The organism is Streptomyces sp. NPDC005266 (assembly GCF_040607655.1).
In the GTDB taxonomy this organism is placed as follows: domain Bacteria; phylum Actinomycetota; class Actinomycetes; order Streptomycetales; family Streptomycetaceae; genus Streptomyces.
The window spans coordinates 256889-307991 of sequence record NZ_JBEXHC010000007.1; the positions used below are offsets into that span (position 1 = coordinate 256889).

General features: G+C 72.3%; 41 protein-coding genes and 3 pseudogenes (1 of these 44 only partly in view). 19 read left to right on the top strand and 25 right to left on the bottom strand.

The window, feature by feature from the left end; all coding sequences use genetic code 11:
* A protein-coding gene (locus ABZU99_RS16780) for a citrate synthase 2 (protein WP_356045756.1) crosses the window boundary here: on the top strand, positions 1 to 257 show its 3' portion. The gene continues 844 nt to the left of window position 1, outside the view; only the last 257 of its 1101 coding nucleotides appear in the window; the start codon falls outside the window, past its left edge; the stop codon is at positions 255 to 257.
* On the opposite strand, the gene ABZU99_RS16785 is transcribed toward ABZU99_RS16780, so the two are convergent.
* From ABZU99_RS16785 to ABZU99_RS16810, 6 genes are all read right to left on the bottom strand, one after another.
* A complete protein-coding gene (locus ABZU99_RS16785) occupies positions 247 to 807 on the bottom strand; it encodes a TetR/AcrR family transcriptional regulator (RefSeq protein WP_355948963.1) in 561 nt (186 codons plus the stop codon). The genes ABZU99_RS16780 and ABZU99_RS16785 overlap by 11 nt on opposite strands.
* Positions 808 to 1034: 227 nt before the next feature.
* The gene (locus ABZU99_RS16790) at positions 1035 to 1880 is read right to left on the bottom strand and encodes an enoyl-CoA hydratase family protein (RefSeq protein WP_356045754.1); all 846 of its coding nucleotides are present in this window, start codon (positions 1878 to 1880) and stop codon (positions 1035 to 1037) included.
* On the bottom strand, positions 1877 to 3457 hold the full coding sequence (locus tag ABZU99_RS16795) for a 4-coumarate--CoA ligase family protein (RefSeq protein WP_356045752.1): 1581 nt from the start codon (positions 3455 to 3457) through the stop codon (positions 1877 to 1879). The genes ABZU99_RS16790 and ABZU99_RS16795 overlap by 4 nt, the downstream gene beginning before the upstream one ends.
* 95 nt (positions 3458 to 3552) lie before the next feature.
* Positions 3553 to 4698, bottom strand: coding sequence for an acyl-CoA dehydrogenase family protein (locus ABZU99_RS16800; protein WP_356045750.1), 1146 nt, complete (start codon positions 4696 to 4698; stop codon positions 3553 to 3555).
* Positions 4699 to 5318: 620 nt separating this feature from the next.
* Positions 5319 to 7427 carry a biotin carboxylase N-terminal domain-containing protein gene (locus ABZU99_RS16805; RefSeq protein ID WP_356045748.1) on the bottom strand — a complete coding sequence of 703 codons (2109 nt, stop codon included), beginning with the start codon at positions 7425 to 7427 and terminating at the stop codon, positions 5319 to 5321.
* Positions 7428 to 7434: 7 nt separating this feature from the next.
* Entirely contained in the window at positions 7435 to 9033 is a 1599-nt protein-coding gene (locus tag ABZU99_RS16810; RefSeq protein ID WP_356045746.1) for a carboxyl transferase domain-containing protein, read from the bottom strand.
* A gap of 207 nt (positions 9034 to 9240) precedes the next feature.
* Between ABZU99_RS16810 and ABZU99_RS16815 the strand changes: the two are divergent.
* A pseudogene (locus ABZU99_RS16815) lies at positions 9241 to 9336 on the top strand (RNA-guided endonuclease TnpB family protein); the annotation flags it as partial.
* A 33-nt stretch (positions 9337 to 9369) separates the two neighbouring features.
* Here the strand turns inward: ABZU99_RS16815 and ABZU99_RS16820 are convergent.
* The 3 genes from ABZU99_RS16820 to ABZU99_RS16830 form a co-directional block, all read right to left on the bottom strand.
* Positions 9370 to 11106, bottom strand: a complete 1737-nt coding sequence (locus ABZU99_RS16820) for an acyclic terpene utilization AtuA family protein (RefSeq protein WP_356045744.1) — start codon at positions 11104 to 11106, stop codon at positions 9370 to 9372.
* Positions 11103 to 11897, bottom strand: coding sequence for a TIGR03084 family metal-binding protein (locus ABZU99_RS16825; RefSeq protein ID WP_355948765.1), 795 nt, complete (start codon positions 11895 to 11897; stop codon positions 11103 to 11105). The genes ABZU99_RS16820 and ABZU99_RS16825 overlap by 4 nt, the downstream gene beginning before the upstream one ends.
* Positions 11898 to 12034: 137 nt before the next feature.
* Complete coding sequence (locus ABZU99_RS16830; RefSeq protein WP_356045742.1) at positions 12035 to 14914, bottom strand: FAD-binding and (Fe-S)-binding domain-containing protein; 2880 nt, start codon at positions 14912 to 14914, stop codon at positions 12035 to 12037.
* Positions 14915 to 15094: 180 nt separating this feature from the next.
* Here ABZU99_RS16830 and serC point away from each other — a divergent pair, with 180 nt between their 5' ends.
* Positions 15095 to 16213 carry a phosphoserine transaminase gene (gene serC / locus ABZU99_RS16835; RefSeq protein ID WP_355948769.1) on the top strand — a complete coding sequence of 373 codons (1119 nt, stop codon included), beginning with the start codon at positions 15095 to 15097 and terminating at the stop codon, positions 16211 to 16213.
* A 73-nt stretch (positions 16214 to 16286) separates the two neighbouring features.
* On the opposite strand, the gene ABZU99_RS16840 is transcribed toward serC, so the two are convergent.
* On the bottom strand, positions 16287 to 17294 hold the full coding sequence (locus tag ABZU99_RS16840; protein ID WP_356045740.1) for a hypothetical protein: 1008 nt from the start codon (positions 17292 to 17294) through the stop codon (positions 16287 to 16289).
* A gap of 584 nt (positions 17295 to 17878) precedes the next feature.
* Here ABZU99_RS16840 and ABZU99_RS16845 point away from each other — a divergent pair.
* Positions 17879 to 18106, top strand: a complete 228-nt coding sequence (locus ABZU99_RS16845; RefSeq protein WP_355948775.1) for a hypothetical protein — start codon at positions 17879 to 17881, stop codon at positions 18104 to 18106.
* A 164-nt stretch (positions 18107 to 18270) separates the two neighbouring features.
* On the top strand, positions 18271 to 19266 hold the full coding sequence (locus tag ABZU99_RS16850) for an aldo/keto reductase (RefSeq protein ID WP_356045738.1): 996 nt from the start codon (positions 18271 to 18273) through the stop codon (positions 19264 to 19266).
* Between the two features lie 139 nt (positions 19267 to 19405).
* Here the strand turns inward: ABZU99_RS16850 and thpR are convergent, their stop codons facing one another.
* The 4 genes from thpR to ABZU99_RS16870 all read right to left on the bottom strand — a co-directional run bounded on the left by thpR (position 19406) and on the right by ABZU99_RS16870 (position 23593).
* Positions 19406 to 19969, bottom strand: a complete 564-nt coding sequence (gene thpR, locus ABZU99_RS16855; RefSeq protein ID WP_355948780.1) for an RNA 2',3'-cyclic phosphodiesterase — start codon at positions 19967 to 19969, stop codon at positions 19406 to 19408.
* 41 nt (positions 19970 to 20010) lie between these two features.
* The gene (locus tag ABZU99_RS16860; RefSeq protein WP_355948783.1) at positions 20011 to 21378 is read right to left on the bottom strand and encodes an MFS transporter; all 1368 of its coding nucleotides are present in this window, start codon (positions 21376 to 21378) and stop codon (positions 20011 to 20013) included.
* Between the two features lie 30 nt (positions 21379 to 21408).
* On the bottom strand, positions 21409 to 21870 hold the full coding sequence (locus ABZU99_RS16865) for a MarR family transcriptional regulator (RefSeq protein ID WP_355948785.1): 462 nt from the start codon (positions 21868 to 21870) through the stop codon (positions 21409 to 21411).
* 256 nt (positions 21871 to 22126) lie between these two features.
* On the bottom strand, positions 22127 to 23593 hold the full coding sequence (locus ABZU99_RS16870; RefSeq protein WP_355948787.1) for an NCS2 family permease: 1467 nt from the start codon (positions 23591 to 23593) through the stop codon (positions 22127 to 22129).
* A 173-nt stretch (positions 23594 to 23766) separates the two neighbouring features.
* Between ABZU99_RS16870 and ABZU99_RS16875 the strand changes: the two genes are divergently transcribed.
* A complete protein-coding gene (locus ABZU99_RS16875; RefSeq protein ID WP_356045735.1) occupies positions 23767 to 24030 on the top strand; it encodes a DUF2530 domain-containing protein in 264 nt (87 codons plus the stop codon).
* Between the two features lie 234 nt (positions 24031 to 24264).
* On the opposite strand, the gene ABZU99_RS16880 is transcribed toward ABZU99_RS16875, so the two are convergent.
* On the bottom strand, positions 24265 to 25017 hold the full coding sequence (locus ABZU99_RS16880; protein ID WP_356045733.1) for a calcium-binding protein: 753 nt from the start codon (positions 25015 to 25017) through the stop codon (positions 24265 to 24267).
* A 183-nt stretch (positions 25018 to 25200) separates the two neighbouring features.
* Between ABZU99_RS16880 and ABZU99_RS16885 the strand changes: the two genes are divergently transcribed.
* The gene (locus ABZU99_RS16885; protein WP_356045731.1) at positions 25201 to 26019 is read left to right on the top strand and encodes an SAM-dependent methyltransferase; all 819 of its coding nucleotides are present in this window, start codon (positions 25201 to 25203) and stop codon (positions 26017 to 26019) included.
* Positions 26020 to 26030: 11 nt separating this feature from the next.
* Here the strand turns inward: ABZU99_RS16885 and ABZU99_RS16890 are convergent, their stop codons facing one another.
* The 5 genes from ABZU99_RS16890 to ABZU99_RS16910 form a co-directional block, all read right to left on the bottom strand.
* Positions 26031 to 26666 carry a hypothetical protein gene (locus ABZU99_RS16890; RefSeq protein WP_356045729.1) on the bottom strand — a complete coding sequence of 212 codons (636 nt, stop codon included), beginning with the start codon at positions 26664 to 26666 and terminating at the stop codon, positions 26031 to 26033.
* Positions 26656 to 28047, bottom strand: coding sequence for a hypothetical protein (locus tag ABZU99_RS16895; RefSeq protein ID WP_356045728.1), 1392 nt, complete (start codon positions 28045 to 28047; stop codon positions 26656 to 26658). Before ABZU99_RS16895 ends, ABZU99_RS16890 begins: the two co-directional genes overlap by 11 nt.
* 30 nt (positions 28048 to 28077) lie before the next feature.
* Positions 28078 to 28443, bottom strand: a complete 366-nt coding sequence (locus tag ABZU99_RS16900; protein WP_355948803.1) for a hypothetical protein — start codon at positions 28441 to 28443, stop codon at positions 28078 to 28080.
* Between the two features lie 15 nt (positions 28444 to 28458).
* Positions 28459 to 29124 (bottom strand): HD domain-containing protein, encoded by a 666-nt coding sequence (locus tag ABZU99_RS16905; RefSeq protein WP_355948806.1) that lies wholly within the window; start codon positions 29122 to 29124, stop codon positions 28459 to 28461.
* A gap of 103 nt (positions 29125 to 29227) precedes the next feature.
* The gene (locus ABZU99_RS16910) at positions 29228 to 32674 is read right to left on the bottom strand and encodes a molecular chaperone Hsp90 (RefSeq protein ID WP_356045853.1); all 3447 of its coding nucleotides are present in this window, start codon (positions 32672 to 32674) and stop codon (positions 29228 to 29230) included.
* Between the two features lie 89 nt (positions 32675 to 32763).
* Between ABZU99_RS16910 and ABZU99_RS16915 the strand changes: the two genes are divergently transcribed.
* Entirely contained in the window at positions 32764 to 33147 is a 384-nt protein-coding gene (locus tag ABZU99_RS16915) for a hypothetical protein (protein ID WP_356227864.1), read from the top strand.
* A 123-nt stretch (positions 33148 to 33270) separates the two neighbouring features.
* Positions 33271 to 33393 (top strand): annotated as a pseudogene (locus ABZU99_RS16920) (pyridoxal phosphate-dependent aminotransferase); the annotation flags it as partial.
* A 525-nt stretch (positions 33394 to 33918) separates the two neighbouring features.
* On the opposite strand, the gene ABZU99_RS16925 reads toward ABZU99_RS16920, so the two are convergent.
* Complete coding sequence (locus ABZU99_RS16925) at positions 33919 to 34836, bottom strand: DUF3027 domain-containing protein (RefSeq protein ID WP_355948809.1); 918 nt, start codon at positions 34834 to 34836, stop codon at positions 33919 to 33921.
* Positions 34837 to 35224: 388 nt separating this feature from the next.
* On the opposite strand from ABZU99_RS16925, the gene ABZU99_RS16930 reads away from it, so the two are divergent.
* The 4 genes and pseudogenes from ABZU99_RS16930 (at position 35225) to ABZU99_RS16945 (ending at position 39280) form a co-directional block, all read left to right on the top strand.
* Positions 35225 to 36676, top strand: a complete 1452-nt coding sequence (locus tag ABZU99_RS16930) for an MFS transporter (protein WP_355948812.1) — start codon at positions 35225 to 35227, stop codon at positions 36674 to 36676.
* Between the two features lie 252 nt (positions 36677 to 36928).
* Entirely contained in the window at positions 36929 to 37435 is a 507-nt protein-coding gene (locus ABZU99_RS16935; RefSeq protein WP_356045723.1) for a hypothetical protein, read from the top strand.
* Between the two features lie 28 nt (positions 37436 to 37463).
* Positions 37464 to 38174: pseudogene (locus ABZU99_RS16940) on the top strand (futalosine hydrolase); the annotation flags it as partial.
* 254 nt (positions 38175 to 38428) lie between these two features.
* Positions 38429 to 39280, top strand: a complete 852-nt coding sequence (locus ABZU99_RS16945) for a 1,4-dihydroxy-6-naphthoate synthase (RefSeq protein WP_356045721.1) — start codon at positions 38429 to 38431, stop codon at positions 39278 to 39280.
* A gap of 185 nt (positions 39281 to 39465) precedes the next feature.
* On the opposite strand, the gene ABZU99_RS16950 is transcribed toward ABZU99_RS16945, so the two are convergent.
* Entirely contained in the window at positions 39466 to 39849 is a 384-nt protein-coding gene (locus ABZU99_RS16950) for a cold-shock protein (RefSeq protein ID WP_355948819.1), read from the bottom strand.
* A gap of 179 nt (positions 39850 to 40028) precedes the next feature.
* On the opposite strand from ABZU99_RS16950, the gene ABZU99_RS16955 reads away from it, so the two are divergent.
* Positions 40029 to 40286: a hypothetical protein gene (locus tag ABZU99_RS16955; RefSeq protein WP_355948822.1), complete on the top strand. Its 258-nt coding sequence runs from the start codon at positions 40029 to 40031 to the stop codon at positions 40284 to 40286.
* Between the two features lie 96 nt (positions 40287 to 40382).
* Here the strand turns inward: ABZU99_RS16955 and ABZU99_RS16960 are convergent, their stop codons facing one another.
* Positions 40383 to 41006: an HAD family hydrolase gene (locus ABZU99_RS16960; protein ID WP_356045719.1), complete on the bottom strand. Its 624-nt coding sequence runs from the start codon at positions 41004 to 41006 to the stop codon at positions 40383 to 40385.
* Positions 41007 to 41244: 238 nt separating this feature from the next.
* Entirely contained in the window at positions 41245 to 42420 is a 1176-nt protein-coding gene (locus ABZU99_RS16965; RefSeq protein ID WP_356045717.1) for a hypothetical protein, read from the bottom strand.
* A 223-nt stretch (positions 42421 to 42643) separates the two neighbouring features.
* On the opposite strand from ABZU99_RS16965, the gene ABZU99_RS16970 reads away from it, so the two are divergent.
* Positions 42644 to 45460: a helicase-associated domain-containing protein gene (locus ABZU99_RS16970; RefSeq protein ID WP_356045715.1), complete on the top strand. Its 2817-nt coding sequence runs from the start codon at positions 42644 to 42646 to the stop codon at positions 45458 to 45460.
* A 126-nt stretch (positions 45461 to 45586) separates the two neighbouring features.
* Here the strand turns inward: ABZU99_RS16970 and ABZU99_RS16975 are convergent, their stop codons facing one another.
* The gene (locus ABZU99_RS16975) at positions 45587 to 46186 is read right to left on the bottom strand and encodes a VanZ family protein (protein ID WP_356045713.1); all 600 of its coding nucleotides are present in this window, start codon (positions 46184 to 46186) and stop codon (positions 45587 to 45589) included.
* On the opposite strand from ABZU99_RS16975, the gene ABZU99_RS16980 reads away from it, so the two are divergent.
* The 4 genes from ABZU99_RS16980 (at position 46185) to ABZU99_RS16995 (ending at position 50948) form a co-directional block, all read left to right on the top strand.
* On the top strand, positions 46185 to 46430 hold the full coding sequence (locus tag ABZU99_RS16980; protein ID WP_356045711.1) for a hypothetical protein: 246 nt from the start codon (positions 46185 to 46187) through the stop codon (positions 46428 to 46430). The two genes, ABZU99_RS16975 and ABZU99_RS16980, sit on opposite strands and share 2 nt — an antisense overlap.
* A 217-nt stretch (positions 46431 to 46647) precedes the next feature.
* Positions 46648 to 48297, top strand: a complete 1650-nt coding sequence (locus tag ABZU99_RS16985) for a DNA repair helicase XPB (RefSeq protein ID WP_355948837.1) — start codon at positions 46648 to 46650, stop codon at positions 48295 to 48297.
* 122 nt (positions 48298 to 48419) lie between these two features.
* The gene (locus ABZU99_RS16990) at positions 48420 to 48617 is read left to right on the top strand and encodes a hypothetical protein (protein ID WP_356045709.1); all 198 of its coding nucleotides are present in this window, start codon (positions 48420 to 48422) and stop codon (positions 48615 to 48617) included.
* A 345-nt stretch (positions 48618 to 48962) separates the two neighbouring features.
* Positions 48963 to 50948, top strand: a complete 1986-nt coding sequence (locus ABZU99_RS16995; protein ID WP_356045851.1) for an AAA family ATPase — start codon at positions 48963 to 48965, stop codon at positions 50946 to 50948.
* Positions 50949 to 51103: the final 155 nt, after the last annotated feature.

Here is a 51103-nt window from a genome sequence, read left to right on the forward strand (position 1 = left end):
AAGAGCTGCACAACCGGCGGCCGGACCGGGTGCTCGCCACGAACGTCGAGTTCTGGGCGGCCATCGTGCTGGACTTCGCGGAGGTGCCGGCGCACATGTTCACGTCGATGTTCACCTGTGCCCGTACGGCCGGGTGGAGCGCGCACATCCTGGAGCAGAGGCGGACGGGGCGCCTCGTACGCCCCTCGGCCCGCTACATCGGCCCGGGTCCGCGCAGCACCCACGACATCGAGGGCTACGGGGACATCACCCCGTAGCCGGGCGGCCGGCGGCGGGCCCCAGGACGTCGTCCAGGATGCGCGCCCACTGGGCCACCACCCGGTCCCGGCGGGGCGCGTCGTCCGTCAGCAGGTTGGCCAGGCCCAGGCCGCGGGCCATGTCGAGAAGGCCCTGGACGGCCTCCCGGACGCCCGGGACCGTCTCGTCGGCTCCCAGCAGCTCCACCGCCATGCGGTGCGTCTCGCGGCCGATCCGGCCCTCCAGCGCGGTCACCCGCGCGTACAGCTGCTCCTCGTACGAGGCGGCCACCCACAGCTGGAGGGCGGCCCGGAAGAGCGGGCCCGTGTAGAGGGCGACGAGCTCCCCGACCACCGCATGGGTACGGCCCTCCCCCCGCGGGGCGGGGAGGGCCCGCAGCTCGGCCGAACGCTCCTCGGCGACATGTTCGACCGCCGCCGTGAACAGGTCCTCGCGGGTCGGGAAATGGTGCTGGGCCGCCCCGCGCGAGACCCCGGCCCGCTCGGCGACGACCGACACCGTGGAGCCGGCCCAGCCGTGTTCGGCGAGGCACGCGACGGCGGCCTCCAGTAGCCGCTGCCGGGTCGCGCGGCTGCGGTCCTGCTTGGGACTGCGGTCCTGCTTGGGACTGCGGTCCTGCTGGGGACTGCGGTCCTGCTGGGGACTGCGGTCCTGCTGGGGACTGCGGTCCTGGCCGCAGTCCTGGCGCGGGCCGCCCTCCTGCCGCGAGCCGCCCTCCTGCCGCGAGCCGCCCTCCTGCCGCGGGCCGAGCGGGTCGGGCAGGGCCGTACGGGGGCTCACGTGCCCGCCCCCGCGTCCGGCACCCCCGCGTCCGGCGCCCCCGCGTCCGGCACCCACGCGTCCGGCACCCACGCCGGCTCCCGCCGCTCCAGGAACGCCGTCATGCCCTCCCGCGCCTCCGCCGAGGCGAACAGCCGCGCCGACAGCGCCGCCAGCGGCTCGCCGTCCCGGTCGAAGGCGCGCAGCACCTCGGCCGTCGCCAGCCGCTTGGACTCGGCGAGCCCCTGTGGGGAGCCGCGCCGCAGCCCGTCGAGGACGGGGGCGAGCACCCCGTCCGCGTCCCCCTCCGGGTCCGCCAGGGTCACCAGGCCGATCCGGGCCGCCTCGGCGGCGTCGAACCGCTCCCCGGTGAGGTAGTAGCGGGCCGCGGCCCGCCGGTCCAGCCGGGGCAGCAGCGGTATCGATATGACGGCCGGGGCGAGCCCGAGCCGCGCCTCGGTGAAGGCGAAGCTCGCCCCCCGGCCCGCCGCCGAGATGTCGCACGCGCCGAGCAGCCCCAGCCCGCCGGCGCGCACATGCCCGGTGACCCGGGCCACCACCGGCTTGGGCAGCTCCACGATCGACCGCAGCAGTGCCACCAGGTCGAGCGCCCCGGACTGCGACGGCGGCTCGCTGAGGTCCGCGCCCGCGCAGAAGGTGGTGCCGGTGTGGGTGAGCAGCACCGCCCGGGTGGTCTCGTCCCGCCCTGCCGCCGCCAGCGCGGCGCGCAACTCGGTGACCAGGCGCGCCGAGAGCGCGTTGCGGTTGTGCGGCGAGTCCAGGGTGAGGGTGGTGATGCCGTGCGCGGACGTACGCCGCACCAGCGGCTCTCGCGGCTCGGGCCGCGTGGGCGAGTCGGTCATGGGGCCGTCGAACTCCTTTCCCTGGCGCGCAGTTCGCGCCGCAGGATCTTGCCGGCGGCCGAGCGCGGCACGGACTCCGTGAACTCCACGCGGCGCACCTTCTTGTACGGGGCCACCTGCCCCGCAACGTACGCGATCAGCTCTTCCTCCGAGATCCGGGCCCCCGGACCGCGCACCACATACGCCTTGGGGATCTCATTGCCCGCCTCGTCCCTCACTCCGATGACGGCGGCGTCGGCCACGCCCTCATGGGTGAGCAGCACCGCCTCCAGATCGGCCGGGGCGACCTGATAGCCCTTGTACTTGATCAGCTCCTTCACCCGGTCCACCACGAACAGCCAGCCGTCCGCGTCCACATGCCCGACGTCCCCGGTGTGCAGCCAGCCTTCCGCGTCGATCAGCGCGTCCGTGTCCTCGGGGCGGCCCAGGTAGCCCTTCATCACCTGGGGCCCGTGGATGAGGATCTCTCCGTCCTCCCCCCGCACGGCATCCCGGCCCGTATCCGCCACAATGCGCATCCGCGTGCTGGGAAGCAGCTTTCCGACCGTCCCCGGCGGTACGTTCTCGGCGTACCGCGGCACCAGATGGCAGCCCGGCGACAGCTCCGTCATCCCGTACGCCTGCAGCAGCGGCGGTATGCCCAGCCGCCGGGCGCACGCCTCCGCGAGGTGCGCGTCCAGCGGCGCCGCCGAGCTCAGCACGAACCGCACCGACGACAGATCGCGCTCGCCCACCGCCGGGTGCTTGGCGAGCGCCAGCACGATCGGCGGGGCCACGTACAGCGCCTGCGCCCGGTGCTGCTCGATCGTCTTCAGGAACTGTTCGAGCTCGAAGCGCGGCAGCACGATCACCGTGCTGCCGCTGCGCAGCGGCGCGTTCATCAGCGCGGTGAGGCCATAGCTGTGGAAAAACGGCAGCACCGCCAGCACCCGCTCCCCCGGCAGCGTCGGCACCAGCGCCTCCACCTGCGCCAGGTTCGTCGCCACACTGCGGTGCGTCAGCATCACGCCCTTGGGGGTGCCCGTCGTCCCCGACGAGTACGGCAGCACCGCGATGTCCCGCGCCGGATCGATCTCCACCACAGGTTCCGGCGCCGTGCACATCAGCATGGAGCGCAGCGAACGATGGCCGCTCGCCTCGTCGCACACGAAAATCTCGCGCACCCCGCCCGCGCGCTCCGCCGCCTGCCGTGCCACGCCCAGCAGCGCCGAGACGGTGACGATCCAGGACGCCTCCGCGTCCCGCAACTGCTTGCCGAACTCCTCCGCCGTAGCCAGCGGATGCACCGTCGTGACCGCCGCCCCGGTGCGCGTCACCCCATAGAACGCCGCCGGATACATCACCGAGTTCGGGCTGTGCAACGCCACCACCTGCCCCTTGTGCACCCCCGCCTCGGCCAGCGCCGCGCCGATCCGACGCGTGGCGCGGTCCAGCTCCCCGTAGCTGAGCCCCGCCCCCGTCACCCCGTCCACCAGAGCGGTCCGGTCGCCGAACCGCTCGGTCGCGCGGGCCAGCACGGCCTCGTGAATGGGCAGATCGACGGGCGGGACATCGGGATACTCGCTGTGCAGCGTCATGGCTTCCCCTCAAGGTCCGATTGCCTACCGCTACCTGTCGAATCTGCCCATCCCGTACGGCTTTCCCCTCCCCCACCGCCTTTCTCCCACCGCCTTCAGTACGACTTGGGCAGGCCCAGCGTCTGATGCGAGACGAAGTTGAGGATCATCTCGCGGCTCACCGGGGCGATCCGGGCCACCCTCGCCGCCGTGATCAGCCTCGCCAGACCGTATTCGGCGGTCAGGCCGTTGCCGCCGAGCGTGTGGACCGCCTGGTCCACCGCCCTCACCGCCGCCTCCCCCGCCGCGTACTTCGCCATGTTCGCCGCCTCCCCCGCGCCCGCGTCGTCCCCCGCGTCGTACAGGTACGCCGCCTTCGCCATCATCAGCCGGGCCAGCTCCAGCTCGATATGCGCCTGGGCGAGGGGGTGCGCGATCGCCTGGTGCGCGCCGATCGGCTCCTTCCACACCTGACGGGTCCGCGCGTAGTCCACCGCCTTCGCCAGCGCGTACCGTCCCATCCCCAGCGCGAACGCCGCCGTCATGATCCGCTCCGGGTTGAGCCCCGCGAACAGCTGCAGCAGCCCCGCGTCCTCATCGCCGACGAGCGCGTCGGCCGACAGCCGAACGTCGTCGAGGACCAGCTCGAACTGCCGCTCCTGCGCTGCGATTTCCATCGGGATGTGGTGGTACGAGAAGCCGGGGGCTTCACGCGGGACGATGAACAGGCAGGGCTTCAGCTTCCCCGTGCGGGCGTCCTCGGTGCGGCCGACGATGAGCGTCGCGTCGGCGATGTCCACACCCGAGATGAACACCTTGCGGCCGCTCAGCACCCAGCCGTTGTTCTTGCCGTCCCGGCGGGCGGTGGTGGTGATCCGATGCGAGTTGGAACCGGCATCGGGCTCGGTGATCCCGAACGCCATGGTCAGGCTGCCGTCCGCCAGACCGGGCAGCCAGCGGGTCTTCTGCTCCTCGGTGCCGAAGCGGGCGATGACGGTGCCGCAGATGGCCGGCGACACCACGAGCATGAGCAGCGGGCAGCCGGCGGCGCCGAGCTCTTCGAGCACGATGGACAGCTCGGCTATGCCGCCGCCTCCGCCGCCGTACTCCTCGGGGAGGTTGATTCCCAGGTAACCGAGCTTCCCGGCCTCGGCCCAGAGGCTCTGTGTGTCGGCGCGACCGTGGCCTTTGCCCAAGGATGCCACGGCGGCGCGGAGCGCGACCCGCTCGGGGGTGTCGGTGGGGGTGTGCGTGGTGGTCATGTGCGGCTCCGTCCGGTGTGCGGGTGCGGGTGCGATGCGGTTGCCGGGGCACGGGTGCGATGCGGGTGCGGGTGCCATGCGGTCGCGGGGCACGGGTGCGATCCGGCCGCCGGGACGCGGGTGCCATCCGGCCGCCAGGACGCGGGTGCCATCCGGCCGCCAGGACGCGGGTGCCATGCGGTTCCCGGGGCACGCGTGCCATGCGGCCGCCGGGGCACGGGTGCCATGCGGTTCCCGGGGCACGCGTGCCATGCGGTCGCCGGGACGCGGGTGCGATCCGGCCGCCGGGACGCGGGTGCCATGCGGTTCCCGGGGCGCGGGTGCCATGCGGCCGCCGGGCCGGGGCCGGGGCCTCCGGGGCGGGGGCCCTGGACCGATATATGCAGGCGCCGGAAGCCCGAAGCGTGGGGTGGGCCGGAGAATGGCGCCACACATACACGTAAGCGTCCAGGGCCCCGCCCCTGCACGCGTAAGCGTCCAGGCCCCCACCCCTGCACGCGTATGCGTCCAGGGCCCGGCCCCTGCACCCCCGGCCCCTGCACCCCGGCCCCTCACGTCTCGTCGGCGACCGTCCCCCGGTGGCACCATCTCCTCCCTCCTCACCGAGGCCGGGCGGGCCCTCACGCGCGTTCGTCTTCCGTTGCCACGACGGCGAGTAGGGCCCCGACCTCGACCTGGTGGCCGGGGGTGGCGTGCAGGGCGGTGAGGGTTCCGGCGGTGGGGGCGGTGATGCGGTGCTCCATCTTCATCGCCTCCAGCCAGAGGAGGGGTTGGCCCGCCTTCACCTGGTCCCCCACCGCGACATCCGCGACCCGGGCGACCGTGCCCGGCATGGGGGCCAGTAGGGAGCCCGGTTCGGTGCGGGTTGTGGGGTCCGGGAAGCGGGGCAGGGCGGTAAAGGTGTAGCTGCCGTGCGGCGAGTCGACGTATATGCGGTCGCCGTAAGTCGAAACGCCGAACTTCCGCCGTATGCCGTCCACCTCGAGGATGACCTCGTTCGGTCCGGCCGCCAGCAGGCGGACGTTCGGGTGGTCCTCCGCGGTGAGGCCGTCGCGGGTGAGGCGGTAGCGGACCTCATGCTCGGTGCCGCTCGGCTCGGAGCGGTAGGTCTTGAGCTGCGACTGGGAGGGGACGTTACGCCAGCCGCCCAGCCGTCCCGTCACCGTCCGGGGCCGCCGCGCCGCGTCGGCCAGGGCGGCGGCGAGGGCGGCGAGCGGGGCAGTGCCGTCGGCGGGGGCCGTGAGGAGGGGGAGGTGGCGTTCGAGGAAGCCGGTGTCCATCCGGCCCGCCTCGAACTCCGGGTGGCGCAGTGCCCGTACGAGCAGCTCCCGGTTGGTCACCGGCCCGTGGATCCGCGCCCGTTCCAGGCCGTGGGCCAGCCGTCGCAGGGCCTCCGCCCGGGTTGGAGCCCAGGCGATGACCTTGGCGAGCATGGGGTCGTAGTGGACGCCGATCTCGTCCCCGTCGACGAGGCCGGAGTCGATCCGGAGTCCGGGCGGAGAGCCGCCGGCGCTACGGGAGAGGCCGGGGTCCGAGGGGTGGGGTTCTGGACGCTGACGGGTATGTGTGGCGCCAATCTCCGGCCCACCCCGCGCTTCGGGCCAGTGGCGCCGAGAATATGCGGTCCAGGGCCCCGCCCCGGAGGCTGCGGACCCGCACCCGGAAACGTCCCCCTGCGCACCGGCCACGTCGAACCGGTGCATCACCCCCGTCTGCGGTTGCCAGTCGTGTGCCGGGTCCTCCGCGTACAGGCGCGCCTCGATGGCGTGCCCCCGCGCCGCCGGGGCCTCGGCGTCCAGCGGTTCGCCCTCCGCGATGCGCAACTGCAGTGCCACCAGGTCCAGCCCGTAGATCCCCTCGGTCACCGGGTGCTCGACCTGGAGGCGGGTGTTCATCTCCAGGAAGTACGCCCGCTCGCCCGAGACCAGGAACTCGACCGTGCCCGCGCCCGTATAGCCGATCGCACGGGCCGCGCCGGACGCCGCGTCGGCCAGGGTGCGTCGCAGGGCGTCGCCCAGCCCCGGGGCGGGGGCCTCCTCGATGACCTTCTGGTGGCGGCGTTGGAGGGAACAGTCGCGGGTGCCGAGGGTCCAGACGGTGCCGTGGGTGTCGGCGAGCACCTGGACCTCGACATGGCGGGCACCCTCCAGATAGGGCTCGAGGAAGACCTCGCCGTCGCCGAAGGCGGACGCCGACTCGGCGCGGGCGGAGGCGAGTTCGGCGGGGAGCGTGTCGAGGTCGCGGACGACGCGCATGCCGCGTCCGCCGCCGCCCGCCGCCGCCTTGATGAGGAGGGGGAGGTCATCGGCGGTGGCGTGGGCGGGGTCGAGCGAGATGAGGAGGGGGACACCGGCCGCGCCCAGCACCCGTTTGGCGCGGGTCTTGGAGGCCATGGCCGCCATGGCCTCGGGCGGCGGCCCGACCCAGACCAGCCCGGCGTCCTGGACGGCTCGGGCGAAGTCGGCGTGTTCGGAGAGGAAGCCGTAGCCGGGGTGGATGGCGTCCGCGCCGGTGGCGAGGGCGGCTTTGACGAGGAGGTCGCCGCGCAGATACGTGTCGGCGGGGGTGTTGCCCGGCAGCCGTACGGCGGTGTCGGCCTCGTGGACATGGGGTGCGTCGGCGTCCGCGTCGGAGTGGACGGCGACGGTGGCGATGCCGAGTTCGCGGCAGGTGCGGAGGATACGGCGGGCTATTTCGGCGCGGTTGGCGACGAGGAGGGAGCGGATCATGGGTTCCTCACATCCGGAAGACGCCGAAGCCACCGCGCGCGCCCTCGACCGGCGCGGTGTGGAGGGCGGACAGACACAGGCCGAGCACGGTGCGGGTGTCGCGCGGGTCGATGACGCCGTCGTCGTACAGCCGCCCGGAGAGGAAGAGGGGCAGCGACTCGGACTCGATCTGCTGCTCGACCATCGCGCGCAGCGCGGCGTCGCCGTCCTCGTCGTACGGCTGTCCTTTGGCGGCGGCGGACTGGCGGGCGACGATCGACAGGACGCCGGCGAGCTGCTGCGGGCCCATGACGGCGGACTTGGCGCTGGGCCAGGCGAAGAGGAAGCGGGGATCGTACGCCCGGCCGCACATCCCGTAGTGGCCGGCGCCGTAGGAGGCGCCGATGAGGACGGACAGGTGCGGGACGCGGGAGTTGGAGACAGCGTTGATCATCATTGCGCCGTGTTTGATGATCCCGCCCTGCTCGTATGCGCGGCCGACCATGTAGCCGGTGGTGTTGTGCAGGAACAGCAGCGGGATGTCGCGCTGGTTGGCGAGCTGGATGAACTGCGCGGCCTTCTGTGACTCCTCGCTGAAGAGGACGCCTTGGGCGTTGGCGAGGATGCCGAGGGGATAGCCGTGGAGGGTGGCCCAGCCGGTGGCCAGGCTGGGCCCATAGAGGGGCTTGAACTCGTCGAAGTCGGAGCCGTCCACGATCCGGGCGATGACCTCGCGCGGGTCGAAGGGGACCTTGAGGTCGCCGGGGACGATGCCGAGCAGCTCGTCGGGGGTGTATTTCGGAGGCTCGGCCGGGCCCGGGTCGGCGTGGGCCTTGCGCCAGTTGAGGCGGGCGACGACGCGGCGGGCCTGGCGCAGGGCGTCGGGCTCATCGGTGGCGAAGTAGTCGGCGAGCCCGGAGGTGCGGGCGTGCATCTCGGCGCCGCCGAGGGATTCGTCGTCGCTCTCCTCGCCGGTGGCCATCTTGACCAGCGGCGGACCGCCGAGAAAGACCTTGGAACGCTCCTTGACCATGATCACGTGGTCGGACATCCCCGGGATGTACGCGCCTCCGGCCGTTGAGTTGCCGAACACGACGGCGATGGTGGGGATCCCGGCGGCGGACAGGCGGGTGAGGTCGCGGAAGACGGCGCCCCCGGGGATGAAGATCTCCTTCTGGGAGGGGAGATCGGCGCCGCCCGACTCGACGAGGCTGACGAGGGGGAGGTGGTTGGCGCGGGCGATCTCATGGGCCCGCAGCGACTTCTTGAGCGTCCAGGGGTTGCTGGCCCCGCCCCGTACGGTGGGGTCGTTGGCGCTGATCACGCACTCGACGCCGGAGATCACGCCGATGCCGGTGACGAGCGAGGCGCCGACCGGGTAGTCGCTGCCCCAGCCGGCGAGCGGGGAGAGTTCGAGGAACGGGGTGTCGGGGTCCAGGAGAAGCTCGATCCGCTCGCGGGCCAGGAGCTTGCCGCGTTTGCGGTGGCGCTGGACGTATTTCTCCCCGCCCCCGCCGAGCGCCTTGGCATGCTCGGCCTCAACCTCGGAGAGCTTGGCGAGCATCGCCTCACGACGGGCCGTGTAGTCGGCGCCTGCGGGGTCGAGTGCGGACGCGAGCACGGTCACCTGGTTCCTTTCAGGATGCCCCGGCCTTCAGGCCGGGCAGAGATCGGACTCCTGCGGAGCAGGGCAGGAACTGGCAACTGTCGTACCTCCCGGTGCGGTTGGCGATTGTGACGGAGGAAGCGAAGACCGGCGGGGACACCGGGCATGCCCGGTGGACCTACCGTCTTCGCGTGTCCGCCGGCGCCCGCGCGGCGCTTGAGGCCGAGTAGGAACTCCGCCCACGTGATGCTCGTCCGGGCTGGTCTGAACCCGGCTGGTGTCGAGGGCGTACCTCCCGGGCCGCCGGTCCGGGAGGCGGCCTGAGCCAGGAATCTCCCGCCTTCAGGGGGCAAGCAGTCAAAGCAGTACCTCCGGTATGTCCAGATGGCGCGAGCGCAGCCATTCACCGACAGCCTTGGCCTGCGGATCGAAACGGGCCTGTGCGGCGACCCCCTCGCCGAGCAGCCCCTCCACGACGAAGTTCAGGGCGCGCAGGTTGGGGAGTGGGTGGCGGGTGACGGGGAGCCCGGCCGTCTCCGGGAGCAATTCCCGCAGCCGGTCGGTGGTGAGGGTGTGGGCCAGCCAGCGCCAGGCGTCCTCGGTACGGGCCCAGACGCCGATGTTGGCGCTGCCGCCCTTGTCGCCGCTGCGCGCCCCCGCGATCGCGCCGAGCGGTGCGCGCCGGGTCGGGCCCGGTGGCAGCGGTGGCGGCAGCGGCGGGTCGGCGACCGTCGCCAGGGGCTGGGTGTCGGGGGCCGGGGGGATGGCCACGCGTGAGCCGTCCGGCAGGACAGCGGTGTGCGGCACGGCGTCCGCCGGGGTGCCCACCGCCTCGAAGACGCCGTACGGCGCGCCCTTCCCGGGTGGGGCCGTCACATGAAAGCCGGGGTAGCTCGCGAGGGCCAGCTCGACCGCCGCGCCGCTGATCGCCCGCCCCACCGTGTCGGGGTCCCGGTCCCGCACGACGAGGCGCAGCAGAGCGCTGGCCTCCTCCTGCGCGGGCGCGTCCGTACGGTCGGTACGGGACAGGGTCCAGCGCACCTCGGCTGGGCGGCGGCGCCCCGCGAACGCCCCCTCCATCTGCTCCCGTACGAGCGCCGCCTTGGCCTCGATGTCCAGCCCCGTGAGCACGAACACGACCTCGTTGCGGTGGCCCCCGAGCCGGGTCAGCCCCGTCTTGAGCGTCGGCGGCGGCGCCTCGCCCCGTACGCCGGTGATCCGCACCCGGTCCCGGCCGTCCGGCGTCAACCGCGCCGAATCCAGCCGGGTGGTCACATCCGGGCCCGGGTAGCGGGCGCCCGCCGTCTCGTAGAGGAGCTGGGCGGTGACGGTCCCGACGGTGACGGCACCGCCCGTGTGCGGATGTTTGGTGATCACGCACGAGCCGTCGCCCTCGATCTCGGCCAGCGGGAAGCCGGGGCGGCGGGTGTCGTGCTCCGTGAAGAACGCGTAGTTGCCGCCCGTCGCCTGGGTACCGCACTCCAGGACGTGCCCGGCGACGACGGCTCCGGCGAGCGCGTCCCAGTCGTCCGCGGCCCATCCGAAGTGCGCGGCGGCGGGGCCGGTGACGAGCGCGGCGTCCGTCACCCGGCCCGTCACCACCACGTCCGCACCGACGCGCAGGCACTCCGCGATGCCGGCTCCGCCGAGGTAGGCGTTGGCGGTGAGCACGCCCGGCCCCCAGTCGCGGGCCGTGAGGAGGTCGTCGCCCTCGACATGGGCGACCCGAATGTCCAACCCCAGCTTGTCCGCCAGGGTGCGGATCGCGTCGGCCAGTCCCGCCGGGTTGAGCCCGCCCGCGTTGGTCACCAGCCGTACGCCGCGCTCGAGGGCCAGCCCCAGGGTCTGCTCCAACTGCCGCAGGAAGGTGGTCGCATAGCCGCGGGTGGGGTCCTTGGCGCGGTCCCGGCCGAGGATGAGCATGGTCAGTTCGGCGAGATAGTCGCCGGTCAGTACGTCCAGGGGACCGCCGGTGAGCATGTCGTGCGGAGCCTCGAGGCGGTCGCCGTAGAAGCCGGAGGCGTTACCGATGCGCAGGGGGCGGGACGTGGTTGACGGCCTGGCGGATGTCGGGTGGAGTGGCGAGTGGGTCACGCCGCACCCCCGGCAGGCGGGCGGCCCTTGCCCGGCGGGCCCGCGAACGCCTGCGCGATGTCCAGCCAGCGGTCCGCGTCCGGGCCTTCGGTCCGTACGGCGACATCGTCGCGGTGCGCCCGCTGCGTCACCAGCAGACAGAAGTCGAGCGCGGGTCCGGTCACGCGCTGGGCCGCGTCCTCGGGGCCGTACGTCCAGATCTCTCCGTCCGGCGCCGTGAGTTCGACCCGGAACTCGGCCGTCGGCGGCTCCAGCCCGCGCGCCACGTACGCGTAGCCGCGTGCCCGTACGCCGATCCGGGCCACGTGCCGCAGCCGGGCCGTGGGGGTACGGCGTACGCCCAGCGCGTCGGCCACGTCCTGGCCGTGCGCCCACGTCTCCATCAGCCGCCCCGTCGCCATCGACATCACACTCATCGGCGGCCCGTACCAGGGCAGTCGGGCACCGGGCGGCAGCGCGGCGAGGGTGCGCCGGAGCCGTTCCCGGCCCGCCCGCCAGCGGTCCAGCAGTACGTCGGGCGGGTCGGCCGCCCCGTCCTCCGCCCCCTCGTCCACGAACGCGTCCGGCGCGGCCCGCGCCTTGCGCACCTCCGCGGCGAACCCTCCGGGGTCCTCGGCCGCCTGGGCGGCTCGTGCGTCCGTCCAGGCCAGATGGGCGATCTGATGCGCGATGGTCCACCCGGGCGCGGGTGTCGCGGTGCCCCACTCCTGGGTGGTGAGCCCGGCCACCAGGCCGTCCAACTCGTCGCCCTCCGCCCGTAGATCGTCGAGCAGGGCTTCCGTATCGGACACGCGTCGCTCCCGTCCCGTCGTCGGGTCTTGGATGCGAGCGTGGCAGGGCGTCGAGAAACAATCAAGCGTGCTTGCATGATTCAGCGATGTGGCTCGCTTCGGGGGTGCGTGCGGGGCTGTTTGGTGCCCCGGTACCCCTACGGCAGATGGTCCGCCAGGACCTCCGCCAGGTGACGCGATCGGCGGTCTGCCAGTTGGGAGAGTTGGGTGCGGCAGGAGAAGCCGTCCGCGAGGACCTCGGCCGTGGCGTCCGCGTCGCGCACGGACGGCAGGAGCTGCTCCTCCGCGCAGGCCACCGAGACGCTGTAGTGCCCCGCCTCGAAGCCGAAGTTGCCCGCGAGGCCGCAGCAGCCGCCGGAGAGTTCGCCGGTGAGGCCCGCCCGTTCGCGCAGGCGGCGTTCGGCGGCGTCGCCGAGGACGGCGTGCTGGTGGCAGTGGGTCTGGCCGACGACCGGGCGGTCGATCCTGGGGGGCTCCCAGTCGGGGGCGTGGTCTTCGAGGGCCTGAGCGAAGGTGGTGACGGAGTCGGCGAGGCGGGCGGCTCGGGGGTCGGGGCCCAGGAGTTCGGGGAGGTCGGTACGGAGGGCGGCGGTGCAGCTGGGTTCGAGCCCGACCACGGGGAGGCCCGCGTCCAGGGCGGGGGCCATGACGTCCAGCGTGCGCCGCATGACCGCGCGGGCGCGGTCGAGCTGGCCGGTGGAGACCCAGGTCAGGCCGCAGCACACGGGCCCCGGCGGGACGACGACGCGGAGCCCGGCGGCCTCCAGCACCGCGACGGCGGACCGGCCGACGGAGGGAGAGAAGTGGTTGGTGAAGGTGTCGGGCCACAGGACGACGGTTCGGGCCGAACCCGCGGGCCGCGGCGCGCCCGGGCGAAGCGTGCGCGGGCGAAGCGTGCGCGCGTGCCGGCGCCACCAGCGGGTGAAGGGTTCCTTCGCCAGGTCGGGGATGTCGCGCTCGGGGGCGATGCCCCCGGCCCGCTTGGCGAGGGCGGCCAAGGGCCCCACGCCCGCCAGGGCGTTGAGCACGGGGGCCGCCCGCAGGGCGGCGCCGGCGCGGAGCCAGGCCGGCAGCCGGCCCATGGAGTAGTGGGCGGCGGGCCGTACCCGTCCCGCGTAGTGGTGGTGGAGGAACTCGGCCTTGTAGGTGGCCATGTCGACCCCGACCGGGCAGTCGCTGCGGCAGCCCTTGCAGGACAGGCAGAGGTCGAGCGCGTCATGGACCTCGGGGGAGCGCCAGCCGTCGTGGACGACCTCGCCCGCGAGCATCTCGTGCAGCAGCCGGGCGCGGCCGCGGGTGGAGTGCCGTTCCTCCCCCGTGACGCGGTAGGAGGGGCACATGACGCTCGCCCCGGAGACCGTTTCGTTCCGGCATTTGGCGACGCCCACGCACCGCCGCACGGCGGCCGAGAAGTCCCCGTTGTCGTGCGGATAGCCGAACTCGACGTCGACCGGGCGCCGGGGCAGTACGTCGAAGCGCAGGTCCTGGTCGAGCCGGCGGGGGCGGGCGAGGACGCCGGGGTTGAGGCCGCCCGCGGGGTCCCAGAGGTCCTTGAAGCGGGAGAAGAGGCCGACCATCTCGTCCCCGTACATGCGCGGCAGCAGCTCGGCGCGGGCCAGCCCGTCGCCGTGCTCGCCGGAGAGTGAGCCGCCATGGGTGACGACGAGATCGGCGAGGTCGGTGGAGAAGTCCCGGAAGACCCGGATCCCGGCCTCGGTGATCAGGTCGAAGTCGATACGGACGTGGATGCAGCCGTCGCCGAAGTGCCCGTAGGGCGTACCGCGCAGCCCGTGCTGGGCCATCAGGGCGCGGAAGTCCCGCAGATAGGCGCCGAGCCGGGCGGGCGGCACCGCGCAGTCCTCCCAGCCGGGCCATGCCTCGCTGCCGCCGCCCCTCCCCGGCTGCGTCTTCCGGGGAGGGCGCAGCCGGGTGGCGGTGCCGGAGGCGTCCTCGCGGACCCGCCACAGGAGGCGCTGCCCGGCCGGGTCGGCGACCACGGCGTCGTCGGTGGTGGCGTCGGCGGCGGCGCGGGCGATCTCCTCGGCGCGGGCGCGCGCCTCCTGGCGGGTGTCGCCGCCCATCTCGACGAAGAGCCAGGCCCCGCCCCGGGGCAGTCCGGACGCCCCGGTGACCAGGTCGGCGGCCATGCCCTCGACAGTGAGCGGACCGTAGGGGAGCAGGGTGTGGGCGGCCTCGGCCGCCGCGCTCTCGTCGGGGTAGCCGAGGACGGCGAGGGCGCGGGCGCGGGGTGCCTCGACCAGCCGTACGGTCGCCTCGGTCAGCACGCCGAGGGTGCCCTCGCTGCCGGTGAGGGCGCGGGCTACGTCGGCGTTCTTCTCGGGCAGCAGCTCGTCGAGGGCGTACCCGGAGATCCGCCGGGGCAGTTGGGGGAAGCCGGTGCGCAGCAGGGCCAGATGGCCGCCGGCCAGGGACCGTATGCCGGTGCGCAGCCGGGCGGGGAGGCCGTCGAGTCCCTGGGCGGCGCGGATGCGCTCGCCGCCGTAGGTGAGGACGTCCAGTTCGTGGACGTTGTCGGCGGTGGTCCCCCAGGCGACGGAGTGGGAGCCGCAGGAGTTGTTGCCGATCATGCCGCCGAGGGTGCAGCGGCTGTGGGTGGACGGGTCGGGGCCGAAGGTCAGCCCATGGGCGCCCGCCGCCGTACGGAGGTCGTCGAGGATCACGCCGGGCTGGACGACGGCGGTCCGGCGCTCGGGGTCCAGGGAGACGATGCGCCGCATATGGCGGGTGAAGTCGAGGACGACCCCGAGCCCGGTGGCCTGTCCGGCGATCGAGGTGCCGGCGCCGCGCGCCACCACCGGCACCCCGCGCTCGCGGCAGACGGCGAGCGCCGCCGCCACATCGGCCGTGTCGCGGGGGGCGACGACCCCGGCGGGGACCCGCCGGTAATTGGACGCGTCCATGGTCATCAGTGCCCGGCTCGTCGTATCGAAGGAGACGTCCCCGCGGACGGCACGGCGGAGCGCCTCTTCCAGTTCGCCTGCCTCGTGATCAGCCATGCCCTCCATGGTCCATCGCGAGGGCGCCGATGAGAATGTCCAATTCCGATTCATGGCCGCCGTGTTCCCCGATGGCGCCTGGAACGGGCCGACCGGCGGCGTCAACAGGATGTGGAGGACGCGTCTCAGCGGCTGGACGCCGGGCCGGGCCGTGGGTGCCGACGGATTAGGCTGTGCTGCGTGGCTGAGATCCGGATTCCCGATGACATCAAGCCCGCCGACGGTCGCTTCGGCTCGGGCCCTTCCAAGGTGCGCACCGAGGCGCTCAGCGCCCTGGCCGCCACCGGCAGCTCCCTGCTGGGCACGTCCCACCGCCAGGCCCCGGTGAAGAACCTGGTCGGCAAGGTCCGCGACGGCGTGCGTGAGCTCTTCCAGCTCCCCGAGGGCTACGAGGTCATCCTCGGCAACGGCGGCTCCACCGCCTTCTGGGACGTGGCGACGCACGGCCTGATCGACTCCAAGTCGCAGCACCTGTCCTTCGGCGAGTTCTCCTCGAAGTTCGCGAAGGCGGCGAAGCTCGCGCCGTGGCTGGAGGAGCCTTCGGTGATCTCCTCCGACCCGGGTACGCATCCGGAGCCGGCGGCCGAGAGCGGCGTGGACGTCTACGCCTTCACGCACAACGAGACCTCGACCGGTGTCGCCATGCCGATCCGGCGGGTGGCCGGCGCCGACGAGGGGTCGCTGGTGCTCGTCGACGCGACCTCCGGTGCGGGCGGTCTGCCCGTCGACATCGCCGAGACGGACGTCTACTACTTCGCGCCGCAGAAGTCCTTCGCGGCGGACGGCGGTCTGTGGATCGGCATCTTCTCGCCCGCCGCGCTGGAGCGCGCCGCCCGGATCCACGCGTCCGGCCGCCATGTGCCGGAGTTCTTCTCGCTGCCGACCGCGATCGACAACTCGCTGAAGAACCAGACGTACAACACCCCGGCGCTCGCGACGCTGTTCCTGCTCAACGACCAGCTGGAGTGGATCAACGGCCAGGGCGGTCTGGACTGGGCCGCGCGACGCACCGCGACCTCCTCGCGCACTCTGTACGGCTGGGCCGAGGAGTCCAAGTTCGCCACTCCGTTCGTGACCGACCCCGCCAAGCGGTCGCAGGTCGTCGGGACGATCGACTTCAACGAGGAGGTCGACGCCGCCGCCGTCGCCAAGGCGCTGCGCGCCAACGGCATCGTGGACACCGAGCCGTACCGCAAGCTGGGCCGCAATCAGCTGCGCGTGGCGATGTTCCCGGCCGTCGACCCGGCCGACGTCCAGGCGCTGACCGCCTGCGTGGACTACGTCATCGAGCAGCTCTGACGGCTCCCGCCCGTTAACGACGTGAGGGGTCCGTGGCCGATCCGGCCGCGGGCCCCTCACGCGTGTCGGCGGCTCATGCGTCGCGGCGGCGGACCAGCCTGCGCAGGCCGAGGAAGAGGACGGTGGCGGCTCCGAAGGTCAGGACGCCCTTGAGCAGCGTGCCGTTCTTCTCCTGCGCGGAGCGCTCGTCGTCGCGGTCCCCCGGGCCCCCGCCGTGTTTCGCCTGCTCCTTCGCGGTCGCGTCCGGCAGCAGCTCGCCGCCGAGGTCGACCGCGCTCACCTTGGACAGCGCGCCCTCCGTGCCGTACATGAGGGTTCCGCCGTCGGGGGTGAAGGTGACCGCCTCACCCTGGCGCTGGAGCGGCACCCCCGGCTCCTCCTTGAGGAGCTCCGGCTTTCCGCCCCGCCAGCGGTATTCGGCGGCCGTGAAATAGCCGCGCAGCACCAGTCTGCTGCCGTCCGGGGAGAACGCCCCGTCCGTGACCTCCATGTCGATGCCGGAGACCCGGCGGAAGACATTCACCCCGGTGGGGGACAGCGTGGCCGGTCCGGCGTACAGCCCGCCGTTCTCGTCGCTCTTGCTGGCGATATAGACGCGGCCGGTCTTCGGGTGGACCATCAGCGCCTCGGCGTTGCGCGGCCCGCCCTGGTACTGGACGGTGAACTGGGTGGCGGTGACCGTGGTGTCCCGCAGCCGCTTCGGCTCGGGAAAGCGGTAGATCCACACATGGGGCCACTGGCCGCCCAGGTTGTCGCCGATGTCGCCGACGTAGACATTGCCGTCCGGCCCCACCGAGATCGCCTCCACGTCGCGCGGGCTGCCGATGCCGCGCAGGGCGATCCGGGCGACCGTCTTCCCGGTCCTGCCGTCGACGGCGTAGACATACGGGCCGTCCGAGCTGTCGTTGTGCGTCCAGTAGACGCCGGGGTGGACGCGGCTCGCGGCGAGGCCGCTGGACTCGGTGATCCGGGGATCCTCGATGGTGAAGGAGGACGGCGACGAGTCGTCGGCGGCGGCGGGAGCCGCTGCGGGCAGGGCCAGCAGCACGGCGGCACCGAGGACGAACGGAAGCGGACGCATGGGCCAAGCCTGCCATCCCGCCGGAGCCGCCACGGACCGGAGCCGCGCCCGAGGCCGCGCCGGCGTCCCGGCCGCATGACACCACCAATTACCAGCAGATAACGTCTGTCAATTATTTGCGAGGGCGGCGGCGCCGAAATAACCCCGGGATTACCTGAGCTCATCCCGGGATTATTTCGGCGGGAAATTTATCGGCCATTAGCGGCATAGCGGGCGGCGGCATTGCAGTCCAGAAAGGCCCCGCTTACGGTCCTGCCCATGAGCCAATTCAGTCAATCCTCTTATGCGCAAACCGCGCCGCCCGGGCATTCCGCCGGCGCACCGGGCGGCGACGCGGCGCCGGCCGCGCCGTCCAAGCGGATCGCGATCCTCGCCATCGCCGGCTCGGTCTATCGCGCTGGTCGGCTCCCTGGTGAACTGGGTGGTCTCCGACGCCGAGGGCGCCACTGGGGGGCATCAAGGGCACCGACGGGGACGGCGTCATCACGCTGATCATCGCCCTGGTCGCGGCGGCCCTGTTCATCACGGCCACGGTCACCAGGAAGGCGGCGCTCCACCTGGTCGGCGCGGCCCTGGGGCTGGCCATGGCGATTGTCGCCGCCCTCAACATGGCGGACCCCAAGCGGCTGCTCGTCCAGAAGCTGACGGATGACGAAGGAGTGCCCGAAAAGGTCGCGGAGAAGGCGGCGGATCAGGCCGCCAAGCTGTACGACATGACCGCGGGCCCGGGGCTCTACATGGTCCTGGCCGGCGCGCTGCCGGCCCTGGCTCTCGGAGTTCTCGGCTTTATGAAGAACCGCGCCGCCCGGTAATTCCGCGGCCGCACAAAATTCGGGGGTATTCACCGGCCCGCATTTCGACCGCACGGGGGGTCGAAACGGGGTCCCGTGGGTTTTCGGCGAGCATTTTGGTACTTCTGTGCGCATCGGGGCCCAGCCGCTTGATTAGAGCGCACTCCAAGGGCTTGGCTGATCCCATGGAGTACACGCAGCTCGGACGCACAGGTCTCAAGGTCAGCCGACTGGTCCTCGGCACCATGAACTTCGGCCCGCAGACCGATGAGGCCGACAGCCACTCGATCATGGACGCCGCGCTCGGCGCGGGCATCAACCTCTTCGACACCGCCAATGTGTACGGCTGGGGCGAGAACAAGGGCCGTACCGAGGAGATCATCGGGACCTGGTTCGCCCAGGGCGGCGGACGGCGCGAGAAGACCGTCCTGGCGACCAAGGTGTACGGGAACATGGGCACCGACGGTGAGCCCTGGCCCAACGCCGACAAGCTCTCGGCCCTCAACATCCGCCGGGCCGTGGACGCCAGCCTCAAGCGGCTCGGCACCGACTACATCGATCTGTACCAGTTCCACCACGTGGACCGCTCGACCCCATGGGACGAGATCTGGCAGGCCATGGACGTCCTCGTCCAGCAGGGCAAGATCCTCTACGTCGGCTCCTCCAACCACGCGGGCTGGCATATCGCCAAGGCCAATGAGACCGCCCACCGCCGCGGCTCCTACGGGCTGGTCAGCGAGCAGTGCCTGTACAACCTGGCCGAGCGCCGCGCCGAGATGGAGGTCATCCCCGCGGCCCAGGCCTACGGCCTCGGCGTCATCCCCTGGTCGCCGCTGCACGGCGGGCTGCTCGGCGGCGCGATCCGCAAGGAGCAGGAGGGCGGCGCGGGCCGCACCGCCTCCGGGCGCAGCGCCGACGCGCTGAAGAACACCGCCGTGCGCGAGCAGATCCAGGCCTATGAGGACCTGCTGGACAAGCACGGCCTGGAGCCCGGCGAGGTGGCCCTGGCGTGGCTGCTGACCAGGCCCGGGGTGACCGGCCCGATCGTCGGCCCGCGCACGGCCGGGCAGCTGGAGTCGGCGGTGCGCGCGTCCGAGCTCACGCTGAGCGAGGAGCTGCTGGCCTCGCTGGACGAGATCTTCCCGGGCCCGGGCCCGTCCCCCGAGGCGTTCGCCTGGTAGGCACGGCCCGGCCGCGGCCGGCGGGGCTCACCCGCGGACCGCGGCCGCCACGGCGACGACGACGAGGATCAGCACCAGCGCGCCGCTCATGATCATGTTTCTGGTCTTCGGGTCCACACCCCGAGATTAGCCGGGCGGCTCAGCGGCCCAGCGGCCAGTCCGCCATCACCTCGTACCGCGGCTGCCGCCCGGCGACGCCCGGCGTCGGGGGATGGCTGCGGACCAGGCTGAGCTCGCGCACCGTCCATGTCCGCCCCTCGAAGCCGGTGAGCCCCTCCACATAGGGCGCGAGGCTGACGCTGGACCGGTTGCGCGCGATGGTCAGATGCGGGTGATACGGGCGGTGCTGGTCCATCGGGACCCCGGCCCGGCGGGCCCCGGCCTCGGCGGAGTCGGCCAGCCGGCCCAGCGCCGCGCTGTCCCCGTCCACCCCGACCCACACCACCCGGTCGGAGAACCGGCCGCCGCCCGCGAAGCGCAGCTCATGGGGGCCATGCCGATGGGCCGCGCGGGCCAGCCGGGTGTGCAGCTCGGGCAGCAGTTCCTCGGCCACCTCGCCGTAGAAGGCGAGGGTGAAGTGCCAGCCCGCGCGCTCGGTCCAGCGCAGCGCGTCCGAACCCGGCAGCGCGCGCAGCGCCTCGACCCGGGCGGCCAGCTCGTCCATGGCCGCGTCGGGCGGCAGCACAGCGGCGAAGAGTCTCATCGGAACAGTCTTACCCGTACGGAGGCCGCGCGGGCCGCGCGTCACACCGCCGTGGCCAGCTGCTCCTCCCGTACGCGCGGGACGAAGACCACATGGGGGCGTCCGGGCCGCAGATCCAGCTTCAGCCGCAGCCCGCCGACCCGGACCAGGATCAGACCGACCGCGGCCGCTGCCGCCGACGAGACCAGACCGCCCGCGGCGAGGCCGACCCGCGCCCCGTAGGCGTCGGTCAGCCAGCCCACCAGCGGACCGCCGATCGGTGTACCGCCGACGAAGACCATCATGAACAGGCTCATCACCCGGCCCCGCATCGCGGGATCGGTCGCGAGCTGCACGCTGGAGTTGGCGGTCACGTTGAAGGTCAGGCTGAAGACGCCGATCGGCACCATGAGCGCCGCGAAGAGCCAGAAGACCGGGGTCACCGCCGCGGCCATCTCCAGCAGGCCGAACATCAGCGCCGCCATCACCAGCAGCCGCCGCCGCGCGACCACCCGCCGGGCGGCGAGCAGCGCACCGGTCACCGATCCGGCCGCGATCAGAGTGTTGAGCAGCCCGTAGGTGCCGGGACCGGAGTGGAAGACGTCGTCCGCGAAGGCGCTCAGCCAGATCGGGAAGTTGAAGCCGAAGGTCCCGATGAAGCCGACGAGCACGATCGGCCAGAACAGATCGGGGTTTTCGGCGACATAGCGCAGCCCCTCGCGCAGCTGTCCCTTGCCGCGCGGGGCGCGCTCGGCCTTGTGCAGCTCGCTGGTGCGCATCATCAGCAGGCCGATGAGCGGGGCGCCGAAGGAGAGACCGTTGATCAGGAAGGCCCAGCCGCTGCCGACGGCGGTGATCAGCACACCGGCGACCGCCGGGCCGATCAGCCGGGCGGACTGGAAGTTCGCGGAGTTGAGGCTGACCGCGTTCCGCAGGTCCTTGGGGCCGACCATCTCGTTGACGAAGACCTGGCGGGTGGGGTTGTCGACGACGGTGACCATGCCGAGCAGGAAGGCGATCAGGTAGACATGCCAGACCTGGACATGCCCGCTGAGGGTGAGGGCGGCGAGCGCGAGCCCGCACAGCCCGAGTGCCGTCTGGGTGACCAGCAGCAGCCGCCGCCGCGGATACCGGTCGGCGATGACGCCGCCGTACAGACCGAAGAGGAGCATGGGGAGGAACTGCAGCGCGGTGGTGATGCCGACCGCGGTGGAGGAACCGGTGAGGCTGAGGACCAGCCAGTCCTGGGCGATGCGCGACATCCAGGTGCCGGTGTTGGAGATCATGGCGCCGGTCGCGAAGAGCCGGTAGTTGCGGATCTTCAGGGAACGGAAGGTCCCACTCCGGGTGCGCTCGGGCTTCGGCGCGGGTACGGAGTCGGCGTGGGGGTTCGGTGCGGGTGCGGAATCTGCTCCGGGTCCCGTACTCAAATGCGTTCGCCTCCTGGCTGCTCGATGGTTCTACAAGTGCGCGAGCTTCTCCAGTACGGGCGCGGCGGCGCGCAGCGCGTCCCGCTCGTCCTCGGTCAGCTCCCCGACCAGCTCCGCCAGCCAGGCATTGCGCTTGCGTCGGCTCTGTTCGAGCATGGCCTCCGCCCGCTCGGTCGGCGAGACGACCTTCTGCCGCCGGTCCTCCTGGTGCGGCTCCAGCTTGACCAGTCCCTTGGCCTCCAGCAGGGCCACGATGCGGGTCATCGACGGCGGCTGCACATGCTCCTTGCGGGCCAGCTCACCGGGGGTCGCGGAGCCGCACTGGGCCAGCGTGCCCAGCACCGACATCTCGGTCGGGCTGAGCGACTCGTCGACCCGCTGGTGCTTGAGCCTCCGCGACAGGCGCATCACGGCGCCCCGCAGGGCGTTCACGACGTCCGCGTCGTCGCGGGGTGCCTCGCCCGAGGGCTGGGGGCGGGACTGATCCGGCATGGTCTTTAGCATAACTCATTACCTCGCCTAATGAAACCCCTGTTGCGGCCATGTTTCCCATTTAACCCAAACGAGTGAGCCAACTCCGGAAAGTGACGCTCCGTGGCCGCCGACGCGCCCCGGCCCATGCCGCGAAACGGGGAATGAGCGTCCCGGACGATGTCGTCCGGGACGCTCACTCACAAGGCTTCGCCCAGCGCCTCAGCATAGAGCCGGGGCCGGAGCCGCCGGGCCGGGGCCCGGGTCAGGGCCGGCGTCAGCCGACTCCGAGCGCCTGCTCGATCGGGTTGAGCAGGAAGTAGACCAGGAAGCACAGGCCCACGACGGCCAGCAGCCACGGGATCTCCCGGGTCCGCCGGGTGGCGACCCGCAGCAGCAGGAACGCCAGCACACCGAGCCCGATCCCGTTGGTGATGCTGTAGGTGAACGGCATCGAGATCATGGTCAGGAAGGCCGGGATCGCGATCGTGAAGTCGCTCCAGTCGATCTCCTTCACGTTCGCCGCCATGATCAGGAAGCCGACGACGACCAGCGCGGGGGTCGCGGCCTGCGACGGGACCACCTCGGCCAGCGGGGTGAAGACCAGCGCGAGCAGGAACAGACCGCCGGTGACGATGTTGGCGAGACCGGTACGCGCCCCCTCGCCGACGCCCGCCGTGGACTCCACGAAGCAGGTGTTGGCGGAGGCCGAGCCGAAGCCACCACCCGCGACCGCGACACCGTCCACCATCAGGATCCGGCCCATGCCCGGCAGCTGACCGCGCTCATCGGTCAGCCCGGCCTCCTCGCCGACGCCGATGATGGTGCCCATCGCGTCGAAGAAGCCGGACAGCAGCACGGTGAAGACGAACAGGCACCCGGTGAGCAGGCCGACCTCATGGAAGCCGCCGAACAGACTGATCTGGCCGATGAGGCCGAAGTCCGGGGTGTCCACGATCTTGTCGGGCACGGTGGGGACGGTCAGGCCCCAGCCGGCGTCCGGGATGTTGCCGATGGCGTTGATCACGACCGCGGCCACGGTCATGGTCACGATGCCGATGAGGATCGCGCCGCGCGTCTTGCGGACGATCAGGATGAAGGTGAGCGCGAGGCCGACCACGAAGACCAGCACCGGCCAGCCCTGGAGCCGTCCGGCGACGCCGAGGCCCAGCGGCACGGTGGTGTGCGCGGCGTCCGGGTTACGGGTGACGAAGCCGGAGTCGACCAGACCGATCAGGGCGATGAACAACCCGATACCGATCGCGATCGCACGCCGCAACCCGCCCGGGATCGCGTCCATCACCCGCTGCCGCAGGCCGGAGGCGACCAGGATCATCAGCACCAGACCGGCCAGGGCCACCATGCCCATCGCGTCCGGCCAGCTCATCTTGGGCGCGAGCTGGAGCGAGACCACGGCGTTGATGCCCAGGCCGGCCGCGAGCGCGATGGGGACATTGCCGATGACCCCCATGAGCAGGGTGGTCAGGCCCGCCACCAGGGCGGTCGCGGTGACGAGCTGGCCGTTGTCGAGCTGATGGCCGAACTTGTCCGTACCGGCCCCGAGGATGATCGGATTCAGCACGACGATGTAGGCCATCGCAAAGAACGTGGCCAGTCCGCCGCGGATCTCCCGGGATACCGAGGAGCCGCGCTCGCTGATCTTGAAGAACTTGTCGAGGCCGTTCTTGGGCGGCATAGGGGCCTGCTGCTTGGCGTCGACCGGCCCGGTGGCCGAGAGGGGCATGGAGGGACCTCAGTCATGCGTGAGCGGTTGGCTGGGGTCCTCGCGGATGACTCTTTTGGATGATCGAACGAGACATTCAACTCAGACCCGGACTGTTTCAGTATGAATCTATAAGCGCCGGATCGCCAAACCCACTCCCCAAGCCGCCCCGGACACCCCCGTAAGCTGTGCCCATGACGAAGTGGACCCCCAAGCACGAGGCGCCGGCGCCCTTGGAGGGCGATGTCGTCGCCACCATCACCGGCGGCACGATCGCGTGGTTCGTCCTCTTCCTCGTTCAGCTCCCCTTCTACGGCTGGTTCCGGGACCACGGCCATCTGTGGTGGCTGGGCACCTGCCTGGCCGGCGCCGGACTCGGACTGATCGGCATCTGGTACGTACGGACCCGGGAGGCGGCGATCCGTCGCACGCAGGATGGCTCATCGCCGGGGGCATGACAACCCTCTGACGCCGGGAGCGTGGCTGGACGCCGGGAGCCTGGCTGGACACCGCCGCGAGCCTGGCTGGACGCCGCGAGCCTGGCTTGACGCCCGGAGCCTGGCGCCGGATCGCGCCCGGAGCCTGGCGCCGGATCGCCGGTGACGGCGACGATCCGGCGGCCTGACCGCCCGGGTGGCGGGTGCGCTCCCCTCCTGCCACGCACCCGCACACCTGTCTGTGGCCGCCGGCCGCTAGCGCACGTCCACGTAGTCGCCGGACGCCTTGACCGGCGGGGTGGTGCTCGTGCCCGCGAAATTCCAGCGGAACCAGCCGTCCTGGGTGGCGGTGACGGTCGTCTTGAGCGCGCCGCCGCTGCCGGACTTCACCGTCTTGACAGCGGTGTAGGTATCGCTGCTCTTCTTCCGGAACTCAAGCTTCACGGGCTGGACGGTGTAGCCCGCGTAGCTGCCGGTCTCCCAGTTGGCACGGGTCAGGGCGCCGGTGACGGTGACGGTCTTGCCCTTCGTGACCGGCTCGGGCGAGGCGTTGACGGTCAGCTTGGAGTACCGCTGCATCGCGAAGGACCCGGCCTTGTCCGCGTTGACGTAGTCGTCGTCGTTGGCGTCGATCCACGCGTTGACGTACCACGTGCCCGCGGGGCTGTTGTCGATGAAGTCGACCCGCGGATCCACGGTGAAGGTGCCGGTGCAGGTGGAGGTGGTGGCATCCGCGCTCGACTCGACGCACTTCACCGCGCCGGTCGGCTGCAGATAGCCGTACGACGGTCCCTCGAGATACATATCGGCGCCCTTGATGCCGGAGTCGTCCGACGCGGTGACCGAGACCTGGAAGGTCTTGGCCTGCGTGGTGCCGACCGCGACGTTCCCCACGGCCACCTTGGTGATCACTGTGTCCCCCCAGCCGTCCGCCTGCGCCGCGGGCGCGGCGAGACCGCCGAGGACGGCGGCGGTGGCGACGGCGAGCACGGCACGGCCCGTGCTCATGCGCTTGCGCATGTATCCCCCACACATCATGAGGGCTCCGCCGCTAGGACGCGGACGGAGCCGGAACTGGCACAACTGTACGATCTTCACGAGCCGTTCACAATGTTTCGGATGCCCCACAGTGCGAACCGAGTTGGGAAACTGACGGCTTATGACCTCCAACTCACCAGTAATGTGGGGGATATGACCGGTCACCGCTTTCGCGCCGACGAGATCGACACCAGCAGGCCGCACTCGGCCCGTATGTACGACTACTTCCTGGGTGGTAAGACGCATTACGCGGTCGACACCCAGGCCGCCGAGCAGGTCGAGGCGGTCTGGCCCGACGTCAAGCCGTGGACCCGCGCCAACCGGTCATTCATGCACCGGGCCACCCGCTGGCTCGCGAAGGAGTCGGGCATCCGGCAGTTCCTGGACATCGGCACCGGCATCCCGACCGAGCCCAATCTGCACCAGGTCGCCCAGGAGGTCGCCCCGGACGCCCGGGTCGTCTACGCCGACAACGACCCCATAGTGCTGGCCTACGCCCAGGCCCTGCTGCTCTCCACTCCCGAGGGCCGCACGGCCTATCTGCACGCCGACATCACCGAGCCCGAGACGATCATGGCCGCCGAGGAGCTCCACGAGACCCTCGACATGTCCCAGCCGATCGCGCTGTCGCTCAATGCGGTCATGCACTTCATCGCCAATGAGCAGAAGCCGTTCGACATCGTGCGCAGGCTGGTCGAGCCGCTCGCCTCGGGCAGCTATCTCGTGCTCTCGCACGGCTCGATCGACGCCCGCCCCGGGGTCTCGGACGCGGTCACCAATCTCTACCGCAGCAGCGGCATCCATGTGCAGGGGCGCACCCGCGAGGAGATCCTTCCGTTCTTCGGCGGACTGGAGCTGGTCGACCCGGGCGTGGTGATGCCGCACCGCTGGAAGCCGGAGAGTGAGCAGGCCAGGGCCGAGGCGGAGGCCCTGGACCTATGGATCTTCGCGGGCGTCGCCCGCAAGCCATAACCCTCCGGCGGTCAGACCACCTGGGCGTCCCGCGTCTCGATGACCCGGACCGCCGACTGCACGCACAGCCCGCGCATGCACACCTCCAGCGGGCTGGCGTCGGGGAACAGCCGCTGGCCGTCACGGGTACGCCAGGCGGTCGCCAGCTCCATCGGCTCCGCCCAGGACAGCGCCGAATAGCTCGCGGTGGAGTCGGGGACGCGGTGGGCGCCGTGGTCCAGCTCCGCCTCGATGGTGACCATCAGCGTGGACTCCAGGCGGCCGTCGCGGCCGGTGGGGTCGTCGACCTCGCCGCCGAGCACACACCGCACCGCACAGCACCCCGCCACCAGGCCGGACTCCAGCGCGTCTCCCATGCGTAACTTCTTCGAGAGCACCGCCTCCACCAGCAGGCCCTCGGGCGTGGTCGTGGAGCGGGCCGTGCCAAAGCTTCGGCGCGGCCCGCGCAGGTCCCGGTTCGCCATCACCTCCCCGGCCCCCGTCGCCGGCACCATATGCGGCACCAGCTCCGCCGGAATGCGGAGCGTCGGCACGCTCACCACCCCCGGATGGCGGTCGTTGACCTCCGGCCGCCGGATCCCTACCAGAACCTGGGACCGGGGGACGTTCCGCAGAAAGACGAACGCGGCCACTGCCTCACTGTGCATCGGGCTCCACTCCAACCGTCCGCGAGAAGACTGTCGCTTTCAGCCAGTCCTGCCCGCGCACAAGAAGCCGGTTCAACTGGCCGTCGTACGCCCCCGAATACAGAGCCGACTCGGTGACCTGGGGAAGCACCTCGGGGTCTCCGGAGTTCCACTGGCTGGCGAGATCGAGCTCATCATCGGGGCTTCGGTACAAAACCACCTCGAATACGCAGAAGAACAGCTGCTCCCGGCTGTCCTCCCGATCCAGGATCTGAAATCCGTGCAGGCGCAGCCGGTCCTCGGGGATGTCCAGGCCCGTGGAATAGAAGAGTTCCCGCTGCGCGGCATGGACGAACGCACCGCGTGACACGGTCAGTCTGGGCGGACGGTGGGCCGCCATCCACAGCGCGTCGATGGCTCCGGAAGAGTCGCGGTCGATGAACGGCACCACGCCCAGCGCCACCGCGACATCCTCCTCCAGGACCCGCGCGCTGAGCAGCGACAGCCTGCCGAAGTCGTCGTTGCTGTTCATATGGGAGCGCCGCTTGAGCAGCACCAGCCGCCGCCCCGCGGCCATGGAGCGGACGACGCAGATCGCCACCGGAAGACAGGTGCGACGGGGCGAGGCGGCCGCCCCGTACGGCTCCAGCGTGCGGATCGACAGCTGCCACAGCGCGGCGTCCGCGGGCTCGGTGCCCGCGGCCAGCATCTGATTGCCCACCTCCGCGGCGTCGTCGGGCGCAGGTTCGCAGGCGACCTGCCGGGTGATGAAGTTGGTCGCCTTCTCCGCGATGTCCTCGACGAAATGGGCCACCGGCTCGAATGCCTGGGAGCTCTGCTCGACGATGAGATGCACATCGGTGGCCGCGCTCAGCGACGGTCCGACCGTCACCCACAGCTGATGCCTGCCCGTGTCCCGGCGCTTCACCAGCATCGTCATCTGGAGATGCAGGGTGTCCGTGGACAGCAGATGAAAGGCGGGCTGGTGTGCGGCACCGTCCGCGTCGGACGGATGCGGAGTCTGCCACTGCTGCACCGAATTGCGCAGCGCCGTGACCGCCGACTGCCAGCGCTGCACCACCGGACCCAGCCGCACATGGCCCCGGTTGGCCAGAATCAGTGTCGGCGCCGGGGTGACATAGCGGAAGGAATCCCACGGCAGGGGGGATCCCGCGCTGCGCTGGCTGGAGGCGATGCCCTGAATGGCGGTGACCAGTTCGCGTGAGGCGACGCCGCATACGGTGATGTCGGAAGCCTCCCGGAGCGCCTGCCCCAAGGCGCTCTGCACGGATGTCGCGGTGGTGTTGACGGTCGTGATGCCGACCGTGTCCGAGTAATTGCCGGAGTCGCGGACGGCCTGGCCTCCCGCGAGCGCCCGGTCGGCTTCCCTGTCCGACGTCATGTCATCCCCCCGATGTGTTTCTCGGAACAGCTACGTCACGGACCGGTACACCCTGGCCACTTCATGGATCATGGCCGACCACAGATCCAGCAACTCCGTTTCCTGGACCTGCGATCCGGCGGCGTATTCCACGACGTCCTGGCATGCCCGCCGGGCGCGCTCGTCCTGCAGTCGCACCGCGCGGAGAACGAGACTGCGACGCACGGCGCTGCTCGGCTCAACCAAGGTCCGGACGACATCGGCTCCCTGGAAGAGCATGAGGATTTCTTCGCATTGAGTGCGCTGGTTTTCACTCCGGCGCTTACGGGAATCCACGGCATCCGTGAACCACGGTGTCAAAAGGCCCGCCGCAAGGCCCAAAACGGCGGTCAACGTCGGAAGAATCGCACTGAGCATGCCCCCACCCGCTTGTTATGGCGCGCTGAGCAATCCGCGGGTCACGCCCTTGTCGATCGCCTCGTACGCCAGTCTTGCCAATTCCGGGACCGCGCCCTTCACCCGATCCACGCGGCGGCGGACCGCACGGGCCTCGACCCCGTGCCGCCGCCACGACGACTCCTCGCCGGCCGTCAGGTTCATAAAGATCGGCAGTAACACGTCAAGCGCCATCACATAACGCCCCTCGGGCGTTTCCGTGAATTCGTACTCATGCCACCCGCTCTCCAGCAACTCCCGCTCGGGAGCGGGCAGCGGGGCCAGCAGCTCATCGATGGCCTGCAACTCGCGGCGCTGCCGGGTGAGCGCGTCCGGCCCGTAGACAAAGGTGTCCCCCTCGACAACCTCCACGATGTCGTGCAGCACCGCGAGGGCGGCACAACGCATCGGGTCGACGGGCTCGGCTGCGTAACGCGAGAAAATCAGCGCGGCGAGGGCCACATGCCAGGAGTGCTCGGCGGTGTTTTCCCTGCGTGACGCGTCGGACACAGGGTTCTGCCGAAGGACATGCTTGAGCTCGTCCATGCGGCCGAGGAAATCCAGAAGCTGTGGAAGTTCCTTGTCTTCCGCTGGCACATGCGCATGGAAATGTTTCTTGATGAGGACCCCCGAGAGGGTCTCAAGAGTTTCACTCCAGGACATGATCGACCCCCGAATATGGGCGCTGATACTGAGCGTAGCAGGGCGACTCCACCCGTAGAAGCCCTTTCACGCAAACGCCGGACAGGCCGATATTCAGTCCGGCCTAGTCGAACCAACGTGCCCGGGCCAGTTCTTCTGTACGAGTGAGATCCTCGAGGAGTGCCGCCACCTCGAAGCGGCGGGACCAGTGGCCCGAGGCCCAGGCCAGACCGGCCGCGACGCCCTCGACCGTCGAGGCGTGCAGGGTGCCGTCCGTGTAGCGCCAGTCGAGCTCGATGTCGCCCTCGATGAGCAGCTCCTCGTACTCGACGTACGACAGCGGCGCGCCCGGCAGGAGTTCGCGGACCGCCTCCGGGACGTCGTGCGAGTCGCCCTGGGAGACGACCCGGGCCGGGTATGCCTCGCTCAGCCGGGGCACCTGGAACAGCTCCGCCAAGTCCGCCGCCCGGGTGGGGCGTACGGGCAGCAGCGCGCGGCCGTCCGACTCGGCCAGCGGCATCAGGTCCGGCGCGTCCGCGACCAGGGTGTCGCCCGCGTCGACGACCCGTGGCTCGCCGTTCACGACGGCGCGCAGCTCGTCCGGGAGGGTCACCTGCTCGGGGTCGAGGTCGGCCAGCTGACCGTAGATCGCGTGCAGCTGGGCGGGGGTCACCTCACGGTCGTCGTCGGCGAGGCGGGCCAGCAGTTCGGCCGCGCCGCCCGGCTCGTCCAGCAGCGACGCGACGGAGGTCCGTACGCCCAGCGCCCGCAGCACCTGCTCGTCCTCAAAGCCGGCCGCGTCCACCGCCTCGTACAGCCCGGCCAGCAGCGGATCGCCGCCGGCGGCGCGCAGCCCGGCGGGGCGGCGGCCGTCCAGCACCGGGTGGCCGCGCAGCCACCAGGCGGTGTACGAGCGCACGGTCCCGGTCGTGCCGTCCGGCAGCAGGACGCGCACCGGGGCGGTCAGCGCGTCGCGCAGCGGCGGCTGGGCGAGCATGGCCAGGGCGCGCGGCCAGGCGTCGTCGTCGACCAGGTCCAGATCGCGGACGGCCACGATCTCGGTGGCGACCGGCGGCACGGGCGTCTCCGGCAGCCGGTCCAGCACGTCCTCGCACCAGACGTCCACGGCGTCGAGCACCCCGACGTCGTCCGGTTCGGCGTAGTCGCCCTCGCGCGGCTCCAGCTCGTCCGGGTCCAGGACCACATCGGCGGCCCGGACCAGGGTGAACCCCGCCAGCACGCCGACAGCGGCCAGCGGCTGCTCGCCCCAGCGCTCGGCCAGCTCGGCGTCGCAGGCGGCCAGCTCGCCCTCCCGCATCACCTGCTCGAAGGCGCTGCCGGGGAGGACCAGTTCACCGGCGGGGGCCAGCTCGCCGTCCTCGTCGGGCAGGGCCAGCGCGGCCAGCCACGGTTCGTCACCGGGCGCCAGCCGCGCCTGCTGGACGAGGCCGAGGACGGTGGCGGCCAGCGTGTCGGCGTCCAGCGCCGCGGCGAGCGCCTCACCGCCTTCGGCGAACGGGTCGTACTCGTCCTCGGCCTCCAGCGAATGCGCGACGGCGGCCCGGACCTGGGGAGTCGTCAGCACGGCCCGCGGGGTGGCGGGGGTCGCGCCGAGCTTCTCCAGGAGCGGATGGGCGGCGTCCGGATGCGCGACCTTCAGACCGAGGCGGGCGAGGGTGCGATGGGTCTCGCTGACCCCGGCCTCAGTCTCCGCGCCATCGGTCTCGCCCGGAAGCGGCAGCAGCACCTGACGGGGCCCGATCGTCGTACGGCCGTCCGCCAGCGGCACCGGCAGCCCGCTGAGCCGGTCCGGATCGGTCCCGGCCAGCGAGTCGTACAGCCGCCGCCACCAGGCCGGGGCGCGCTCGACGCCCGCGAGCCGGTCGATCACCTCGCCCAGCGGCACCCGGGCCACGCCCAGCACCCGCAGCTCGGAGCGGCGCTCGAGCCCGGCGGGCAGCAGCGTCGGGAACAGCTCGGCCAGCACCTCGACCGTCTCCGCGCCCGCGCCCTCGACGATCTCGGCGTCGCGGGGCCGCAGGGCATACGGCTCGCCCTCGTAACCGCTGCGCGCGAACACGTCGTCGTCCCAGTCGGCCGGGGAGGGGGTCGCCGGGGCGGGGGCCGGGGTCGGCTCCCCCGCCGCGGGTCCGCCGGCGGGTCCACCCGCGGGTCCGCCCGCGGGTCCGCCCGCAGGTCCGCCTGCGGGTCCGCCCGCGGGTCCACCCTGCGCGGCGTCGGGCCCGAGCGCGTCCGGCGAGCCCAGCCAGCCGTCCGGCGCGGCGTCCGCGCCCTCGCCCGGCACCGGCGAGGCCGCGCTGGGCAGGAACGGCACCCTCGGCAACCGCTCCAGCACCCGCTGCCGCAGCTCCCCGTCCAGCTCACCCCTGCCCAGCGAGCCCGGGACGAGCCCGACCGTGCCCACCCCCACCGGATGCCACTCGCGCAGCAGCGCCGCGTACGCCTCGGCCGCCCGATCCACGAGGAAGTCCGTGAGCGGCCCGGGGGCCGTGTGGCGGCGGGTGGGCTCCAGCGGGAAGGACGCGATGAGCAGCGCGGGCACGCCCAGCGGCTCGTCGGTCGGCGTCGGCGCGTGGACGACCGGGGCCGTGCTGGGCCGCACCGGCGCGCCCTCCTCGTCCACCGGAACCGCCCAGGTCACCGACCACACCGGCCGCAACCGCTCCTCCACCGGGCGGTCGGCGAGCAGCGCGGCGTCCAGCCGGCCGCCCGCACTCTCGGTGCGCCAGCGCGTGGTGCCCTTGCCCCGTTCGCCGCTGTCCTCGATGACCGTGTACGGGCCCTCCTCGCGACGCCGCAGCGTGCGCGTGCCCTCGGCCGTCTCGACGACGACCTCGGTGAGTCCGGGGAGGGTGAGCAGCAGCGCGTCGTCGATCCCGGCCAGCAGCCGCTCCGCCACGTCCAGGGCGGCGCCGTCGCGCAGCGGCAGCACCACCACCGTGTCGTAGCCGTCCGGCGCGATCCCCTCGGTCGGCAGCGGCAGCCGCAGCAGCGGGACGTGGCCGTCGCGGCGGCGCAGCTCGTCGGCGAGACCGGGATTGCCCTCGGCGGTGTGCCGGGCCAGCTCACGCGCCTCGGCCAGCGACCAGCGCGCCCCGCCGGAACGGCCCACGACCGCCGGCTCGTCGCTCACCGCGAGCACCGCCGCGAACCCGACACCGAACCGCCCCACGGCCCGTCCCGGCGCCCCGGCCTCCCACGCCGGCTCGTCGCGCTTGGCGGAGGCGCGCAGGGTGGACAGCGACTCGACCCCGGCGGCGTCCAGCGGCGCGCCGGTGTTGGCCGCCGCCAGCACGGCCGGCTCACCGTCGGTCGCCGGGCGCAGGGTCAGCCGGAGCCGGCCGGGCACCCCGGCGCGGGCGGCGGCGTCCGCCGCGTTCTGCGCCAGTTCGACGACCAGCCGGTCACGGTGGCCGCCCAGCGCCAAGTCCTCCTCCGCGTTGGCGTCCTCCCGGAACCGGGCGGGCGACGCGGCCCAGGCGTCCAGCACGCCGCGCCGCAACCGCGCGGTCCCGAACGGGTCCGCGTCCTCGGTCGCGCCTCGCACCATCGCCGTGCTGCTCACGTCTTGCCTCCGGAGTTCCTGGTCGGGGTCCTGCGGGCTTTGCGGGTATTGCGGTTGTCGGTATTGCAGTTGTTGTGCGGTTCTCGCGGGTCCTGCGGGTCCTGCGGGTCCTGCGGGTCCTGCGGGTCTTGCGGTTCACGCGGGTCTCGCGGTTCCTGCGGGTCTCGCGGTTCCTGCGGGTCTCGCGGTTCCTGCGGGTCTCGCGGTTCCTGCGGGTCTCGCGGTTCCTGCGGTTCCTGCGGGTCTTGCGGTTCCTGCGGGTCTTGCGGGTCTTGCGGTTCCTGCGGTTCCTGCGGTTCCTGCGGGTCTCGCGGGTCTCGCGGGTCTCGCGGGTCTCGCGGGTCTCGCGGTTCCTGCGGGTCTCGCGGGTCTTACGGTCTGCGCTCCGGCTCCACGTGGCGTCGAGTGCCCCACGGTATGCGTCTGTCCACCGCTCCAGCCCGATCGCTCACGCGTAGTCCCTGCCAGCGCCGAACGTACTCCTTCTTCACGCCTGGCCGCTGCCCGGCCCGGCACGGCCAACGGACCGGATACAGCAGGGCAGACCGCATCATGCTCTGGGAATCGCCATGTCCCGGCGCGTGGCCCCGCCCGAGCTGCTGCACGAGGTGTGCGAGGCGGCGGTGGACGAGGGGCTGCTGATCGTGAGCGACGAGACCTGGCGGGACACCGTCCACCATCCGCATGGCACGGTGCTGCTCAGCCTCGTCGGGAGGAGCACAGCGGCTCGGGGACAAGCACGGGCAACAGACCGGGGCCGGGGCGGCTGGACGAGCACCGCCGACGAACCGGGACCGCCGGGGAACGGGGACCGCCCGGAGAACGAGCACCGCCGGGGAACCGGCACCCGCCGGGGAACCGGGACCGCCGGGGAACGAGCACCACCGGGGAACGAGCACCGCCGACGAACCGGGACCGCCGGGGAACGAGCACCACCGGGGAACGAGCACCACCGGGGAACCGGCACCGCCGGGGAACCGGCACCGCCGGGGAACCGGCACCGCCGACGAACCGGCACCGCCGACGAACCGGCACCGCCGGGAATCGGGACCGCCGGGGAACCGGCACCACGGGGAACCGGCACCACCGGGGAACGGGCGCACGCAACGGGCCCAGACCCAGCGGGACGACCCCAGCCGACGCACCCGGGCCGGCCCAGGACGGGCGCGGCCGGCACGGCCGGTGCACCCGGCCGGCGCGGCCGCCAGGCCGCAGCGGCCCACGCCGTCTCAGGAGTGGCCCAGCTCCTCCGCCGGAGCGTCCGGTTCCACCGAGCCGCCGGTGCGGTCCGGGTGGAGCGGCATCGGCTCGACGATGGTCTCGTCGACGACGGGCGGGGCCGGGCGGGGCGGCTTCGGCATGACGGCCGCCTCGGAGTGGGCGCCACAGCCGTACGACAGGGACACCACCCGGCCGTCCGCCGGGCTGAACTCATTGGCACACACCCCGAACGCCTGCCCCAGCGAGCCCCCGAGAGGCAGCAGAAAGCCGCAGGTGGCGCAGGTGCCGGGGGCCGCCTGGGCCATGGGGGCCTTGGCGCCGTACGCCTCGTCCCAGCGGTCGGCCGCGATGTGCAGGCCGTAGCGGGACAGCACGCGGGCGCGGCGCATGCCCAGTTCCTCGGCGAGGGCCGCGATGGAGCCGGTCACGGGCGGGGCCTCCTGGGCGGAGGGCGGCCCGGCCGTGACATCGGCCTCCTCGACGGCCGCGAGCTGCTGCATCTCCTCGGAGACGACGGAGTTGGGCGGCGGGATGTCCTCGCCCGTGAAGCCCGGTTCGAGACGCAGATCCTCGGCCTCGGTGGGGAGCAGATCGCCGGGTCCCATGTCGCCGGGGCGCAACCGCTCGCTCCACGGCACCCACTCGGGCGCGAGCATCGCGTCGGGGCCGGGGAGCATCACCGTCTCGGCCAGGGTGACGATTTTCGCTCGGGAGGCGCGGGTGACGGTGACCGCCCAGCGCCAGCCGTGATAGCCGGGCTCGGCGGATTCGAAGAGATGCGTAACGACGCGGTCACCCTCGGCGACAACACCCACGTGCTCGCCGACCGTACCCGGCCGCGCGACCTCCTCGGCTGCCTCACGGGCGAATTCGACCGCCTCGGCGCACAGGCGGTCGGGGGTACGGCTTCGCATCGCAGCACTCACAGGATCGATTCTCTCTTCCACGCCGTCGCAGCCGTCTGACGAGTGCGCCAGCCGCACGGCCGGGCGGCGGGACTGCGGACGGAGCGGACCGTGGGGCCGCGTCGACGTCCGCGCCCGCTCCAGCCTCGGGCACACCTTGTACGTCCCATTCTGCGGGATGGCTACTCGGCTCGTGGCCAGGAACGACCGTCGGTGGCGCGTAAAGCACGCTACCTTGTCCGGCCACGCCGCCCCCACCCCCATCTCACCCCGCACCCGCGGCGTCCGTCCGGGGAAAATCGCATTCCCGCTGGACAGAGGCGTGTTGTCGATCCCCCGCGGCGACGAACCAATCCGCAAAGCCGTTGAAGGTCTCACGTTGTGGCCACCTTGGCTGCACCATGGTCGGGTGGCAAGTACCCGGTTCCACGGCAGCGGCTCGATCCAACGGTCGAGCCGCCGACTGGGCCGCGCCCTGCATTTCCCCTTCACCGCGACCGGCCGTGGCATCCGCCGGGCCACGCACGCCCATGGCGCCGGGGAGTCCGGGCTCGGCAAGCTGATCGAGCTGCATGCCGTGAACTCCGCGGGCGACATGCTGATCACCGTCGCCCTCGCCTCCACGATCTTCTTCTCGGTCCCGACGGATCAGGCGCGGGGCCGGGTCGCGCTGTATCTGGTCATCACCATGGCCCCGTTCGCCCTGCTCGCCCCTGTCGTCGGCCCGCTTCTGGACCGTCTTCCGCACGGCCGCCGGGCGGCGATGGCGGGGGCGATGCTCACCCGGGCGCTGCTGGCGCTGACGATGGCGAACGCGGTGGTGGGCGGCGGTCTTGAGCTCTATCCGGCGGCGCTCGGCGTGCTGGTGGCGTCCAAGGCGTACGGGGTGGTCAGATCCGCGGTCGTACCGCGGCTGCTGCCGCCTCGCTTCTCACTGGTCAAGGCCAACTCACGGGTGACGCTGGCCGGGCTGCTCGCGACCGGGGTGGCGGCCCCGCTCGGGGCCGGGCTGCATCAGATCGGTCCGAGCTGGCCGCTGTACGGGGCGTTCGTGATCTTCGTGGGCGGCGCGTTCCTGTCGTTCACCCTCCCGCACAAGGTGGACTCGTCGAAGGGCGAGGCCAGGGCGCGGCTCACCTCGGGCCAGCACCATCCGCATCTGCCGGTGACCGTCCGCAGGCCCAAGGCGAGGGTCGGGAGCAAGGCGTCGGGGGCGCGGTCCGGGGGGTGGTTCCGGGCGCGCTTGGGCGGCCGGTCCCGGGGGCCCGGTCTCCGGACGGTCGGCCCCTCCGTGCTGCACGCCCTGCAGGCATGCGCCTCGTTGAAGGCGCTGTCCGGGTTTCTCACCCTCTTCCTTGCCTTTCTGCTCCGCGACCACCCGGTGGGCGGGCTGAGCCCCGAGTTCTCGCTCGGTCTGGTCGCGGTGTGCGCGGGCGGCGGCAACGCGCTGGGCACCGCGATCGGCGCCTGGCTGCGGGAGCGCGGTCCGGAGCGGATCATCGCGGTAGTGCTCACCTCGGCCCTCGGTGTGATCGTCGTATCGGCGGCCCTGTACGGCGCGGTGACGCTCGCCGCCGTGGCCGCCACGGCGGGCATCTCCCAGGCGCTGGGCAAGCTGTCGCTGGACGCGCTGATCCAGCGCGATGTGCCGGAGGAGGTACGGACCTCCGCGTTCTCCCGCTCCGAGACGACACTGCAGATGGCGTGGGTCGTCGGCGGCGCCGTCGGCATCGCGCTCCCGCTCAGCGGGGTGCTGGGCATGGCCGTCGCCGCCGGGATGATCGCGCTGGGCGCGGCGCTGAGCGTACGAGGCCTGCTGAGCGCGTCCCGGCACGGCGCACCGCGCCCGCGAGCGGCCTGACCCCGGGGCGGCTCCCGCGTGCGGGACCCTGCATCTGTCATACGGCGGGCCGGTCCTGAAACCAGGAAGCGGCTCCCGCGCGCGGGAGCCTGTATCCCCGGCCGGGCCGCAGTCGACACCGGCCACCGGGCGGCTCCCGCGCCCGGGAGCCTGCTATCCGCACCCGCTATCCGCACCCGCGCGCGGGTATCCGCACCCGCGCTATCCGCACCCCCGCGCGGGCTGGCAGCAACGGCCAGATAGCCTGCCCGCATGACCGCTGCGTTGTTTTCCAGGGGCAAGGGCCGCCGCGCCGCCACCGCCGCCTGTGCCGTGTCCCTCGGGCTCATCGCCCTCTCCGCCTGCGACAAACCGACTCCGCTGGCGACCGTGACGGTCGGTTCGACCACCGTGACGGCCGAGGCGAGCGAGGGCTGCTTCGGCGACGGGAAGAATCTGAGCTCGGCGAAGTTCAAGAAGTGCCTGTCCGCCAAGCCCGAAGAGACGATCAAGGTGGGCGCCGGGGACAAGGTGCGGATCGGGGTGGACCCCGAGATCGCCGAGTCCAGCTGGGGCCTGATCGCCAACAACCCGGTCATGGCCGAGGCGAGCAAGGAGACGTACCGCAGCTTCGACAGCGAGCAGCTCTTCGCCCAGCAGAACCCGCAGACGGGCCAGACCACGCTCCAGAAGAACGTCACCATCACGATCGCCGAGCTCGGCAAGGGCAGCCAGGGCATCAAGGGCATCTGGCGCTTCAAGCTCGAAAGGGACTCCTGAGTCAGGGTGTGACAGCGGGGAGGCACCGATGCGCGTACTGATCGTCACCGCCGTCCCCGCGGAACGGGACGCCGTGGTGCGGGGCATCGGCGCAATGACCCCCGAGCTCTCCGAACTCCCCGTGCCCGGTGGGGTGATCCTGCGGCTCAGCCCGGTGCCGCCCGCCGGGCCGCCGCTCACCGCCGACGTTTTGGCCGCCGGGGTCGGCCCGGCTGCCGCGGCGGCCGGCACCGCCGCCGCCCTGACCACCGCCGCCGTCGCCCGGAACCCGTACGACCTGGCCGTATCAGCCGGTATCGGCGGCGGCTTCGGCGCCGCGCCGCTGGGCTCCGTGGTGGTCGCGGACGCCATCGTCGCCGCCGACCTCGGGGCCGAGACCCCCGACGGCTTCGCCGCCGTCACCGAGTTGGGCTTCGGCACCGTCGAACACCTTCCGCCCGCCCCGCTCGTCGCCGCCGTCGCCGGGGCGACGGGCGCCGTACGCGGCACCGTGCTCACCGTGTCGACCGTGACCGGGAGCGCCGGGCGGGCCGCCGAGCTGCTGGGCCGCCATCCGGGCGCCGTGGCCGAGGCCATGGAGGGGTTCGGGGTGGCGGAGGCGGCCGCCGCGCAGTCCGTGCCCGTGCTGGAGGTACGGGCGGTCTCCAACACCGTCGGGCCGCGCGACCGCGCCGCCTGGCGGATCGGCGAGGCCCTCGACGCCCTCGGGGGCGCGTTCGGGAAGATCGCATCCGTCCTCGGCACGCCAGGCACCCTGAGAACGCCCGGAACCCTGGGCATGCCCGGCACGCTGGGCACGACCGGAACCCTGGGCCCGCCCGGCACGCCCGGCACGCCCGGAACCGTGGGCACGCCCGGCACGCCCGGCACGCCCGGCACGCCCGGCACCCTCGGCACGCCCGGCACGCCCGGCACCCTCGGCACGCCCGGCACCCTCGGAACGCAGCCCTCCGGGCCGGGGAGCCCGGACTCGGACCTGGAAGGAACCCGGCAGTGACCGACCCGCTGAAGATCGCGTACTCCCCGTGCCCGAACGACACGTTCGTCTTCCACGCCTGGGCCCACGGCCGAGTCCCGGACGCTCCCCCGCTCGATGTCACCTTCGCCGACATCGACATCACCAACGGGATGGCGGAGCGCGGTGAGTTCGACGTACTGAAGGTGTCGTACGCCGTGCTGCCGTGGGTGCTGGACGACTATGCGCTGCTGCCCTGCGGCGGGGCGCTCGGACGCGGCTGCGGGCCGCTGGTCCTCACCAGGGGCCCCGGCGCGGCGAAGGACCTGACGGGGAAGACCGTCGCGGTGCCGAGCGAGCACTCGACCGCGTATCTGCTCTTCCGGCTGTGGGCCGCCGCCGAGGTGCCGGGCGGGGTGGGACAGATCCAGGTGCTGCCGTTCCACGAGATCATGCCGGCGGTGCGGGACGGCAAGGTCGACGCCGGGCTCGTCATTCACGAGGCCCGGTTCACCTATCAGAATTACGGGCTGCATCGCCTCGCTGACATGGGCGAGCACTGGGAGCTCACCACCGGTCTGCCGATCCCGCTCGGTGCGATCGTCGCCAAGCGCTCACTGGGCGTGGAGCGACTGCGGGCGGTGGCCGACGCCGCCCGTACGTCGGTGCGGATGGCCTGGGACGACCCGGAGGCGTCGCGCGCCTACGTCCTGGAGCACGCCCAGGAGATGGACCCGGCCGTCGCCGATCAGCACATCGGGCTGTACGTGAACGAGTTCACCGCCGAGCTGGGCGAGGACGGCTACGCGGCGGTGCGGGGGCTGCTGACCCGCGCGGCGGCCGAGGGGCTGGTGCCGCCCCTCGGCCCTGACGCACTGGAATTCGTCTGATTTCCGCTGGTTCCCTCGCGGCTCGGTAGCGGCCGGGTAAGTGGCTGCCGGGTAGTGGCTGACCGGCGTCCGGCTAGGACGCAATGCCGGTGACTTTGCAGGCTTCCAAGGCATGCCGATCGGGGGCATCGCTTCAGGTCAGCGCCTCGCAAGCCCTATTAAGTCACCGGCATCCGGCATTGCGGCTAGACGTCGAGCTGATCCGCCACCGCTCGCAGCATCCCCGCGATCTTGTGGCCGTGTGCCTTGTCGGGGTAACGCCCCCGCTCCAGTTGCTGGGTCACGTTCTCCAGCAGCGTGGTCAAGTCCTGGACGATCGACGCGAGCTCGTCCGGCTTACGCCGCTGAGCGGCGGCCACCGACGGGGCAGGGTCGAGAAGACTCACCGAAAGCGCCTGGTCACCGCGGTTTCCCGCGACAACACCGAATTCAACGCGCTGCCCCGGCTTCAGCGCGTCCACGCCTTCCGGGAGCACCGACGAGTGCACGAAGACGTCGCCGCCGTCATCGCGGGAGAGAAAGCCAAAGCCCTTCTCACTGTTGAACCACTTGACCTTGCCGGTAGGCACGTCTGTCCTCGTCCTCGTCGCTCGTCGGAAAACACGGAAAAACTGCTCTGGATAGCACTACAGCGGGTCGTAAGACCCGCCACCACCAAGGCTAATGGTCCGGAGCCTGGTGACAAGACGTACCCGGGTGGTTCCGGGTGGTTCGTATCCGCGCTCTGGCACCGATCTACCCTGGTGCGGTGAGCAATGAAACCCCGCACGATGGAACCGCTCCCGGCGACCGGCTCGTACGATTCGGTGCGATTGTCTTCGCCATCGGGGCAGTGGCCACACTTGTCACCGTCGCCCCGCTCTTTCTGGGCGCGGACCCGCTGCCGTCGGCGGCGTACTTCGTCTGCATGCTGATGGGCGTCGGCTTCGCGCTGGCCGGCGCCGGGCTGCTGCGGTCGATCCTGGCGCAGCGGCGCCAGGCCGCCGCGCAGGTGAATCAGCGGTGAATCAGCCCCCTGTGCAACCCCAGCGGTGAATCAGCCCTGTGTAACCCCAGCCGTGAATCAGCCCTGTGTAACCCCAGCCGTGAATCAGCCGACTGTTTAACCCCGGTACCCCTCCAGCCACGCCGGGAAGGCCGTCAGATCGTCCAGGACGACATCGGCCCCGGCCGCGCGCAGCTCCTCCGCGCCGCACGGCCCGGTGGGGACTGCCACGGAGAGCACGTTCGCGGTGTGCGCGCCCCGTACATCACCCGTGTGGTCGCCGACATACACCGTCGCCCCGTACTCACGCAGCGCCTCCGCCTTGGCCTCGGCCCACAGCCAGCCGATGACCGCGTCCGGCTCGATGCTCAGATGGCTCAGATGCAGCTTGGCGTTCGGCTCGTGCTTGGCGGTGACGACGATGGCGCGGCCGCCGGCCCGCCGCACCGCCTCGATGGCCTCGCGTGCGCCCGGCATGGCCGGGGTGGGCGCGATCGCGTACTCCGGGTACAGCTCGCGGTAGAGCTCACCCATCTCCTCGATGCGCTCATCGGGGAACCAATGCGCCAGCTCCTGCTCCAGCGGGGGCCCCAGTCGGGTGACGGCCAAGTCGGCGTCCACGAAGGTGCCGGTGCGGGCGGAGAGCGCTTCGTACGCCGCCTTGATGCCGGGCCGGGAGTCGATGAGCGTCATGTCGAGGTCGAAGCCGACCGTCGCGGAGTGCGAAGCCATGCCCGCCATTGTGCCTTGACCCGCCGCATGCACTTAGCCTCGCCTGACGTGCGATGAAACGATCGAACGGAAGCGATGTCCGCCGCCGGGACCACCGGCCCCAGAGCCTCCGTGGCCCGGCGCCGCCTCGCGCCGGGCGGCCGCGCCCGCTGCGCCGATCATCTGATCGCGATGAAGACGGGCCCGATCGTCACACGCGGGCGCCCGGCGGACATCCCCCGCTGAACCACTCCGTCCACCCGTCGGTTCAGCCCCGGCGCCGCGCCCGCCACAGCAGGAACAGCACCGAGGCGACGGCGGCGGCCCGTACGACGACCGGCCAGGTCTGCGTCAGCGCGTCCTTCATCCCGTCGTCCGGGATCGGGTCGCCCCACCTGCCGTTGGCCCGGCCCCACAGCCACACCATCCCGCCGGCCGCGACCAGCCCGGGCATGCCCATCACGGCGAACTTCGCCTCGGTGCGGGACAGCTTGCGGGTGCTGTACGCCAGCACCCAGCCGAAGGCGAGCAGGATCACGTTGCCCAGCGCGGCGCCCGCGATCAGCAGCGCGATCGACAGCAGCAGCACCGGGCCCAGCCCGGTCGCCCAACCGGCCCTGCCCGCCCGGCCGGACGCCGCGCCGTCGCCGGTGTCCGCCGCCTCGGCGGCTTCGGCCTCCGCCGCCTCCGCGGCCGCCCGCTCCTCGGCTTCCCGCCGTTCCTGCCGCTCCTGCCGCTCCTGTTCGGCCGTCTTGCCCCCGCCGAGCAGTTCGGGGATCTCGACCCCGCCGACGAACCCCTCGACGAAGCCGTACTGTGCATCGCGCTGCTCGGTCTGGGCGAACGGGCCCGGGTCCACATGCCACCAGTCCGGGTTGGACTCGCGCGGGCTCAGCTCGTCCTCGCCCGCGAGATGCGGGGGCGAGGCGGCGGGCGAGCGCGGTGGAGGTGGGGTGGGTGTGACGGGCACCGGCTTGATCAGGGACGGCGTGGCGCCGCTGCCCGCATCCGCCGCGTTGCCCTCCCGGGGCGCGGGCACCTTGCCGGTGAGCCCGGTGCGTTCGGCGAGCCCGGCCAGCTTGTCGCGGGCACGGGCCGCCCGCGCCGCGCCGCCCGACCCGCCGGAACGGCCCGGACCGCCCGAACCGCCCGGACCGCCCCGGGACGGCTCGGACCCGTGCGCGCCCGGCTCACCGCCGTTCCCCGCCGCGGGCGGACGGCCGCCCGCGGCGGCCACCACCTCGGCCGGCGAGCCCAGCTTGGCGAGGATCCGCTTCACTCCGGCCGGGGTGTCCGTGCCCCCGGTCGCCCGCCGGTGGTCGATATCGGCGCGCAGCCCGGAGACCAGCCGCATACGGTCGCCGGACGACAGACCCTGCTGCTGAGCCAGGTCACCGACGCGGCTCAGATAGTCGTAGACGAGCTTTTCGCTCTCGATCCCCACCAAGACCCCTGAGAGTGCGCACGGTCGGCGTACAGACGGCTTCGACCGTACCGCGAGGGACCGGAAACCCGCCGCATCACCTGCGTTCGTCGCCCCCGGGTACTGTGGATCGAATGAGCAGCGGCGGAGTCGGGAGGCGCACGTGCCCGCACGGAACCGCCACGGGGACAGCGTTCGAATGAGCGGCTGGCGGATGAGCAGCTCGCGGAATCAGGAGGCATGAGTGCCTGCAGAGACCGGCCAAGGGGGCAGCGGCCGCGGAGCGCCGCGCACGCTCGCCGAGGAGCTGCGCACCCGCCCCGACGATGCCCTCGCCGCCCTGCTGCGCGCCCGCCCCGACCTGCTCTCCCCCGTACCGAACGACCTCACCCAGCTCGCCACCCGGGCCGGTACCCGCGCCTCGGTGGTACGGGCCGTGGAGCGGCTCGACCGGTTCGCGCTGCAGACCGCCGAGGCCCTGGCGGTGGCGCCCGACCCGTGCCCGTACGAGACGTTGAGCGCCCTGATGACCGGGGACGAGGACCTTCCGGCCGAGGAGCGGATCGCCGCAGAGCAGACGGCCGACGAGTGGATCGCCGCAGAGCAGACGGCCGAGGAGCGGATCGCCGCCGAGCAGACGGCCGACGAGCGGATCGCCGCAGAGCGTCGCGCCGCCGGGCACACCGCCGCGCGGATCGCCGCCGCGCGGATCGCCGCCGAACTGCCGCGTGCCGTGGCCGCCCTCCGCGACCAGGCGCTCGTCTGGGGCGGCGACGACCGGCTCCGCCTCGTCCGCACCGCCCGTGAGCTGCTCGCCCCCTCGCCCACCTCCCCCTCCCCGACCGGCCTCGGGCCGACCGTCCACGAGGCCACGGCCGGGATGTCGCCCGGCCGGCTGCAGGAGCTGCTGGAGGCGGCCGGGCTGCCGCCCACGCACGACCCGGTGACGGCCGTGGCCGCCCTCACGGCCCTGTTCAACGACCGTGCGCGGATGGCGGCGCTGCTTACCGGGGCACCGGCGGGCGCGGTGGCCGTCCTGACCAAGCTGACCTGGGGGCCGCCGTACGGCGAGGCGTCCGTCGCCTCCCCCACCCCGCCCGTCGCCTGGCTGCTGGACCGTGGGCTGCTGCTGCCCTCCGGGCAGCGCAATGTGGTGCTGCCGCGTGAGGTGGCCCTGCATCTGCGCGGCGGCCGGGCCCACCGCGCCCCCGAGCCGGTGGCCCCGCCGCTGTCGCCCGCCGCCGAGCACAATCCACACGCTGTGGACAACACCGCCGCGGGTCAGGCGTTCACGGCACTGGCCACCGTCGAGGAGCTGCTGGGGCAGTGGGAGAGCGGCGGGCCCACGGTGCTGCGCGCGGGCGGGGTGAGCGTCCGCGACCTCAAGCGCACCGCCGCGGCGCTCGATGTCACCGAAGCGGTGGCCGCCTTCTGGATCGAGCTGGCCTACGCGGCCGGGCTGCTGGCCTCCGACGGCGAGACCGACGAACGGTACGCCCCTACCCCCGCCTACGACGAGTGGCTGCGACTGCCCGCCGAGGAGCGCTGGGCGCGGCTCGTCACCGCCTGGCTCGCCGCGACCCGTACGGCGGGGCTGATCGGCGGCCGCGACGCCAAGGGCCGTACCCTCGCCGCCCTCGGCCCGGACCTGGACCGTTCCCCGGCCCCCGAGGTCCGCCGCCGCGTGCTCGAACTCCTCGCCACCCTCCCGCCGGGCGCCTCACCCGACCCCGACGGGCTCATGGCCCGGCTGCGCTGGGAGCGGCCGACGAGCCACCGGGGCGGCGCGGCCGGGGTATCCCCTGCCCCCACTGCCACTCCTGCCTCTTCCGTCACTGCCACCGCCGCGACCGCCGCGACCGCCGCCTTGGCCGCTCCCCCCGCCGATCTCCGCTCGCGGCTGGCCCGCTGGACGCTCAACGAGGCCGAACTGCTCGGGATCACCGGCCGGGCCGCCCTCTCGGCCCACGGCCGCGCGCTGATCGCCGCCGCCCCGGGCGAACCCACCCGCGCCCAGCCCACCCGCACCCAGCCCACCCGCACCCAGCCGACCCGCGCCGAGGCCGCGACCACCGCCACCACCGCCACCGCCGCCACCGCCGCCCGGCTCCTCGCGCCGCTGCTGCCCGCGCCCCTCGACCACGTCCTGCTCCAGGCCGACCTCACCGCCGTCGCGCCCGGCCCCCTGGAACGGCCGCTCGCCGAGACGCTCGGCGTCCTCGCCGAGGTCGAGTCCAAGGGCGGTGCAACCGTCTACCGCTTCACCCCCGCCTCCGTACGCCGTGCGCTCGACGCCGGACGGGCCGCCGACGATCTGCACACCTTCCTGGCCGCCCACTCCCGCACCCCGGTGCCCCAGCCACTCAGCTACCTCATCGACGACGTGGCCCGGAAACACGGACATCTGCGCATCGGCGCCGCCTCCGCCTATGTGCGCTGCGACGACGACGCCCTGCTCGCCGAGATCCTCGCCGACCGCCGCTCCGCGGGACTGCGGCTGCGCCGCCTCGCGCCCACCGTGCTGGCCGCCCAAGCACCGCCGGACGCACTGCTGGAGGGATTGCGGGCGATGGGGTACGCGCCGGCGGCCGAATCCGCCGAGGGCGATGTGCTGATCACCCGCGCCGAGGCCCAGCGCACCCCGCCACGTACGCCGCCGGCCCCCGTTCCGGACGGCCCGCCGGTGCCCGACGACACACTGCTGGGCGCGGCGGTACGCGCCATCCGCGCCGGCGACCGCGCCGCGACCGCGCCCCACAAGCCGGTGGCGGCCGCTGCCGGCGGGGGTACGGCGACGGGCGCGGGCACCACCGCCGCCGCCCGGCTCCCCCGCACCACCTCCGCCGACACCCTCGCCACCATGCAGGCCGCGGCCCTCACCGGCTCCGCCGTCTGGATCGGCTACGTCAACGCCGACGGCGCGGCCAGCCAGCGCGTCATCGCCCCGGTCCGCGTCGAGGGCGGCTTCGTCACGGCGTACGACCACACCGCCGACGAGGTCCGTACATATCCCCTGCACCGCATCACGGGCGTGGCGGAGCTGGCGGACGACTCGGTCTGAGCCGTCCCCTCACCCACCCGGTCACAGGCACCCGGTCACGCACCTGGTCACGCACCCGGTCAGGCACCCGGTCACGCATCACGCACCTGATCACGCACCTGATCACGCACCTGATCACGCACCTGATCACGCACCCGGCTCAGGCCGCCGCTGCCACCAGTGGCGGCGCCGGGGGTGCAGGGCGCGGCCGAGGCGGCGGCCGATCAGGACGTAGCCCAGCAGCGCGCCCGAGGTGTTGAGGAGGACGTCGTCGACATCGAAGGCCCGGCCCTCGACGATCATGCCCTGCACCGTCTCGACCGCCACCATCACCAGCGCGGTCACCAGCACCACCCGCACCGCGCCCCGCGCCTTCGGCATGAGCATCGGCAGGAGCACCCCGAAGGGCGCGCCGAGCAGCACATTCCCGCCGATCTGCTTCACCGTGTCGCGGAAGGCGGGCTGGTTGACGTACTCCCGCAGCGAGTCGCCCGGCCGGAAGTTGGTGTGGACCAGGTCGGCGGAGCCCGGGGACGGCACGAGCGTCGCCTTGGCGAGGGCCGCCGCGAAACCGACCATCGCCACGAACGCCACCAGCATGACCAGGCCCCGCGCCGCATGGGCGAGGAACGAGTCACGCTGGAGGGGCGGTGCCGTCGTCTCGGTCGCCGGGGGCGTCTGCGCCTCCGGGGCGGACGTCGCCTCGGCGGTCCCGGGCTTCTTCGCCGTCGCGGTCTTCGCCGTCATGGTCTTCCCGGCCTCCGCCTTCCCGGTCGTGGTCTTCGCCGCCTTCCCGGCCGCCGCCTTCCCGGTCGCGGTCTTCGCCGTGGTGTCGCGCGTCATCGCGGGCTTCTTGGCCGGACTCGTCTTCCCGGCCGGGCCCGGCTCGTTCTTCGCGGACGCAGTCTTCTTCGCCGCTGTCCTCGTCCTACCCGTCGTCCTCCTGTCCGTCTTCGTCTTCTTGCCCGTCTCCGTGTCCGTCGGCATCTGATCGCGTACCCGCGTGCGCTGCCGCCGGATCTCCCACCCAGCGATACTGACCACAGGAACCTGCCTCCCGCCGCTCTCCCGGCTGTCTCGTCCCTCCCGGCGCGCTCTTGCCCCCCGCTTGCCCGTCGCCGCCCGGAGTATCCCTGTGGCTCTCCGCTACGCCTCCGCGATGGGGGACACTGGTTCTTTGGCCGGCTGCACGAAAGGACCCCAGGCGCGTGAATGGACCCCTCATCGTCCAAAGCGACAAGACGCTCCTGCTCGAGGTGGACCACGAGCAGGCCGACGCCTGCCGTCGCGCCATCGCGCCCTTCGCCGAGCTGGAGCGCGCGCCCGAGCACATCCACACCTACCGGGTGACCCCGCTCGGGCTGTGGAACGCCCGCGCCGCCGGGCACGACGCCGAACAGGTCGTCGACGCCCTGGTCGAGCACTCCCGCTACCCCGTGCCGCACGCCCTCCTGGTCGACGTCGCCGAGACGATGGCCCGCTACGGACGGCTGCGGCTGCTCAAGCACCCCACCCACGGCCTGGTGCTGGAGACCACCGACCGCCCGGTGCTCGAGGAGATCCTGCGGTCGAAGCGCATCCAGCCGCTGGTCGGCTCCCGGATCGACCCGGACACGGTCGTCGTCCACCCCTCCGAGCGCGGCCAGATCAAGCAGACACTGCTCAAGCTCGGCTGGCCCGCCGAGGACCTGGCCGGCTACGTGGACGGCGAGGCGCACCCCATCGAGCTGCGCGAGGACGGCTGGGCGCTGCGGCCGTACCAGAAGCAGGCCGTGGAGGGGTTCTGGCACGGCGGCTCCGGCGTCGTCGTCCTTCCCTGCGGCGCCGGAAAGACGCTGGTCGGAGCGGGTGCGATGGCCACCGCCAAGTCGACGACGCTGATCCTGGTCACCAACACCGTCTCGGCCCGCCAGTGGAAGCACGAGCTGGTGCGCCGCACCTCGCTCACTGAGGACGAGATCGGCGAGTACAGCGGTACGCGCAAGGAGATCCGCCCGGTCACCATCGCCACCTACCAGGTGCTGACGACCAAGCGGAAGGGCATCTACCAGCATCTTGAGCTCTTCGACTCCCGCGACTGGGGCCTGATCGTCTACGACGAGGTGCATCTGCTGCCCGCGCCCGTCTTCAAGTTCACCGCCGATCTGCAGGCCCGGCGGCGGCTCGGGCTCACGGCGACGCTCGTCCGGGAGGACGGCCGCGAGTCGGACGTCTTCTCCCTCATCGGGCCCAAGCGCTTCGACGCGCCGTGGAAGGAGATCGAGGCGCAGGGCTATATCGCGCCCGCCGACTGTGTCGAGGTCCGCGTCAATCTGACGGAGACCGAGCGGCTCGCGTACGCCACCGCCGAGACCGAGGAGAAGTACCGCTACTGCGCCACCACCGCCTCCAAGCGGCGGGTCACCGAGGCGCTGGTCGCCCGGCACCGGGGGCAGCAGACGCTGGTGATCGGCCAGTACATCGACCAGCTCGACGAGCTGGGCGAACATCTGGACGCACCCGTCATCAAGGGCGAGACCACCAACGCGCAGCGCGAGAAGCTCTTCGACGCCTTCCGGCAGGGCGAGCTGTCGGTGCTCGTCGTCTCCAAGGTCGCCAACTTCTCCATCGACCTCCCCGAGGCCACCGTCGCCATCCAGGTCTCCGGCACCTTCGGCTCCCGCCAGGAGGAGGCCCAGCGGCTCGGCCGGGTGCTGCGCCCCAAGGCCGACGGCCACCCGGCGCTCTTCTATTCGGTGGTCGCCCGCGACACGATCGACCAGGACTTCGCCGCGCACCGCCAGCGGTTCCTGGCCGAGCAGGGGTACGCGTACCGGATCGTGGACGCGACCGAGCTGCTGGCGGACGAGGACGTGTGACCTGGTGTGACCGGTTGTGACCCGGTGTGACCCGGGCGAGCCGGTGACCCATGACTTCTGTCAAGGGGTCACCGCTGATCGACGGCTCTGCCCGGAGGCTCCCCGCCCGGAAGGATCGTGTGGTGTCAGCAGTACTCACCCGCAAGATCGCCCTCGGCCTGATCGCCCTCCGCGTCGGCGTCCACCTCGTACTCGCCGTGATCGGCGCCCCGGTCACCTCGGCGGCCGGACACTTGGCGCTCGCCGTGGCGATGGCCGGCGCGACGGTGATGCTGTGGTTCAACCAGCGCGTGACCTTCCGCGCCCTGGGGCTCGCGTGACCTTCCGCGCCCTGGGGCTCGCCTGAGGCCGGGATACCTGAGAGGTCCCGAGGCCGGGGTACCTGGTCTGAGGTCCTGAGGCCGGGACATCTGGGGCCCGGGTACCGGCGACCGGATAAATCATTCGCGGCCGCGAGACGCGCTGGCTACAATCGCCCGTCTTGCCGCCTCCCGCTACGGGGAGTGCCACCGCCCGGACGGTAACCGGACGGTTCCACCAGAGCACCTTCCTCTCTCGTACCCGCCGCCGGAGGCTACGCCGTGCCCTCGCACGCCCCTGACCACCCAGACCCCCTCGCGCGGGAGCGCGCCCACCTCGCGGCGTCCCGCTCGGCACTGCGCGCCATGCGCGCCGACGCCGAGGCCCTCGACCTCCGGGACGTCACCGCGAACTGGGTGAACGCCGAAGCTCTCCAACACCAGGTCAGCGAGCGGATCAAGGCCCTCGCCGACCTCGCCCACACCCCGCTCTTCTTCGGCCGGCTCGATTATCTGCACGCGCCGGGCGCGGAGACGGCGGAGGGCGCCGAGGGCGAGCGGTTCTATGTCGGGCGGCGGCATGTGCACGACGCCGACGGCGATCCCATGGTCATCGACTGGCGCGCCCTCGTCTCCCAGCCCTTCTACCAGGCGTCCAAGAAGGCGCCCATGGACATCGCGTTGCGCCGCCGGTTCGGCTATACGGGTGGGGAGCTGACCGCGTACGAGGACGAGCACCTCAGTGACCCGGCGGAGGCCGAACGGTCCAGCAAGCTGCTCCAGTCCGAGATCGAGCGCCCGCGCGTCGGCCCGATGCGGGACATCGTCGCGACGATCCAGCCCGAGCAGGACGAGATCGTACGCGCCGGAATCGGCGGCACCGTCTGCGTCCAGGGCGCCCCGGGCACCGGGAAGACGGCGGTCGGCCTGCACCGCGTCGCGTATCTCCTCTATGCGCACCGCGAGCGGCTCGCCCGCTCCGGCACCCTCGTCATCGGCCCGAACCGCTCCTTCCTCCACTACATCGAGCAAGTCCTCCCCGCCCTGGGCGAGTTGCAGGTCGCCCAGGCGACCGTCGAAGACCTGGTGGCGCGCCCGGCCCTGGGCGTGGAGGTGCGCGGCGCCGACCCGGCCGACACCGCCCGTATCAAGGGCGACGCACGGTTGGCCGAGGTGCTGCGCCGCGCCCTGCGCTCGTACGTCACCCTGCCGACCGAGCCATGCGTGGTGGTGCGCGGCTCGCGCCGTTGGCGGGTACCGGCGTACGAACTGGAGGAGACCGTCCAGGAGTTGCTCACCCGCGACATCCGCTACGGCGCCGCCCGTGACGCCCTGCCGCAGCGCATCGCCCACGCCGTGCTGGTCCGGATGGAGCAGGCGGGCGAGGCCCCCGACGACCGGGTGCAGGACGCCGTCGCGCGCAATCCGGCCGTCAAGGCGGCGGTCAAGGCCATCTGGCCGCCGGTCGACCCCGCGAAGCTCGTCCTGCGGCTGCTCTCCGAACCCGACTTCCTCGCCGAGCACGCCGACGGCATCCTCGACGCCGACGAGCAGAAGGCCGTGCTGTGGCCGAAGCCGCCGCGCAGCGTGAAGTCCGCCAAGTGGTCCCCGGCGGACACGGTCCTCATCGACGAGGCGGCCGATCTCGTGGAGCGTACGCACTCGCTCGGCCATGTGGTCCTCGACGAGGCGCAGGACCTGTCCCCCATGCAGTACCGCGCGGTCGGCCGCCGCTGCACCACCGGCTCGGCGACCATCCTCGGCGACATCGCCCAGGGCACCACCCCGTGGGCGACGGCCAGTTGGGAGGAGGCCCTGACCCATCTGGGCAAGGAGGGGGCGGCCGTCGAGGAGCTGACCCAGGGCTTCCGGGTGCCGCGCGAGGTGATCGCCTACGCCTCGCGGCTGCTGCCCGCCATCGCCCCCGGACTGTCGGAGGCCACCTCCATCCGCGAGGCGGCGGGCGACTTCTCCGTACGGGCCGTGGCGGCGGCCGAGCTGGACGCCGCCGTCATCGCCGCATGCCGGCAGGCGCTCACCCACGAGGGCTCGATCGGGCTGATCGCGGCCGACGCCCGTGTCCCGGCGCTGGCTCAGGCCCTTGAGGCGGCGGGCCTGGGATATCTGTCCCCCGGCGAGGAGACCAGCGCCGGCGCACGGCTCACCCTCGTCCCGGCGACGCTGGCCAAGGGTCTGGAGTACGACTATGTGGTCCTCGACGAACCGGCCGCGGTGCTCGACGGCGAGCCGGACGAACCCACCGGGCTCCGCCGTCTGTACGTGGCCCTGACCCGGGCCGTGTCAGGGCTGACGGTTCTGCACGCCGCCCCGCTGCCAGAGTTGCTTGCCTGACGGGGTATCGGTGCCTGTCCCCCGGCGAGGAGACCAGCACCGGCGCACGGCTCACCCCCGTCCCGGCGACGCTGGCCAAGGGTCTGGAGTACGACTATGTGGTCCTCGACGAACCGGCCGCGGTGCTCGACGGCGAGCCGGACGAACCCACCGGG

What these genes read in the sequence shown, in the direction of transcription:
- ABZU99_RS16890 (WP_356045729.1), bottom strand. Translation starts at nt 26,666, where the DNA reads ATGCACAGTGAGGCAGTGGCCGCGTTCGTCTTTCTGCGGAACGTCCCC.
- ABZU99_RS16840 (WP_356045740.1), bottom strand. Translation starts at nt 17,294, where the DNA reads ATGCGTCCGCTTCCGTTCGTCCTCGGTGCCGCCGTGCTGCTGGCCCTG.
- ABZU99_RS16900 (WP_355948803.1), bottom strand. Translation starts at nt 28,443, where the DNA reads ATGCTCAGTGCGATTCTTCCGACGTTGACCGCCGTTTTGGGCCTTGCG.
- ABZU99_RS16875 (WP_356045735.1), top strand. Translation starts at nt 23,767, where the DNA reads ATGACGAAGTGGACCCCCAAGCACGAGGCGCCGGCGCCCTTGGAGGGC.
- ABZU99_RS16845 (WP_355948775.1), top strand. Translation starts at nt 17,879, where the DNA reads ATGGCGATTGTCGCCGCCCTCAACATGGCGGACCCCAAGCGGCTGCTC.
- ABZU99_RS16850 (WP_356045738.1), top strand. Translation starts at nt 18,271, where the DNA reads ATGGAGTACACGCAGCTCGGACGCACAGGTCTCAAGGTCAGCCGACTG.
- ABZU99_RS16885 (WP_356045731.1), top strand. Translation starts at nt 25,201, where the DNA reads ATGACCGGTCACCGCTTTCGCGCCGACGAGATCGACACCAGCAGGCCG.
- ABZU99_RS16865 (WP_355948785.1), bottom strand. Translation starts at nt 21,870, where the DNA reads ATGCCGGATCAGTCCCGCCCCCAGCCCTCGGGCGAGGCACCCCGCGAC.
- thpR (WP_355948780.1), bottom strand. Translation starts at nt 19,969, where the DNA reads ATGAGACTCTTCGCCGCTGTGCTGCCGCCCGACGCGGCCATGGACGAG.
- ABZU99_RS16960 (WP_356045719.1), bottom strand. Translation starts at nt 41,006, where the DNA reads ATGGCGGGCATGGCTTCGCACTCCGCGACGGTCGGCTTCGACCTCGAC.
- ABZU99_RS16790 (WP_356045754.1), bottom strand. Translation starts at nt 1,880, where the DNA reads ATGACCGACTCGCCCACGCGGCCCGAGCCGCGAGAGCCGCTGGTGCGG.
- ABZU99_RS16800 (WP_356045750.1), bottom strand. Translation starts at nt 4,698, where the DNA reads ATGACCACCACGCACACCCCCACCGACACCCCCGAGCGGGTCGCGCTC.
- ABZU99_RS16880 (WP_356045733.1), bottom strand. Translation starts at nt 25,017, where the DNA reads ATGAGCACGGGCCGTGCCGTGCTCGCCGTCGCCACCGCCGCCGTCCTC.
- ABZU99_RS16980 (WP_356045711.1), top strand. Translation starts at nt 46,185, where the DNA reads ATGGTCTTCCCGGCCTCCGCCTTCCCGGTCGTGGTCTTCGCCGCCTTC.
- ABZU99_RS16795 (WP_356045752.1), bottom strand. Translation starts at nt 3,457, where the DNA reads ATGACGCTGCACAGCGAGTATCCCGATGTCCCGCCCGTCGATCTGCCC.
- ABZU99_RS16995 (WP_356045851.1), top strand. Translation starts at nt 48,963, where the DNA reads ATGCGCGCCGACGCCGAGGCCCTCGACCTCCGGGACGTCACCGCGAAC.
- ABZU99_RS16975 (WP_356045713.1), bottom strand. Translation starts at nt 46,186, where the DNA reads ATGACGGCGAAGACCGCGACGGCGAAGAAGCCCGGGACCGCCGAGGCG.
- ABZU99_RS16935 (WP_356045723.1), top strand. Translation starts at nt 36,929, where the DNA reads ATGACCGCTGCGTTGTTTTCCAGGGGCAAGGGCCGCCGCGCCGCCACC.
- ABZU99_RS16895 (WP_356045728.1), bottom strand. Translation starts at nt 28,047, where the DNA reads ATGACGTCGGACAGGGAAGCCGACCGGGCGCTCGCGGGAGGCCAGGCC.
- ABZU99_RS16910 (WP_356045853.1), bottom strand. Translation starts at nt 32,674, where the DNA reads ATGGTGCGAGGCGCGACCGAGGACGCGGACCCGTTCGGGACCGCGCGG.
- ABZU99_RS16830 (WP_356045742.1), bottom strand. Translation starts at nt 14,914, where the DNA reads ATGGCTGATCACGAGGCAGGCGAACTGGAAGAGGCGCTCCGCCGTGCC.
- ABZU99_RS16805 (WP_356045748.1), bottom strand. Translation starts at nt 7,427, where the DNA reads ATGATCCGCTCCCTCCTCGTCGCCAACCGCGCCGAAATAGCCCGCCGT.
- ABZU99_RS16905 (WP_355948806.1), bottom strand. Translation starts at nt 29,124, where the DNA reads ATGTCCTGGAGTGAAACTCTTGAGACCCTCTCGGGGGTCCTCATCAAG.
- ABZU99_RS16870 (WP_355948787.1), bottom strand. Translation starts at nt 23,593, where the DNA reads ATGCCCCTCTCGGCCACCGGGCCGGTCGACGCCAAGCAGCAGGCCCCT.